Here is a 45,909-nt window from a genome sequence, read left to right on the forward strand (position 1 = left end):
TAGAAAGTGCAATGTAAGCCTGTTTTGAAGCCCATGCATTTAAGCCTTCTTCGGTTTGGTTTTGTATAAAACCATTAACCATATTTTCAAACGGTTTTAGGGACTCTTTTTCAACCTGTCTTACTTTGCTTATGTTTTCCATATAAGCGTCAACGTGTGTTTCATTCACGTTTTTCTCATAAGCAAAAACAAAAAGGTGAGAAGACTCGGTAATACCATCCTGATTGTAACCGGCTGCTTTAAGCTGCTCACGTACTTCCGGGTTTTCTATAATAAGCACTTTATAAGGCTGTAATCCCATAGAAGATACACTCAACTGTACAGCTTCTTTTAGGGTTTCAAGATCATTTTGTGATACCTTTTTTGCGGGATCATATTTTTTTGTGGCATAACGCCAGTTTAAACTTTCAATATAATTTTTCATGATTAGTTCTTTATATATTTAATTATACGTTTCTGTATTTTTCAAGCAACTCATTAAGCAACTCCTGTTCTTTTTCTGTAAGGTTATTGCAAAATTTTGCTTCGTGGTTATCTACTACAGGGTCCAGTATCTTTAATAGGTCTAATCCTTTTTGGGTTATGGCCACTTCCATTTTTCTTCGATTATCAGGACATACTTCACGTGTTACCAGTTCTTTTAGCAGTAACTTGTCTACCAGTCGGGTAGTGTTACTCGTTTTGGCAATCATACGCTCCTGTATAACACACATATTTGCGGGTTTCCCTTTTTGTCCTCTTAGAATCCTTAAAACATTATACTGTTCAGGCGATAAATCATGAGCTTTAGCAATTTCACTAAAGCTTTCACCTATTACGTTTTGGGTATACATAATATTCAGGATAATCTTCTTGGGAAGACTCATGGGTGTCGTTGCTTTAATAACTTCTTCTATTTTCATAATTGTATCTACAATATTTGTATGTACAAATGTAGTGTATTTTATATTTGTATATACAAATATGTTGTTAAAAATTTGTTAACGATAAATGAATGGCTTTTTTTGACTTAATTTTAGAGGCCTTAACGAAACTCAGGTAAAATGAAAAAAACGCTAATAGCAGGTTTATCGGCAATATTTTTGCTGTATTCCTGTAATGAAAAGAAAGAAAATAAGCCGCAACCCATACATGTTTATGAAAAGGATGGGGTTAAGGTAAATGCTTATGATTATAACGGACTTGAATATTTTTTGACCAAGAGTAATGATACTACCTATGTGGTGAATTTTTGGGCTACATGGTGCGTACCGTGTGTAGAAGAGTTGCCGTATTTTGAAAAACTTAATGCCGGGTATGCCGATAAAAAGGTAAAAGTACTTTTAGTGAGCCTCGATATGCATAAAAAAATAGAGAGTAATCTTATTCCGTTTATTGAAAACAAGAAACTGCAAAGCGATGTTGTTTTACTAAGAGATCCGGATGCCGATACCTGGATAAGAAAGATTGATACAACATGGAGTGGGGCAATACCGGCAACAATTATATATAATAAGGATAATCGCAAGTTTTTTGAACAACAATTTACGTATGAAGAGCTTGAAAAAGAGCTGAACAATTTTATAAAACCATAATAAATCATAAATCATGAAAACACTAAAATTTTTAGGTGCATTTGCAATAATAGGCCTGTTGTTTGCCTTTACAGCAGCAAAGACGGTTAGCGGCTATCAGGTGGGAGATGTTGCTACTGACTTCAGTTTAAAAAATATAGACGGCAAAAAAGTATCATTAAAAGATTTTAAAGATGCTAAAGGCTATATAGTAGTATTTACATGTAATCACTGTCCGTATGCTCAGGCTTATGAAGACAGGATAGTTGCTCTTGACAAGAAATACAAAAAACAGGGATATCCGGTTATTGCCATCAATCCAAATAACCCTGAAAAGCAGAAAGATGACAGCTTTGAGAAAATGCAGGCAAGAGCAAAAGAAAAAGGATTTACTTTCCCTTACCTTTTAGATGAAGGTCAAAAAATATATCCTCAGTACGGGGCTACAAAAACACCTCACGTATATGTGCTTCAAAAAACAGCAAAAGGCAATGTGGTTAAATACATAGGGGCTATTGATGATAATTATGAAGATGAGGCAGCAGTTACAAAAAAATATGTTGAAGATGCTGTAAATTCACTTTTAAAAGGTAAAGAAGTAAGCGTAAAAGAAACCAAGGCTATTGGCTGTTCGATAAAAGCATAATACCTTTGTAAAAAATTTCAGAATGAACTTATCACAACAGGAATGGTGGGACAAGGCACAGGAAGACGCAGATGCGGTAATCCTTGATGTTCGCACCGAAGATGAATGGAACCGTGGTATTATACCGGGAGCCATTAATATAGATATCTATAAAGGACAGGGCTTTATTTATGCAATAGAAGAACTGGACAAATCTAAAAATTATTATGTGTATTGTGCGGCCGGAGGAAGAAGCGCGCAAGCCTGCAGTATTATGAAGCAGCTTGGTATAGAAAACGCATACAACCTTATGGGGGGGATAACCCAGTGGGATGGTCCGGTAACACAACCTGAATAAAAATAAAAAAGAGCCTTTTTAGGCTCTTTTTTATTGTCTATCCTTTTGATGTAAATGAGTTGATGTTTTCCTTCCAGTAATCAATAAGATCTCTTATGCGCTCTTTGTAGCTGTTATAGTCGCTGCCTTTATGGATGTAATCCTGAATGGAAAGCTTATTGGCTTGTCTTATTGAGTGATCGTCCTGAGCATTAGAGATAAATATATAAGGAATATCCTTGTCCATAAAAATCTCCTCCTGAAGTATAAGCTCTCTTAATTCAAAGCCACCCAGTTTAGGCATGTTAATATCTGAGATTACAATAAAAGGCTCTATCTCAGGCCTTCTTAAATAGTCAAGTGCTTCTACACCGTCTTGAAAAAATATCAGATTGTTTTTATAACCTAAGTCTCTGAATATTTCCTTTAAAATCTCTCTGTCGTCTTCGTCGTCTTCAATAATAAGGATATCCCTGTGCTTTTTCATGGCTAGTCCTACTGTTTTCTTGGTTTGGTTTTACAATGCATAATTACCACTTATTCATAAAAATTGTGTTATAACATTCGGCAGATTTTTTATCATTCGACGTATAAAGATATAGGTATTTACTTATATTTACTAAATTGCGATTTCATAAAATTGTATAATCCAACTAAAAATGAAAATAAAAACAATTTTAATCTGCCTCTTCCTTTTAGGAAGCTTAACCGTTGCAAATGCTCAGGAAGATGCATCGGCGGTTTTGGAAAAAGCCTATGCACAGGCTAAAAAAGAGAAGAAAAAAGTATTTGTAATCTTCCACGCCTCATGGTGCGGATGGTGCAAAAAGATGGAAAAGAATATGCAGAGCCCAGCCTGCAAAAAGCTATTTGATGATAATTATGTAACTGCCTTTTTAACGGTGCAGGAATCGCCTAAAAATAAGAGTCTTGAAAATCCGGGAGGAGATGATATACTTAAGAAGTTTAAAGGCGAAGGCCAGGGAATTCCGTTCTGGCTGATTCTGGATACCGATGGCAGCCTTCTCGCCGATTCGTTTAACAGTAAAGGCGAAAACCTGGGATGCCCGTCTACGGCGGAAGAGGTAGCTGAGTTTACGGCAAAGCTTAAACGAACATCAAAATTAACCCCGGCACAGCTGGGAGTAATTTCTGAAACATTTATAATAAAAAAATAAGGTCCGGGCCTGCCGGACACAATTAATGTCCAATATGGCTATACAGTTTAAAACTTTAGAAAGCACTGAAATACCTGAACTTCTTGAGGTATTTAACAGTGCTTTTTCTGATTATGCTCTCCCTATGAGAATGGAGGAAGCTATTTTTGTCCGCAAGCTTTTTATAGAAGGTGTTTCGCTTGGTTTTTCTGCGGGAGCTTTTGACGGAGATAAACTTGTAGGGTTTATTCTCCACGGGCTTGATGAGTTTAATGGCGAAAAAAGGGTGTTTAATGCCGCTACAGGAGTAGTACCGTCACATAGGGGGCTACGCCTTGCAGAACAAATGTACAATTACATTCTGCCGGTTTTAAAAGCACAGGGTTACAGGCACCACCAGCTTGAGGTGCTTAATGGTAATATAAAAGCAGAAAGGGCTTATGAAAAAGTTGGTTTCCGTAAATCAAGAGACCTTTTTGGTTATGAAGGTACTGTTGCTCCACAAATTATTTCTGGTGTAGAGATAAAAGAGGTAAAATATTTAGACTGGATTAAGGTACAGTCTTTTTGGGATGTACAGCCTGCATGGCAAAACCATACTCCAACAGTACAAAGAACAATGAAAGATCAAAAGATTATTACGGCTTATGTTGATGGAAACTTAGCCGGATATCTTGTGTATGATACGCTTAACGGCAGATCAAAACAGTTTGCCGTTAAAAAGGAATACCGAAGACAGGGTATAGGTACAGCATTATTAGCTAATGTTACTCAGGCTTTGGGTAAAGTAAACTTTGTAAATTATGATGATAATGATAAAGGGGCAAAAGCATTTTTTGATGCCTTAGGTCTTAAGCCAAATTATCACTTGTATGAAATGACGCTTATTTACCCTTAACTTTGTGAATACAATTAAGAATACATATTATGAAAAAAGCACTTTATTTAGCGGTATTATTTATTTCACTTATATCCTGCCAGGCACAGCAGAAGGAAGGAACAGAATTGGTTAACCCAACCGAGTTTGCTCAAAAGATAGAGTCGGAGAAAGGGCAGCTTATAGATGTACGTACGCCTAAAGAATATCAATCAGGATATATAGACGGAGCTGTAAATATCCATTTATATGACAAGGATTTTGAAGAGCGAATAGATAAACTTGATAAAAATGAAACAGTATATGTTTACTGTAAAGCAGGAGGTAGAAGTGCCGAAGCTGTTGAAATTATGCAGGAAAAAGGCTTTAAGCACATAGTAGAGCTTGACGGTGGTATAGATGCCTGGAATGAGGCGGCAAAACCTGTAAAGAAATAATTAGTCTAACAGGAATATTAAAAAGCTAACTATAGCAATTACAACACATAAAGGCGAATAATAACGGGTATCATTCTTAGCAAAGAGGGTACCCGTTGCTTTTTTAAAGAAGCCCATGTATTTAAAATCGCCTATGGCTCTTAGTGTAAAGATAAATCCTATAAATAGTGTGGCATATTTAAAGATGTTTAGATTTACATACTCCCTGAAGATGTCCAGATTACCTATAGTGATAAAAGCAAAAATCCCCATTGCAGCAGCTACAATAAAAGTTACAAGTGGTCCCGGAGTAAAAACAGCGTGGCCTTCTTCAAGTGATGGAAGTACGGCACTCATCCCTTTTTTACCACCCATAGCCCAGTAAACATGTAAAAAAGACAGGAAAATAAATATGGAAGTGTTTATTAAAACAGGAAAAATCATTACGGATTAAATATTTGGTTTATACAAAGTTACCTTATTAAAAGCGTAATGATTTTTAAACTTATATTAAAACAGGGTATCATTTTGCTAAAACATCCCCAATTTCTTCGTGTTTGTCAAACATCTTTTTGGCAAAAGGACACAGTGGTATTATCTTTAGGTTTTGTTCACGGGCAAACTCAACAGCTTTATCAAGCAGTTTTTTGCCTACTCCTTTAAATTCCGGGTTACCTACTGTATGTTCAATTATAAATTTATCGTTGTTAGCCCAAACGTAGGTCATAATACCTGCCTGAACATCGTTTTCCATGGCTTTAAAATGACCTTTTTTGCCATCATCGTAATGAATTATTTCCATAGTGGTTATTGTTTTGGTTTAAAGTTTGTGTTTTGAGGTGGCAGAGGTACAAAGCCTGTTTCTCCAGGTACTTTAGGGAAGGTTTGATCCAGCCATCTCTGTTTGGCATCTTCAATAAGTTCGTAAGAAGTAGCTACAAAATTCCAGTAAATATGCCTTGGTTCAGGAAACGGTTCCCCGCCAAAAATATAAACCGTGCTGTTTTCGTTTATTGTGAATTCGCAAAGCGAGGCTTCTTTTGCTATAAGCAGTTGTTTGGGTTCAAAAACAGTACCGTCACTTTCTATGCTGCCTTCAAGAATATACAGGCCGCTTTCTCCATAAAGATCCTTGCCTATACTCAGTTTTTGTTTCGTTTTACTTTTTATTTCTATATAATACAGTTTGCTGTAAACCGGTACGGGTGACTTTTTACCGAAAGCTTCTCCTGCAATAAGTTTCATAGACACACCATCCTGTTCCCATGCAGGGAGCTCATCTTCTTCAATATGTACAAAAGAAGGTTCTGTTTGTTCAAACTCCTTAGGTAGAGCAACCCATATTTGCAGGCCGTGAAGCATTTTGTCTGAATGCCTTAAATAATCAGGCGTCCGTTCAGAATGTACAATGCCTTTACCTGCAGTCATCCAGTTTACCTGGCCGGGTTTTATTTCCACTTCGGTCCCTAAACTGTCCTTGTGCATAATATTGCCTTCAAAAAGGTAGGTTAGGGTAGACAGGCCTATATGCGGATGAGGACCTACATCCATATTTTCATTGTCTTTTAAAGCTACCGGACCCATATGGTCTATAAACGCGAACGGACCTACGGTTCTTTTATCTTTAAAAGGTAAGAGCCTTCCCACGAGAAAGTTACCTATGTCGCTGGGGCGCTCTTCTATAATTAAGTTGATGTTTGACATGGTGTAAAAAAATAAAGGTTTAAATTACAAATAATTAGGATACAAAAATCAACCCTCTTATAATAAAGTGATAAAAATAGATGAACGTATTTCTTTTGTAATGTTTCGGGTTTTATGTCCCTTGCCTTCAGTGTCTTCTACAAGGAGTATATCGCCGCCTTTAAAGTATCTTTTTTCTCCTAGCGAGGTTTCTATTTCAATAACACCATCCATAAGTATAATGTATTGCCTGGCAGGTGCATTATGAAAATCATAATCGTAAGAAGAAACAACTTTCCTGAAACTGATAGTTCCTGCTTTTTGAGCTTCAGAAAGAAAACCTATTTCACCACTATCCTTAAGAGGTACAGAGACAGTCTCAAAACGACTGTCTCCGTTGCTATCACTATATATACGTGTTATAGTGTAAGCTTCCATTATTTAAAGGATGTTACCAGCCATTGGGCTGTTAGTTTTATATCATCAGCCGTAAGGTTATGCCCGGTTGGTATATCATGATAGTCAACTGCAAAGCCAAGTCCTTTAAGGTTATTAAGATAGGTTTGCGTATCATTCGGATTTACCGTAGGATCAAGCCTTCCTGAGCTGAAAAATACAGGAACATTGTTGTCTGTTCCTACAGATTTAATTTCTCTAAACGGTTGCATAGGCCTGTATAAAATGACTCCGGCTAGAAAGTCAGGATATTTTATAAGTGTTGCCCCTGCAATATTAGCTCCGTTAGAGTAACCTAAAGCTATAAGCTTAGTGATGTCGAAACCTTCCTTATCGGCTATAGACTTTATAAAAGCAACCATTTCGTCGGTACGGAAATCAAGATCCTGTTCGTCAAATACTCCCATGCCTAAGCGTTTAAAAAAACGTGGCATGCCATGTTCGCTAACATTTCCCCTAAGGCTTAATATGTTGTATTCTTTACCAAAGTTTTCAGCTAATGGAATAAGGTCTCTTTCGTTACCACCGGTACCATGCAGTAGTAGTAAAGTATAAGCTGCTGCATTTTCTGATGGTAGGTATATATATTTTAAAGGTTCAAAGTTCATTTTAAAAAGTATTAGTTAATAGGTGCTAAATAAGCCTCAAGTTCGCTTCTTCTTGATTCATACTGTTCTGGTAGTTTAAGTCCTTTACCTAAATCTTCAAGACTTTCGTCTACCATAAATCCAGGGTTGTCTGTAGCTATTTCAAACAATACTCCTCCCGGTTCCCTGAAGTATAAAGAGTGGAAGTAATTACGGTCTATTTGCGGAGTAATATTTAATCCTGCTGCCACCACTTTTTCTCTCATTTTCATTAAGGTTTCATCATCTTTAACCCTAAAGGCTACGTGGTGTACAGTTCCGTTTGCCACATGACCACGCTTTTCATCTTTAAGCTCTACAATATCTACTATTGCCGCATTTTCTACTGCATCGGTAGCAAAACGGTAACGGTTAACATCCTGAGATATTAATTTGTAACCAAATACTTCGGTCAATACAGTAGCAGTACCGGCAATATTGTTTAAAGTAAGAGTAACATTATGAAAACCTCTGGTAGCAATATCGGCCTTTACTTCATCGGTTTCCCAGGGTTTTCTGTTATCCGGAGTTTCAGACTCTATCAGTTCCAGTTTCAACCCATCAGGATCAAGGAATGTTAAGTATCTTTCTCCAAACCTTTCGGCCGGTTTATTATAAATAACATTGTATTTGTCAAATCGCTCCACCCATTTTTCAAGACTTCCTTTTGGTACTGAATAACCTATTTCAGTAGCCATTCCGGAGCCTCTTCTTCCTTGAGGTATACCTTCGCCCCACGGGAAGAAAGTAAGTATGGTTCCTGCACTGCCTATTTCGTCACCAAAATAAAAGTGATAGGTGCCGGGGTCGTCAAAGTTTACGGTTTTTTTAATGAAACGTAAGCCTAATATTTTAGAGTAGAAGTCAAAATTACGTTTGGCGTCACCTGCTATTGCAGTAATATGGTGTAAGCCTAAAATTCTATTTTCCATGATATATGTTTTTAAAATTGTTTATGTAAAATTACTGTTGGTTTAAAAGTTATGCATTGAACTGGGACAAGAAGTTGATTATTTCGGACTTATTATATAAAGCGGCATATATCTCATTATAAAGCAATCCACTGCCACCTCCATAATGCTGTATAATCTTAACTCTAGGGTTGTGCGCTGCAAAGGCTGTTCTTAAAGAAATCTCATCTTCCTCGCTAATACCGCACCCTAATAGTACAAGACTTATTCTTAATCCCTTAAAGAGTGCTTTGGCTTCCTCGTCATTGGTAGTGCCTAATCCGTTCCAGCTTTCATTTTTGTTTATAAGCCTTACAACGGTCTCCATAATTTCAGGATGCCTGCCTATGTATAAAATGTTTATCGCTTCCATTGTATTGCATCTTAAAGTTTACAGTACAAAGTTCCGCTAATCAAATGTTCTGTGCATTGAACTGGGACAAGAAAAGAGAAAGGGTTAATAGATATGCTTTTTTAGCGCTTTTCGTGATTTTAAAAACCCTTATGTAACAGTATTGTATACACAAAGTGTTGACAAAGGCGTAACAACTGGTTTTACAAAAACTATAAGATACATAAGCTTTTAATCTGCTGTGTTAATTTTTTATGTGAAATAAATGTTTGATTTTAACTATGAAACAAATAACAGTACTTTTCATGTCAACACACATGTCAACGCTTTGTTTAATATAATATATCACTCAGAGCGTAAATTTACCATAACACAGCCCCCAAAAATTAATGTGTTTAGGTTTTCCTTACTACAACCTGTTTTTCTTGAAAACTACTTACTACTAACTATTATACTTTTAAAAACGCTATGAGAAAAATTACTTTAATAATTTTTACGATCCTTTATTCCTTTTTGGGTTACAGCCAATTGACCGAAGAAGGTTTTGAAGGAGCCTGGCCACCCACAGGGTGGACAATTGAAGATAATGGAAACGGACTTTTAAAAACCTGGCAACAGTCAATGCCGGGAAGTTTTTTTGACTTTCCTTATGAGGGAAGCTATGCCGCTTTTATGGATAGGGAAGATGCACCCGCGGGAGTAACTCCCCAGGACTGGCTAATAACTCCTCAGTTTAATGTGCCCGATAACCCATTGTTGAAGTTTTACTCACGCCTTACTATAGGTGGAGACCAGGGAGGGGTATACCGTATTATGGTATCTTCAGATCCTGATCCGTCAAACCTTGCCGCTTATGAAGAGGTGATGGTATGGACAGAAGAAGAAATTAACCCTGACCAAATAGAGTATACTCTTATAAATGTAAACCTACCGGCTACACTTACAGGTACAAATGTTTATCTGGCTTTTGTTATGGAAGCTGATAATGCAGACAGATGGCTTATAGATAATGTGAGTGTTTTAGAAGAATGTATAATTCCGCAAAACCTTAACGCCCTTAATATATCTCTTGACTCGGCAGATTTAACATGGGATGATTTTAATACTAATGCTGAATGGGAAATAGAATTACTGGAAGGAGCAGGAACAACAACCGGTTCAGGAGAGGTTTATAATGGTTCATTGCCTTATTCGGTAAGCGATTTAAATCCGGGAACAGAATATAAGTTTTATGTTAGGGCATTGTGTGATACAGGAGAGGAGAGCGATTGGACAGACCCGTTTTATTTTAATACGATTGCTCAGGGTGATAGCTGTGATGCACCTATTGTAGCAGCATCATTACCTTATTCTGATTCAGGCAATACGGCAGATCATGCTAATATGTACAGTGGTGCACCGGGAACGGGGTGTGGTACCCTGTTTTGGGAAGAATACCTTATGGGTAACGATGTGGTGTACCAATATACAGCCGACTTTACCGGAGAGATAACAGTAAATTTAACAGAGGCATCAAATTTTTCGGGTGTGTTTGTTTATCAGGACTGTGCCTCAATAGGGGCTGAATGTTTAGCAGGTGCTACAACAGGTTTTGAATCAATATCTGCAAGTATTCCCTCAATAGCAGTTACAAACGGAGAAGATTACTATATAGTAATATCCAGTAGTTCATCTTTTGTTACACCTTACACCATAGCAATCCAGCAGGTAAATTGCGACCCGCCTGTTGGTTTGCCAACGGTTTCGGATATGACATCTGTAGAACTATCGTGGAGTACTCCTACCGCAGCTACTTCCTGGGAGGTGGTGATTCAGTCACCTGGTAGTGGCCTCCCAACAGGAAGTGGTGAAACAGCTACTGTTAACACCAATTATTTGGTAGAAGATTTAAGTGCAGGTACTCTTTATGAATATTATGTTAGGGCCGATTGTGGAGATGATACATTTAGTGCCTGGGCTGGTCCTTATGTTTTTAATACATTAATTTGTGAAGCTTCTGAACAATGTAACTATACTTTTACCCTTACTGATATTGCAGGTAACGGATGGGACGGTAATACAATGAATGTTTCGCAAAACGGAGTAACTATAGCTGTACTTGGTGAAACATTTGACTGGGGTTCTACAGCAGAAGTCACTGTTCCTATGTGTCATGGTATACCTGTACAGTTATACTGGGATGGCGGAGGTTTTAATGAAAATGAGGTGGGAGTAACAGTTCATAATTCGTTTGGGCAAATTGTATATCAAAAAGCTCCGGGAGAGGAAGGGCAAAACACATTGCTATATGAAGGAGATGTAGATTGTAATACCATTTCATGCCTGGCACCATTTACGGTTACTTTAGATAGTGCTACACTCAATTCGGTTACATTATCATGGGATGGTGATGCTACTGGAGACTGGGAGTATTACATTGTTGAAGAAGGAGGTGCTGCTCCGGATGGGGCTACAGCGGGGCTTCCTGCTACTACTAATCCGTTTACTGTGGAGGGACTTGATCCTGCTACCAACTACGATTTTTACATACGCATGGTGTGTGACGGAACTGCTACGCCAACCAGTACTTGGGGAGGGCCCCATTTGGTTAGTACGGTAGTATGTCCGCCGGAAAACCAGTGTGAGTATACTTTTATAATGACAAGCGGTTTTGGTAATGGTTATTTGGGTAATACCATGACCATAACCCAGGGAGGTATATTTGTTACAACTATCGGGTCAACCTTTACAGAAGGAGATTCGCAAACAATTACAGTTCCTTTATGTAGCGGTCAGCCGTTTGAAGTATATTGGAACAGTGGTGCTACATTTGAAATAGGGCTCGAAATCATCAATCCTTTCGAACAGACATTATTTAGCCTTACAAATGGAGAGGATGTACCAAGTACTATTGTGTATACAGGAGACGTGGATTGTGATAATCCTGCCTGTATACCGCCGGCTGACCTTACCGCTACTAATGCAACCTTAAATACTATAGATTTAGGTTGGGAGGGAGCGCCAACAGGTAATTGGGAATATTATATTACAGAGGCAGGGAATGCTGCACCGCAACCAGAAACCGAAGGAGAAGGCACTACTACAAATCCGGTTACGGCATCTGGGCTTACAGCCGCAACAAATTATGATTATTATGTAAGGATTATTTGTGAAGGCGGAGTGCCTGGCGAATGGGCAGGTCCGTTTGCCTTTAACACAACTGTTTGTGAGCTATCAGAGCAGTGTGTTTATAAATTTGAGCTTACCAGTGCTTTAGGCTGGGGTTGGGAAAATACGACAATGACCGTTTATCAGGCGGGTGTACCTATTGCAACATTGGGTCCGGGGTTTGAGTTTGGCAGTTCTTATAACGTAGAAATACCTTTATGCTCTGATGCAGAGATAGAAGTATTTTGGAATACCGATGGCTGGGGTAACCCTGCCGATAAAGGGTTGGTAATTTATACTCCTTATATGGAGACATTTTTTGAAATGGAGCCGGGAGAAGGTGAACAGGGTACTACAATTTTTACAGGTATTCCTAACTGTGATGCTCCACCTTGTCCTAAACCGCAGGAGCTAACGGTCACCGATATAACTTTTACGGATGCTACAGTAAGCTGGGCAGAAATGGGTACTGCTGAAAACTGGGAAGTTGCCATACTGCCTTCAGGTTCGCCAGAGCCTGCTTCAGGTACTCCGGTAACAGAAACATCTTATACAACAAGCGATCTTTCTTCAGGGACTGCCTATGTTTTCTATGTAAGGGCAGTATGTGGAGGTGAAAATGGCAACAGTACATGGTCAGGGCCATTTATCTTTATCACACCAATAGAAAATGATAATTGTGGTACGGCTACGGTAGCTCCGGTAAATCCGGGAATTGAATGTGTTGAATCAGTTTCAGGAGTTATGAACGGTGCTACGGCTTCGGGCATTACTTCAAACTGTACATGGACAACACCATTGGCAGATATATGGTTCCAGTTCACGGCTATTAACGAAGTACAAAGCATAAGCCTTAGCAATCATACAGGAGAGGTAATGCCTTTTCATGCAGTATTTAAAGGTGATTGTGATGGCTTAACTGAAATAGCTTGTAACTATGAGTCTTACGGAAGTACGCTTACCGGACTGACAATAGGTGAAACGTATTGGGTTCAGGTATATGTAGACGGAGGTTCTCCGGAACTTAACTCTATTGTTAGTTTTGATTTTTGTGTTTACACACCAATTGGAAACTCAATTATAATAGATCAGGAAGAATATATGGTGGATGAAATAGTAAATGATATTTTAATACGATCAGAATGTGGGCAGGTAAGTAACATTACCTGGAGTACCGGAATTGATAACGGAGCCGTATCTAATGGTATTGCTTACTTTAATCAGGGCGCAACAGATTTTCCTTTAAAAGAAGGTGTTCTTCTTACAACAGGTAGGGCCGATCAGGCAACAGGGCCTAATAATACTTCTATGGGTAATGGCCCACTTGGAGAAGGCGACTGGTGGCCGGGTGATGATCAGCTTTTTGATTACGTTCAGGAATCAGGAATCAACCCATTCCTTATGAGTCTTAATCAGGCTTCTATATTGGAATTTGACTTTGTACCTGTAACCAATCATATTAAGTTCCCTTTTGTGTTCGCTTCAGAAGAATATAACGGAACAGGGCAGTGTTTTTTCTCGGATGCGTTTGGTTTCTTCCTTACAGATCCTGATGGGAACGTTACAAACCTTGGTGTAATACCGGGAACAACAATACCTGTAACTTCTAAAACCATAAGGGATGAGGCTTATGTAGATCCGTTTTACGAATTCCCTTGTGAGTCGCAGTATCCGGAATTATTTGATAAGTATTATGGTCCTTATAATGGTTTGGATCCTATGACTGCGCCAACAAACTTTAACGGACATACCGTTGTTATGTATGCCGAAGCCGATGTGGTACCAGGGCAAACCTATCATATAAAAATGGTAGTTGCAGACGATCTTGATACGGGTAATGATACCGGAATATTTATTGGTGAGTTTGATTTAGGCAATGTTGATATAGGTGAAGATTTAACTATTGAGGGAGGTAGCGCGCTTTGTGCCGGAACCGAATATACTATTGATAGTGGACTTGATGAAACTTTATATACCATAATCTGGTATCAGGATGGAGAGGTAATTGAGGGTGAAACAGGAGCAAGCCTTACGGTAACCGAATCAGGGGAATATACTATTGAGGTTATTTATATGGATACCACCTGTGGAGGGTCTGATTCCGTAATCATAGAGTATTTTGATCCGATAGAAGATGTTACAAGTACCCCTGTAGATTTGATTGTTTGTACAGAAGGGGATACTGCCCAGTTTGACTTCACTCAAAATACTGAGCTTATTCTGGCAGGCCAGAATTCTGAAGATTTTACAATAACCTATCACGAATCTCAGGAAAATGCTGATAATAATGAAGCAGCTTTAGAATCTCCTTATACAAATACATCTAACCCTCAGGCTATATATGCAAGGGTGCAGGTAACAGGAGGTGAGTGTTATGTGGTTTATAGTTTTAACTTAATCGTAAGTCCACAGTATACTGCCGATGTACTTGAAGATGTAACTGAATGTAATTCTTATATTTTACAACAGTTAAGTGAAAACAATAATTATTATACAGGTAGCGAAGGTACAGGAGAGATGCTTACTGCCGGTACTGAAATAACCGTTACACAGCTTATTTATATCTACGCACAATCAACAACCCAGCCGGGATGTGGAGATGAAAGCAGCTTTACAGTTAACATAAATCCTACACCATCTTTTAGTATAGGTGATATCTATGAGGTTTGTGATCCTTCTTTTGCATTAATTGAAGTGATGCCGGAGAATTTTGATTTGGCTGAAGCTATTTACGAATGGACTTATGAGGGAGATATTTTAGCAGAAACCAACCCAATACTGCAGGCAGATGATTTTGGAACCTATAGTGTTACGGTAAGTTTGGGAGACTGTTCTTTTACACAAACCACAACAGTTATTGAAGATACCGATGCGGTTGCTTTTGAAATAGATCATGGCTGCGAGGGCACGGTTTATATGATACATGTAGTACCTGTTGACGATTCTTTTGATCCTTCCACGGCAGATATAAGCTGGACTGGTCCGGACGGATTCAATACATCTCAGCCTTCCTCAGAAATTACAGAAGAAGGGGTTTATACAGTAACCATCGTTACTCCAGAGGGTTGTTCTGTACAGGGTTCAGTAGAAATTAGCGGCACGGGCTGTCTTATTCCAAGAGGTATATCACCTAATAACGACGGTATGAATGATAATTTTGACCTGGAAGGACTTAATGTAACCAATCTTATAATATTTAACCGCTACGGAAAAGAAGTTTACAGTTTTAGTGGTAATTATACCAACGAATGGTCCGGACAGGGTAATAATGGTAATGATTTACCTACTGGAACGTACTTCTATTCTATAGAGCGTAGAGGAGGCGAGAGCAAAACCGGATGGGTATATATAAACCGTCAGGATAATTAATAAGGATCTACACACTTCCACTTCATAGATTAATAGTTATTTTTGATTACGCTGCTGCCCCTGTTTACAGGGGCAGTAGTTTTTTATGAAATTTTATGATAATCTTATACTTATAGTATGTTGTAAAATGTAAATTTGTAGTAGCAGTTTGTTAAATTACAAAACGCTATGAAAAAGATTGTTTTTAAAAAAACATATTGCCTGTTGAAGTAGAAGTGTGATTCAGGCATAAAAGTAAAAAGGCAGCCACATGGCTGCCTTTACTTATTTGTTGTATTTTTTTATTTGTTATCGTCTATAAATTCACCTGATTTTGTGTTTTCCTGATTTATAAGATTAGGCATTGTCCCAAAAATATAATCCCATAGGGGTGATGATACACCAAAAGCCCTGTCAGGCTGTCTGTAATGATGTACAGCGTGGTGATGCCATAAGGTTTTCAGGAAATTATTCGGTACCGTAAAAATATGAACACTGTAGTGAATACAAAGGTAAATAGTATACCCCATTAGGAATCCTGCAAGGAAACCAAAAACAAAATCCCCCATAATAGCGCGGTACAGTATAAAGAAGAAAGTAGCAAGTATTAAAGCGATAATTGGCGGCATTGCCAGTCTTTGCTTGTCTTTTGGGTAATCGTGGTGTACCCCGTGTACTTTATAGCTAAACGTATCAGTTTCGTCCTGATGCTCATGGGGTTTGATATGGTACAGGTAACGGTGAACTATATACTCGATAAACGTAAATACAAACATTCCTGCAAAAAACAGAAGGATGAGTTGCGGAGTTGTAAACCCTTTTTCTATTATACCATAATAAATTAAAGCAACAGAAATAACCGTAAAAATAGATAAAGGCAGTGCAATATGTGTTTTAGTAAGTTTTTCTAACAAAGGGTTTTTAAATAGTATTGCGCTTCCTTTATGTTTCGGTCTGTGGCGTTTGGTGTGGGTTGTGTCAGGCATGGCTGTGTGATTTTTAGAATTGATTTGATTGAGATTGAGTAATTTTTTTGATAGTACAATTTACTAAAATTATTAATTGAAACTGAAGTGTAAACTTAAAAAATAGTACCGTTTTTTAAACAATCATCTGTGCAAAACTACAGCAAATGCTATGGTTGAAGTGTTATGCTTAGCTTAATCATTTCTTAATGCGGGGTTAATGTGTGCCATACAGTAGCTAAGTAAGTTTGCCTTTTGATACTATTACAATTATGTCAGCATATTATAAAAAAACTGTTTTAGCCCTGGTAATAGCTTTTTTTGCCTTGGTTTTTATTTCCTTTAAGGGCAAAACTTCCTCTACGCCGCCAAAGGTAATAACCAATTATTTTTCAGACTTCAGCAACGCACTGGAACTACTGGATAATACGGCAAACAGTTACAGGCAGGGTAAAGTTAGCCTTGATTCACTTCAGCATACTTTAAAAGATACCAGACTTTCTTATAAAAAAGTTGAATTCTTTTTGGCTTTTTATTATGCAGAGTATGTAAACAGCCATATAAACGGTGCGCCGCTTATGCAGATAGAAAAAGAAGGTACAAGGCCAAAGGTGGTAAGTCCGGAAGGGTTACAGGTTCTTGATGAGTTGGTTTTTTCTGATGAGGCAGATAAGGAAAAGTCAAGAATTGCTGCGGTAGCTAAAAACGTTAAGAGCAAATATGGGGTACTGTATAATAGCCTTAGCAGTCAGGAATTCAAAAATCAGTATAACTTAACTGCTATGAGGCTGCAGTTAGTTAGAATTTTTAGCATGGGAGTTACAGGTTTTGATACTCCGGGTTCTTTAAACGGAATAGAGGAGTCCAGAGCCTCGTTTGAAGGAATGCTGGCATTCTTTACGGAGAATAACAATCAGGGCAATACAGCCGATAAAAACAAGGTAATAGAGTTGTTTAAAGGAGGGTTGGCTTATTTAAACAGTTCTATATCATTTGAAGATTTTGATAGGCTTACTTTTTTAAAAATCTATATAGACCCGTTATATAAAAAACTTGGAGAGATACAGGGGAACGGTATTCCTGAGTATTTGAAACAAACTTCAGGATGGAATCCTGAAAGCACATCCATATTTGCAGCCGATTTTTTGAATCCGTATTATTTTACAGAGCTTAATAAGGAAGATGATAGCGAAGCCCTGAGAAATTTAGGGAAGTCGTTGTTTTATGACCCTGTTTTGAGTAGCGATGGTTCGCTAAGCTGTGCATCATGTCATAACCCTGAAAAAGGTTTTACGGATGGTGTTCCTAAATCGTTAAGCAGTGTACAGGGTAAAACCGTGCTTAGAAATGCGCCTACACTTTTAAATGCTGTTTATGCCGACAGGTATTTTTATGACCTGAGAGCTTTTAGTCTTGAGCAGCAGGCAGAACACGTAATATTTAATCATGACGAATTTAATACGGCTTACAGTGATATACTTAAAAAGCTGGAAAATGATAATAAGTATGCCGATCTGTTTAAAAAAGTATTCGGTAAAAATGCTGTTAACAGGGAGAATTTCTCTAAGGCACTTGTGTCTTATGTACTTTCATTAAAATCGTTTGACAGTCCTTTTGATAAATACGTAAGAGGAGAGCTGGCAGATATTTCTGCTGAGGTAAAAAGAGGGTTTAATTTATTTACAGGTAAGGCTAATTGTGCTACCTGCCACTTTGCGCCAACCTTTAGTGGACTTGTACCGCCTTTTTATAACGAGAATGAAAGTGAGATACTAGGAGTTTTGGTTACTCCGGATAATAAATCACCGCAACTTGACAGTGATTTAGGCAGGATAAACAATCAGGTACTTACAGAGTATGCCTGGATTTATGAAAGATCGTTTAAAACCACTACTATAAGAAACGTGCAGCTCACACCGCCATATTTTCATAATGGAGCTTACAGTACCCTCGAAGAAGTTATCGATTTTTATGATAACGGTGGGGGTGAAGGTTTGGGGCTTTCGGTAACTAACCAAACACTTGGGTCTGATGCTCTGGGTCTTACAGAGCAGGAAAAGAAAGACCTTATCGCTTTTTTAAAATCTCTTACTGATATATCTGCTATAGAAAAATAATCTGAAGATTTACATTGAGTAAACATAGGGAGAAATTTTGCTTTTATATTTAATTGTTTTTTAAAACGGGTAACATTAGTTTAAATAAACCTTAAAGGTGACTTCAGGCTAAGGAAACATGCAGAAGGTAGTTTTGCCATGTAAAAACCAAAACTATAATTAAAGCATGAAAAAAAGTTTACTTTCTTTAAGTTTACTGTTCTCTCTTTGGAGCTTTGCAGTAATCAACTTTAATACAGGGAACTTCTCTGTAACGACCCCGGCTAAAGCTGATGAAGCCAAGCAAGCCACAGCTGAAAAAAACACAACTGCTGATAAGAAAGTAGCTGTAAAAAATACAGTTGCTACAATGATGCCTCCTTTAACTCCGGCTACTTATCCTCTTTCTAAAGACTCTGAGTGGTCTTATTTTGATTTAGGTACAGGTCTTGATGCTACAGACTGGAGACTTTCATCTTATGATGTTTCTGCATGGTCTACAGGAGAGGCTCCTCTAGGTTATGGTGACCCAACTAAAACAGTTATCTCTTACGGTCCTGATGCAGGAAACAAATACATTACAAGTTACTTTGTTAGAGATATGAATGTTACTCTTTCTGAAGTTGCTGATATGGTTGAATTCGGTATCAGAAGAGATGATGGTGTTATTGTTTATATTAACGGAGAAGAAGTTATCAGAGACAATATGCCAACAGGTGCAATTAACTATTTAACGAATTCAGCAAGTATCATTGATGGTGCTGATGAGAAAAGATTCCAGGTATTCCATCTTCCAAAATCAATTTTCCAGGAAGGTGTAAACAGAATCGCTGTTGAGATGCACAATCGTGACGGACAGAGTTCTGACCTTGGATTTGATATGTATATTAAAGATGCTCCGGAAGATTTCGTATGCGAAGAAGGACACATCGGGTGTTTTACTTCTATCATGCCTACTTCTCAAATGCCTTACCTTATAATCCCGGAAGAGCATAAATTCCAGTTACTGTTCAAACAGGGAGATGCTTATATGGATGGTTCTGGTACTGTACCGGGTAATCATGACTTTACAGGTTATGTGCCTATGGAAGGAAGCTCCGAGCTTGGATATCTTGCTGTAAACCACGAGAATAATCCTGGTGGTGTATCTATCTTAGATATGCACTTAGATGAGGAAACTAACCTTTGGGTGCTTGATAATACTCAACCGGTAGAATTCCAAAACAACGACCTTGTAACTACTATAAGAAACTGTTCAGGTGGTGTTACTCCATGGGGTACAATAATTACTGCAGAAGAAAATACTTCAGGTGGTGATGCAAACAGTGACGATTACCAAGATGTGGGTTGGTTAGTGGAAATAGATCCGGTAACTGCTCAGGTAATGGAATATGGTAATGGTAAGCAGGAAAAATTATGGGCTATGGGTAGAATGAACCATGAAAACGTAGTGGTTTCTGCAGATGGTACTACAGCTTACTATGGTGAAGACGGTGGTACACACTGTGTTTACAAATTTGTTGCCGATAATGCTAACGATTTATCTTCAGGTACTGTTTATGTACTTCATTTAGATACTGCACTTTCAAGCAATGAGCCAACTTCAAGTACTGCTACTTGGATTGAGGTTCCTAATGCTACTGCTGCAGACAGAAATACTATGACAGCTAATGCAGCTGCATTAGGTGGTACAGCTTTTAACGGTGTTGAAGACTGTGAAATTAGCCCAATAGACGGTAAAGTATACTTTACTGCTAAAGGTTTAGACCGTGTTTACCGTTTTACTGATAACGGTACTACAGTTTCTGATTTTGAAACTTTTGTAGGAGGTATGGATTATGAACTTGACGTTAACGGTACAAGTTATACTGAGCCTTGGGGTGACGGTAACGATAACCTTACTTTTGATGATAAAGGTAACCTTTGGGTACTTCAGGATGGTGGATTAAACTACATTTGGGTAATACGCCCTAACCACTCTCAGGGAGCTCCTCAGGTTTTACTACACTCGTCTATGCCTGCAGGTTCTGAGCCAACAGGTTTAACATTCACTCCAGACTTTAAATATGGTTTCTTCTCTGTACAGCACCCTGATGGCAGTAACAATGCTCAGGTAGATGCATCATTTGAAGATGTTAATCTAAATGCTTCTGCTACTGTTGTTATCGCTAACAGATCTCAGCTTGGAGTTCAGGCTCCTGTTGCAGATTTCGTTGCTGACGATGTTGAGGTAGGACAAGGACAGGTAGTAACATTTACTGACTTAAGTACAAACAACCCAACTTCATGGTTATGGACATTTGAAGGTGGTGAGCCTGCTACTTCTACTGATGCTAACCCAACAGTTACTTATGCAGAAGAAGGAACATACAACGTAACACTTGTATCTACTAACGTAGCAGGTGATAGTGAAGCTAACCTTAAAAACGATTATATTGTAGTTGATTCTGCTTTAGGTTTAGAAGATACTCTTAAAGGTATGGTAAGCATTTATCCTAACCCAACAAGAGGTCAGGTAACTGTAGAGCTTAACGGTGAAGCAGGACAGGATGTAGCTATAGAAATATATGACCTTGTAGGTAGAAAAGTTGCTGTAGAACAAACCCAGTCAGTTGGAGGTTCACAAAAAATTGACCTTAACTTAACTCAGTTCAACGAGCAGGTGTTTATCATCAATATTAAAGTTGGTGAGAAATCAGGTTCATACAAAATGATTAAAGTAAACTAATACTTTATTCAAAATAATATACAAGGACCGGTAGTAGTACCGGTCCTTTTTTCAATTTAAATGTATGATGAAAAAACGAATTTTAGCTTTAACGGTTTTTATTTTAGGGAGTGTTTATGCAAAGGCTCAGTATGCCGATCCTATTAATATACCTGTGTACTACAGTGTGCAGGAAGCAATGGCAGATAAAAATGCAAAGCAGCTTAATTTAAGGGATCAGAAACTTTTTTATGTACCAGCTGACTTAAGCAAACTGGAGCATCTGGAATTTTTAAACCTTATGCGTAATAACCTGGAGTATTGGGATGAGGAAATTTTTACACTTAAAAACCTTGAAATCCTTAACTTTAAGCTTAACTCTATAAAATACCTTCCTCAAGAAATAGGCAAGCTAAGCAACCTTATTAGGATAGACCTCTCGGATAATGATATTTCCTACCTTCCACAGGAAATAAAAGAACTTACAAAGCTAAGATACCTGCATCTCTCTGTAAATTCACTCGTTTCTGTACCGGAGGGTATCGGTAATTGTAAAAATCTTGAAATATTAGAGATGGACAATAATCAGTTAAGTTATCTTCCTCAAAACATAGCCAAGCTAAAAAAACTAAAAAATCTTCAGTTGAGCTATAATCAGTTTAATGAGTTTGATGGTAGTTGGTTTAATTTTCCTAATCTTGAGATCCTTAATATGGAATACAACAGCCTTAAATATTTACCTCAGGAAATAGGGAAGTTAACATCGCTTAAAACATTAATGCTTAATAATAATAAGCTTATAAAATTACCGGATAGCATTCAAAACTTAACACAACTTGAGCTTTTAACCCTTGCCAATAATAACCTTACCGAATTACCAAAAGATATTGATAAGCTTACAGGTTTAAAAACACTGATACTTGCAGGTAATAATATAAATACTGCTGAGAAAGAGAGGATTAAAAAAGCTTTACCTGGGTGTAAGGTGTATTTTTAAAAATTTATGAATAAATATATTATTGTAAAGACAGTGTTATGCTGTCTTTTTTGTTTTAACAAAAAATTAAGGGTTTAATGGTTAACTTTAAAAGAGATTAACTTTATTAAATATTCCGGAATGAAAAAGCTATTACCACTATACTTTTTTATGGCTTTCTTTTTCTCTGTAAAAGGTTTTGCGCAAGAGGAGAAAAGTTCGGGGCACCATCAAACATTCGGTATTTCCATTAGCCACGTTAATATTTTTAATGGTGTGGATAATTCAGAAAATAAGCTGATATCATTACCTGCATGGGGTATTGATTATAATTATTGGTTCAATGAAAAATGGGGATTAGGGCTTCATACGGATATTACGGTTGATAAATTTACGGTCGATGAAAATTTAGGTGATGATGCTTCATTAGAGAGAAGCTTTCCAATTGCTCCAGCCATAATGGGAATGAGAAAGTTTGGTAATCATACAATAATGTTTGGTATAGGTGGTGAGTTTGAAAAAGAGGAAAATCTTTTTCTTAACAGGCTGGGCTACGAATATGGAATTGAGGTATCTGAAAAATGGGAGGTAGGTGCAGCCCTTAATTATGATTTCCGGTGGAATGCTTATGACAGTTATACTGTAAGTATAGGTGTTAGCAGGGTGCTTAACTAGTAAAAAACTTGATTTATGTTGCTTATAGTCAGATGTTTTTCTAACTTTAATACATCAACCAATATTTTCACGCCATGAAGAAATTATTGTTCGCACCTTTATTTTATTTTTTGAGTCTGTCAGTTACAGCACAAACAGAATTACAACTGGATACCATTGTTGTTCAGACAGAAGATGAAATTCCTCAGATTTTACCGGATGATCTTCCTTTTTGGTATGCCAGGAGATTTAAATTTAATGCGGGTGCCTTTTTTCCCGTAAACAATACTCAGGTAAGGGTAGGGAACAATAATGGTAATTTTGGGACTACAATAGACCTGGAAGATGATTTAGGGTTCAGCAAAAGTACTACTTCTTTTATAGCCGATTTTCAATGGCGTATCTCAAGAAGATCAAGATTAGTATTAGAATATTTCTATCTTAGGAGGGAGTCAACTAAAACATTAGACAGAGAAATAGAATTCGGGGATCATGTTTATCCTGTAAATGCATCGGTATCTGCTTTTTTTGATAATAACATTGCGAGGCTGGCATATAGCTATGCTATTTTAAGCAAACCAAAATATGAGGCCGGATTACTTATAGGTGCTCACGTGATTTTTGGTGATATGGGATTGCAGTTAGATACAAATATAGGCTCGGTGGGAGTAGAGGATAATTTTGACTTTACTGCACCTTTACCTGATATTGGTGCTTGGGGCGAATTTGTACTGGGGCCTAAATTCGGACTTTATACAAACATCAATTATTTATCCCTTACTATAGATAATATTAGGGGAAGGATAATAAGCTATAACTTGTCTGTATTATATAATATCTATAAAAACTTTAGTATTACGGCAGGATATACAGGTTTAAATATAAGGGTAGATGTAGAGAAAGAAAGGCTTAACGGCTTTTTTAAATGGGGATATAACGGACCTTCTTTAACTGCGACTTATACTTTTGGCAATAAAATCAAATTTTCTAAATAATCACTACCAATGAAACTAAACTACCTTATACTGGCAATTGCATTTGTTTTTTGCTCCTGCCAGGACAAAAAAAATACTGATACCCTTGCAGATAATACTGATGCCGTTCCTGCCAATAAACCTAAAGGGATGGTTTGGATTAAAGGCGGGGAATTTATGCTGGGGAACAGCAGTGCAGATGCAGCCAATACCGAGGGGCCTGCCGTACTAACCAAAATGGATGGTTATTGGATAGATGAAACCGAAGTTACAAACGACCAGTTTGAAGCCTTTGTAAAAGCAACGGGGTATAAAACTGTTGCAGAAAGGGAAATTGACTGGGAAGAGATGAAAAAACAATTACCTCCCGGGACACCTAAACCGCACGACTCTATACTTGTTCCCGGTTCACTGGTATTTGCACCACCTTCAGGACCTGTGCCTTTAAATGATTATTCACTATGGTGGGCCTGGATGCCAGGTGCTAACTGGAGACATCCGCAGGGGCCTGATAGCGATATTAAAGGAAAAGGTAATTACCCGGTAGTGCAGGTGGCTTATGAAGATGCTCAGGCCTATGCAAAATGGGCAGGTAAAAGATTACCTACAGAGGCAGAATGGGAATATGCAGCACAGGGAGGAAAGGACAATCAAAACTTTGCATGGGGTAACGAACTGACCCCAGCGGGTGTTTATCAGGCGAATTTCTTTCAGGGAGATTTTCCTTATCATAATACCGATGCCGATGGTTTTGACAGGCTGGCTCCTGTAAAGAATTTTCAACCAAACGGATATGGTTTGTATGATATGATAGGTAACGTATGGGAACTTACGGACGACCGTTACAGACCGGATACTTATAAGATGTATAAAACATCAGGGATGAGAGAGTGCCATAGTCCTAAAGGCCCGGAGGTAAGTTATGATCCTAATGATCCTTACAGCCCTAAGAGAGTGATAAAAGGAGGTTCTTTTTTATGTAGTGAACAGTATTGCTCAAGCTACAGGCCTGATGCCCGAATGGCAAACTCAGAGGACAGCGGACAGGAGCATGTAGGTTTTCGTTGTGTAAAGGATAAGAATTAATAATAGATATTTAGTATATAAAAAAGCAGCCTCATGGCTGCTTTTTTTGTTACATAACAAAAAAAGCAGCCTCATGGCTGCTTTTTTTGTTATGTAACAAAAGCTACTGACCAGTCTTTGTATATACTGTTACTTTGCCGAAAAATAAAATAACATGAACTGGATTTTTCAACCTTGGACATGGTATGTGGCCGGACCTTTAATTACGCTTACAATGGCGTTGCTTTTATTTCTAGGAAAGAACTTTGGTATGTCGTCTAACCTTCGTACTATTTGTACCATGTGTGGAGCCGGAAGTACCTGCGATTTTTTTTGCTTTGACTGGCGTTCTCAAAAATGGAACCTTCTAATTATGATTGGAGCTATAGTAGGCGGATTTATAGCTTTCAATTTTTTATCTGGAAATCCGGTACCTGATATTAATCCTGATACAATAGCCGATTTAAAAGGAATGGGGTTTGAAAGCGCCGGAAAAGCCTATGTACCTACAGAATTTTTTGGGAACGAAGCTTTTTCTTCGGTAAAAACAATCATAATTCTTTTGATAGGTGGATTTTTGGTAGGATTTGGTGCCCGCTATGCCGGGGGCTGTACTTCGGGGCATGCCATTTCAGGACTAAGCAACCTTCAGTTACCTTCACTTATAGCTGTAGTAGGATTTTTTGTGGGAGGACTAATTATGGTACACCTTGTGTTTCCTTTAATTTTTTAATAGCAAGACAATGAGAAATATAATTTTTTTAATAGTTGGTACTTTCTTCGGGATAGTAATGTTTAAATCGGAGGCAGCTTCGTGGTTTCGCATTTATGAAATGTTTCAGTTCAGGTCTTTTCATATGTATGGAATAATAGGATCGGCACTGGGGTTAGGAGTGCTTTTGGTTCAGCTTATAAAGAGAAAAAGGATGAAAGATCTGTCGGGTAATCCGATAATGATTGTACCTAAAGACAAGAGTTTTTCCAGGTATATGTTTGGAGGTATCCTTTTCGGATTAGGCTGGGCTTTGGCAGGTGCATGCCCGGGACCTATGTTTGTACTGGCAGGTGCAGGATTTTATCCTATACTTATTGTAATTGCAGGAGCAGTGGGCGGTACCTGGGTTTACGGACTTATAAAAGACAAGCTGCCACATTAATTTGTATATTTAAACAATCAACCAAAACACAATGGAAGAACTGATTAAACAGGCCTACGGCAATATTTTTGAAGAAGCCCTTATAAAGGAAATAGCAGAAGTTTCTACTCTTGTTGAATTTGAAGAAGGCGACAGGCTTATTGAAATTGGTGAGTATATAAGAAGAATGCCTTTGCTGTTAACCGGAGCAATAAAAATACTAAGGGAAGACAGGGATGAGGGCGACTTATTGCTTTATTTTCTTGAAAGGGGAGATACCTGTGCCATGACACTTGCATGCTGTATGGGTGATACCAAAAGCGAGATAAGAGCAATAGCCGAAAATAAGGGTAGTCTTGCCATGATTCCTGTAAATAAAATGGAGGAATGGCTGGGTAAGTACAAAAGTTGGCGCAACTTTGTTTTTACCAGTTATAATAAGCGCTTAAGCGAAATGCTTAGCGCAGTAGATAACCTTGCCTTTATGAAAATGGATGAACGCCTGCTTAATTATCTTAAAGAGAAAGCAAAGGTTAATAATTCAAATATTATTAATAATACCCATCAGGAAATAGCTTACGAGCTTAATACCTCGAGAGTAGTGGTGTCCAGATTATTAAAAGCCTTTGAAAACGAAGGTAAAATAAAACTGAACCGAAATAATATTGTTCTTTTAAAATAAAAAAAGCCCAGTGTAACTTTTGTTACTGCCCAGCTTTTTACCACATACTAATTTAGCCTGAAATTATTAAAGCATACACTTATGGATGTAACAATGGTTTCAGGCTATTTTCTTGCCCTTTTGGTAGGTGTTTCCCTTGGCCTTATAGGTAGTGGTGGATCTATACTTACCGTACCCATTTTAGTATATTTATTAACGGTTAACCCTGTGCTCGCAACTGCTTATTCCCTTTTTGTGGTAGGTAGTACAGCTTTGGTAGGAGGGTTGCGTAATGCCTTTAACAAGAATGTGGACTTTAGCATAGTATGGATATTTGGTATACCATCTTTAATAGCTGCCTATTTGGTTAGGGCATTTGTTATACCTGCAATACCCGATGTGGTATTCTCCGCAGGAACAGTTTTGGTTACAAAATCTTTATTATTAATGGTGTTGTTTGCAGTAGTAATGCTAACAGCATCCGTACGAATGATAAGATTCGGAAACTCCGGTACTATCACAGCAAATATTGATGTCTCCTATTTCAGGTTGGTCGTTTTGGGGGTGCTTATAGGGGTTTTAGCAGGAGCTGTAGGTGCCGGGGGCGGATTCTTAATAATACCTGCATTGGTTTTTTTGGCACATATGCCTATGAAAAAGGCCGTAGGAACTTCACTTTTTATTATTGCCATCCAGTCATTGGCCGGTTTTATGGGAGATGTGGGGCAAAGTAATATAGACTGGCCTTTTTTACTGATCTTTACTTTAATGTCGGTAATCGGAATCTTTATTGGTATAGCGTTGTCAAATAAAATTCCGGGCGAAAAACTTAAAATAGGCTTTGGGTGGTTTGTATTAGTAATGGGTATCTATATTTTGATAAAAGAAATTTTTATGTAATTGAAAATAAGTTGTTTGTGTAACTTTTGTTACTGAACAAGCAAACGGAATAATCTAATTTTGGAGTATAAACAATAAATATTTAAGTTATGTATTTTCAACATGTATACGATAAAACTTTAGCTCAGGCAAGTTACTTTATAGGTTGTCAGGCTAAAGGAGAAGCAATTGTAATAGACGCTAAAAGAGATATAGATACTTATCTGGAAATAGCAAAACAAAACAATATGACAATCACTCATATTGCAGAGACCCATATTCATGCCGATTTCCTTACAGGATCGAGAGAGCTGGCAAAGGTAACAGGGGCTAAAATGTACCTTTCTGATGAAGGAGGTCCAGACTGGCAATATGAATTTGATCATGTAGGTCTTAAAAACGGTGATATTATTAAAGTAGGTAACCTGACATTAGAGGTTATACATACACCTGGACATACACCTGAGAGCATAAGCTTCCTGCTTACCGACCATCCTGCTACCGATGAACCTGTAATGCTGTTTACAGGAGACTTTGTGTTTGTAGGTGATATAGGCAGGCCTGATCTTCTTGAAAAAGCGGCAGGCCTAAAAGGTACTCAGGATATAGGCGCAAAACAGATGTATAAATCAATAGACAAGTTTGCCTCGCTTCCTGCCCATATACAGGTGTGGCCCGGGCATGGAGCAGGTTCTGCATGTGGTAAAGCTTTAGGCGCAGTGCCAAGTTCTACAGTGGGGTACGAAAAAATAAGAAACTGGGCTTTTCAATATGAAAATAATGAAAAGGGCTTTACAGACTATCTGCTTGCCGATCAGCCGGAACCTCCTAAGTATTTTGCAATGATGAAAAAGCTTAATAAGGTAGACAGGCCATTACTGGTAGAAGTGCCTAAGCATGCCAAACTTTCTAAAGCAGAATTTCTTGACGCTTACGAAAAAGGGATGACCATTATTGACACCCGTAACAAAGCCGATTTTGCAAACGGTTTTATACCCGATACTATAAACATACAGGGTAACAACTCTTTTGCTACCTGGTGTGGCTGGATGCTTGATTATGAGGAACAGTTTATTCTTATAGCTGACGAAAGCCAGATGGAAGACCTTACCAGAAAACTTATGAGAATAGGCCTGGATAATATCTACGGATATATTGACAATGTGGAGGAAATGGGGTTTGAATTACAAAAATCGGATGTGATTTCAATTGACGAATTCAAAAACCATATTGGTAAAACAAACGTACAGATAATTGATGTAAGGGGAGAAGCAGAATATAACGCTGACCACATTGAGGGAGCCATAAACCTGTTTACCGGTACATTAAAGGATAACCTTAACAGGATAGATACAAAAAAAGAGGTGGTTATACACTGCCAGAGCGGAGATCGTGCAGCTATAGCGGCTTCACTACTTCGTAAAAAGGGAATTAAAGTAAAAAATTATTCTGCCGGTATGGCCGAATGGAAAAAATACAATAACCTAACAGTAAGTAATTAATTAATATGAAAAATGTAAGACAGGACGAATGGGAAACGCTTATAGAGGAGGATCCTAATGCGGTTATACTTGATGTAAGGACTGAAGATGAATGTGCCGAAGGTACACTGCCTAATGCTGTTTGTATTAATTTTTTTGAGAGAGAGCATTTTTTTGATAAAATTAAAAAGCTTGACCGTGATAAAAATTATTATGTGTACTGCAGGAGCGGAAATCGTAGCGGTATGGCTTGTCAGTTAATGGAGAGCTACGGATTTGAAAATACAGTTAATCTTAATGGAGGATTGCTGTTATGGAAAGGTGATTTAAAATAACTTGTTGATGGAGTTATAATTTTTGATTAAAGTGATTAAATTGTGATTGATTTGTAAAGGCGGCTTTTATGGCCGCCTTTTATGTTTATATTGTTATATTCTAAATAATCAGGGTTTGCTTAACTATTAAAAGTATATTTGCACTATAATAATTTCTTACAGAAATTTTGTTAGATTTATACAAAGCTATCAGGAAGCAAGCTAATGATTTTAAGTAATAATAGGCTGTTTGGGCAGTATGTGTTATTTGTACTACTGTTTTTAGTTTCACCATTATTTTCTCAGGAAAATGATGAGGATATGCGTATGATAAATAAAGCACATGAAATGGCTTTTTTTAGTCCGAATGAGGCCTTAAAGCTAACAGATCATATGCTCAAGAAAGCCAGCACAGCGGATGATCATGTTACAGTATACCTGATAGAAGCCGATATTAATATAGCTAAGGGTGATTATGATAAAACCGCTGAAAGTCTTTTTAAGGCAAACAGACTTATTAATAAGGTTAATGACTCCTTAAAGGCAGAAATTGTTTTCCATAAGGCTTTTTTGGCAAGAACCCTTAAACTATACAATCAGTTTGACAACTATGTTAGTGTTGTAAAAATACTGAAGGAGAAGGAGGATAATGCTTCACTTAAATCTTATCTGGACATAAAACTTACTTTTGAAGAAGCTAATATGTTCATTGATCAGGAAAACTATACTCAGGCTATTACTGTAATTAATACTTTAGATAAGTATAGAAAGGAAATAGAAGAGGGTCAGCTTTCGGATGTTTATTATCTTATAAAAGCCAAAGCTTATAAGGGCTTGGAAAAGTATGAAGAGAGTTATAAGTATTACAATTTAGCTTCAGCCTCATATGTAAAAGATCATAAAAATACTAACCTGCTTACTGAAACAGCTTTGGTTCTTGGTACTGCCGATCTTGATTATTTTAAAAAAGACTATACTGCTGCTCTTGATAAGCTTACGCAGCACTTAAAAAGACTGGGTGACTCAGAAAATAATTACCTGCTTGAAAAACTTAACAACAGGGTTGCCATAAACTATCTTGGCCTTAATGACAAGGAAAATCATTTAAAGTATAATGATGCTTTTCTATCATATAACAAAAAGGTTTACGATCTGGAAACATCTGCGGTAAATTCTGCCTATAATTATATTAATGAAGAGCAGGCTCTAAATTTAGAAACAAAAGAGAACAGTCTTAAGGCTATTGTTTTTTCTGCTTTGGGAGCTCTTTTCTTAATAGCATTGTTTGGTAATCTGTTATACTTCTCAAACAAGGCTAAAAAGAAAAGACTAAAAGAAATTATAGGCTACCTTGAGATAACCAATAAACTTCTGGTAGACTCGGTTGATAAAGTGAAAAGCATATCGCCTAAAAAACTGTCTATACCTACCGAGACGGAGCAGAATATTTTAGTGGGTCTTAAAAAGTTTGAATCTACGGTTAAGTATACCAGTAAAGATATGTCACTGGCAACACTGGCTGCACAGCTTGATACGAATACTAAATATCTTTCGGAAATTATTAATAAGCATTACAACGATAATTTTAATGCTTACATAAATAAATTAAGGGTAAACTATATAATTGAGAAACTTAAAAATGAACCTGAGTACCTTAATTATAAAATAAGTTATCTGGCAGAGGAAAGCGGATTTTCTTCACACAGTAGTTTTGCAACCGTGTTTAAATCTATAACCGGTATAGCACCTACGGTATTTATAGATATGTTGGGAAAGGAAATTCATAACAAAAAAGCATAACCATGGATAGTTTTAAAAAAATATCGTTGTTAGTTGTGCTTTTGTTCTTGAGTGCTTATAACTGCTTTGCCCAAACCGAGCATAAAATAGACAGTATTATAAAAGCTATAAGGCTCAATATTTATAAAGATCCTGAAGAAGCAACCAGAATAGGGGATTCTATCTATTCTTCTCCTCAAAGCTCTAATTATGATAAGGCAAGGGGATTGTTACTTTTATCAAGTGCATACTCATCTAAAAGGGATTATCAAAAAGCTTTGAAGTACTGTTTAAAAAGTGACAGCATAGCAAAAAAAGAGAACAATCAGGATATCAATGCCAATATAGCAAACAGTATTGCTATTGTTTACCAACAGCTAAAGGTTTATGACAAGGCTTTGGAATATATTGACAAGTGCGAGAGTATACTGGGTAAATATAAAATTAAAGACTCTGTTTATTTAAGGGCTACCAACTTTGCTGTTAGGGGGCTTATTTACAAAGAGGGCTTTAGCTGCGAACTGGCAATTCCTTTCTTGGATAAATCTATTAGCTATTATAAAAGGCTTAATACCAAAAATGAACAGCCTAATCTTAGTATAATGTATTATAACAAAGGTTATTGTTATTATACATTGACGAAATACAAAGAAGCCAAAGAAAGTTTTGAGGAAGCAATTTTATATGCCGAAATTATAAATGCCAAAAGCCTGAAGGCATTTGCTTTAAAAGGGCTTGCAGAAGTTTATACCCATGAGCAGAATTATAATGAGGCTATAAAGGTTTTGGAAGAAGCACTTTTATTGTCTAAAGATGTGGGCGACCTAATCTTAAACAGGGGAGTTTATATGGCACTGGCCGATAATTATCTTTCGGTGAATAACTGGGAGAAGTATCAGGAATATCGAAAATTGTTTTTGCACAATCAGGATATAATCAAAGAATCGGAGAGGAGATCAATAAGTGATTCCATTGATGGACTTATGGTTGAATATGATACAAAAACCTCTCAGCTTACAAACCGTTACTACATATATCTTTCTGTAATAATAATCCTTATTTTAATAGCGCTTTTTGTGATTTACCAATATCATAATAAGGCTAAGAAATCTTTAAATAAGCTTAGATTAGAGCTACAGAAGGTTAAAAAAAGCAGAAAGCTGACAAATTTGTCTTAAATTTATTTTTGCTTTTAATTAACTGATAGTCAAGTGTTTTTATCTCTTTTTTTACTTTAAAAATTACTGAATTCTTAAAGCATACTATTATAGATGTGTTTTCTTTTTGTTAATATTTGTTTACGTGATTAACAACTGCTATTAACTATTCTAAACACTATTAACTATGAGAGAAAAATTACTAATAACGTCAAAGTTATTGGTGAAATTCCTGAAAATATTTTCAGGGCTTTTCCATCCGGTAGTGCCTAAAAGCGTATTAGGTAAAGCATCTTTTTTGATGTTTTTTCTGTTGTTTGCTTTTACAGCAAATGCGCAATTAGCAACCGAAACTTTTGAAAGTGGAATACCAGCCACATGGGCTCAGGCCAACAATGGGCTAGGTACAACACCTTTTGGTATTTCTACAGACGGTTACAATTTAAGCACAGGGGCTGCTTTTATTAACCCGACTGCAGAGAACATTGGGGCAGGCAACACTGCTCAGTATTATTTGGTAACACCTTTAGTAAATGTTTCTAATGGTGACCAGATTAAATTTTATACAAAACAGGGTGATGCGACAAATCATGGTAACATATACCAGATAAAGGTTTCTACAGCATCACAAACAGATATTTCAAGTTTTACAACTACTCTTGCTACTTTTACAGAAAGTGATCTTAGTACATCTTACGGACAAAAAGTTGTTACTTTTTCTGGATTGGGTACTACTGTAGATGTTTATGTCGCTTTTGTATTAATAAACGATCAACCTGGTGCAACACCAGATGCTAACAGTTGGTTTATTGATAATGTATCTATCCAGGCACCACAGGTGTGTGATCCTGTTTTAGCTGCAAACTTTACGGTATCATCAATAGGAACGCAATCAGCAGAGTTAAACTGGACACATCCTACAACAAGTGATTTCCAAATTCAGATTGTTGCGGATGGTGCACCTCCGGGAACCACAGGGTTTGATACTGATAACTCCTACTCGGCTTCAGGTTTAGCTGTTGATACTGATTATGATGTATATATTAAGGCTATCTGTTCTGAATCTGAAAGTATTTGGGCAGGACCTTTCAATTTAAGCACAAATATTTTAGGTGTAACCTGTGCAGAGCCTATTGTAATACCGGACGATGGTAATACTTATGTATATGCAGGAAACCTGAATGTTTTTCAAAACCCGGCAGTTACTTATACTACACAGGGTTCAAACTGTTTACCTTCTACGGTAACTCAAAACTACTTAAATGGTGCTAAGGCGTTCTTCTCTTATACGCCTACTACAAGCGGACTTATTACATTAACCCACCTTATAACAACTCCAAGTACCAACGACTATGGTTCGTTACTTGTATATGATGGTTGTTCTAATGTTGGAGTAGAGTGTATAGCCGGTACTTATAATACAACAGAAGGTGTAACTAAAGTTATACCTAACCTTTATGTAGAAGCCGGTACTACTTATATTATAGTTGCTTCCTCTCAATTAACAGCAACAGCAAGTATTAGTTTTAAAATTACGGTTAGTACTGCAGACTGCCCACCACCAGCAGTATTTACGTATTCTCATTTATTGCAAAATACTGTTTCATTTTCTTGGGACAATACAAACAACTTAATGAGTAACTGGCAGTATGCAGCTGTACCTACGGGTTCTCCAGCGCCTGCAACAGGTACAGATACTACTACAAATATTGACAATCCGGTTACAGGTTTGGCAGCAGGTACGACTTATGACTTCTATGTAAGATCGGTTTGCGGTGGTGTACCGGGACCATGGAGTTTACCATATAAGTTTAAAACACAGTGTGATGTTTTTCCTTTACCATATTCTACTCAATTTACGGGAGCTTCGGCAACAGCACCTGAGGCTTGTTGGATTCCTGTAGATATTAATGGTGACAACTTTACGTGGACATATTTAGGTGGTTATGCTACTTTACAAACAAATACGTTTGCAGACTTAAATAACGATATGTTGGTTTCTCCTCAGGTAAACTTTACAGGAGGAATGAAAAGAATACGTTTTAAAGACAGGTCTACAGGAGGTGTTTCAAGTTATTCAATAAAAATTTCAACAACGGGTATAGGTGCATCAGACTTTACTACAACTGTAATGCCTGAAACGCAAATTACTAATACCGGTTTTGTTGAAAGATTTGTTTACTTACCGGTTATGACTGGTAATGTAAACATTGCTTTTGTTGTAACGCCGGGTACAGGTAGTGTGGCTACCAGGATTTCAATAGACGACGTGTATATTGAAGATGCTCCTGCATGTCCAGATCCGTTAAACCTTTCAGTAGGTACATTAACTACCTCTACGGCAGAGCTTTCATGGGATCCGGGTCTTAATGAAACAGAATGGAGAGTTGTTGTTCAGCCGGTAGGTTCTGGTGTTCCTACGGTTGAAGGAGAGGTTGCTACTACAAACGTTAACTTCCTTGCAGATGAGCTTGATCATTCAACTCAATATGAATATTATGTAAGAGCATATTGTAACAGTACCGACCAGAGTAACTGGGTAGGTCCGTTTAATTTTATTACAGAGTGTGGTACTTTTGATGTGCCTTTTTCTGAAGATTTTGATAATGATTTGGATACACATAGATTCTGCTGGACACCGGTTAATGGCAATGGAGATAACGTGGTATTTCAAAACTTCTCAGCTTCTGTAACAGATGCAAGAATACAAAGATCCGGATTTGGTGCTCCGCCTGCTTCTTTTGATGACTGGATTATTTCTCCGGCTATTAATGTTGTAGGTACTAAAGAACTTAAGTTTGATTACAAAGCGGTAGTGGGCATTTTCTTCCCTACACCAAGATTAGGGGTGGAGGTATTAATGTCTACTACAGATACTGACCCTGCGAGCTTCTCGGTAATTATGCCATTAATGGAGTTTACCAATACAGATTATATAGAAAAAGCATTATATATTAATGCCAACGGACCGGTTTATATAGCCTTCAGAGTTCCGCCAACATTTGATACTTCTACAGCGTTTTCCGGTATGCAGATAGACAATGTACGAATTGGTGAAGCTCCGGCTTGTCCTAACCCGTCTGCAATTACAGTTACAAATATTACAACTACATCTGCAGATGTGTCCTGGACAGCAGGATTTATAGAAGATCAGTGGCAGGTTGTAGTACAGCCGGCTGGTACAGGTGTACCTTCTACAGGAACAACTGTAGATGATCCGGAATACTCAGTAACAACAGGTACACTTACTTCAGATACACATTATGAGGTTTATGTAAGAGCGTACTGTAACGATACAGACCAAAGCGAATGGATTGGGCCATACACATTTAAAACATTATGTGATGCTTTCCCTGCACCATTCCTTGAAACATTTGAAGCTGACTCAACTACAGAACAGTGTTGGGTAATAAGAAATGATAACGGTGACGTAAACCACTTTATATTAAACGGTGGAACAAACCCTTATGCAGGTATAGAAACTGCAGGTATGTTTACAGGTAGTAACGGTGAGAATGACGACTGGTTAATTTCGCCAACAATTACTGTAACTGCCGGTCAGCGTTTAAGATTTTACTACAGAGTTGAAGATTCATTCTTTGAAGAAGACCTTGATATATTACTTTCTACAACAGGTATAGAGCCTGCTGACTTTACAGAGGTATTATATTCTACAGATACAGATCCTAACCCGCTTAATAACATGGAGTGGAAGGAAAAAGTGATTAACCTTACAGGTTATACAGGTAATATTAATATTGCATGGCATATACCTCAGGAAACACCAAATCCATGGGGTTACAGAGGACAGCTTTATGTTATTGATAATGTAATGATTGAAGACATACCGGCTTGTTCTCAACCTATAAATCTTACGGTTAACAATATTGCAGATACAACAGTTCAGTTAGCTTGGGAAAGCACAGGTACAGAAACAGCTTGGGATGTATATGTACAGCCGGCAGGTCTTGGTGCTCCTGTAGGAGACGGAGATCCTGCATACTTAACTTCAAACGTAACAAACAATCCGTATACAAAAACAGGATTAATTGAGGCGTCTCAGTATGAATACTATGTAAGAGCTGCTTGTGAAACGGGAGATAGCGAATGGGTAGGACCATTTGAGTTTACAACACTATGTCCGTTAGCTACGGCTTGTGAGTATACATTTACTATCACTAATCCATCATCAGGAGGTCTTTCAGGTGAAGTTCAGGTTATTCAAAACGGATTAGTTGTAGGTACGCTAGATTTAACAAGTTCCAGTGCCGGAGCAACTAATACGTACACAGTGTTCTTATGTGATGGTGTAGAGTTCTCATTACTTTGGGATGGTATAGGTTATGTGCCGGGTAACAGTGCTAATACTGTTGTTACTATACAGCAGGGTACAACCACTATTTGGACAAGCCCTGCGCCTTTTGGACCAATGAATGATGTTATTTATGAAGGTTTTGCTTCATGTAGTACTGTTACATGTCCTTATCCTACAAACTTATCTGTAAACCAAAACGGTACGCTATCATGGACTGCCGGTGGAACAGAAACACAGTGGGAAGTATATATTCAGCCTGTTGGAAACGGTACATTACCTCAGTCAGGTACTATTGTGAATACTACGCCTACTTATAGCCCTGTTGCTGCAGATTTTGATTCTTTAACAGCAGGAACTTATGAGTTCTTTGTAAGAGCAATATGTGGTGAAGGAAACGAGAGTTTCTGGTCAGGTCCTTACGAGTTTGTTAGAAACGATTCTTCTGCAAATGCCATTGCTTTAGAAGTAAACCCAACAGAAACATGTGAGGTTTCATCCGCAAATGCATCGTTCTATGGTGCTACGGTTTCTTCTGAGCCTATGTCTTGTGCAGGTAACAATAATGGAGACGTATGGTATGAGTTTGAAGCTACCTCTACAGCACATATTGTTGAACTGATAGACTTCTCCGGAGATTATTATGCAAGTACAGGTAACCCTCCTCATCCTAATGTAACATTAACACTTTATCATGTTGATGGTACTACACTGGAAGAAATGTCTTGTTCTTATAACAATGCAATTGTTGCTGCTTACTCAACTGCAACTGTAGTGGGAGATACATATAAGATAAGATTATCACTTAACACGGGTGCGTCTAACAAATATACATTTAGTGTATGTGTTAAAACACCAAACGACCTTTGTGCTATAGATGCTGTAAACGGAAGTTTTGAAAACCCTACAACAGTATTTGGACTTTTAGATAACATGACAAGGTATGAAGTAACTTCAGGATGGAGATACAACATGCCGGACTGGGATTCTATATTCTATTTTGATGCATATAATGCCGAAGGTGTTGTTGCTTATGACGGAACACAGGTAATCCAGTTATTAACGCCAAATAATCCTTATGATCCTTCAGATATGGTTAATATTCAGGGTATCTATCAGGATTTTGACAGCTCAGAGGTTACACAATACAACTATTCTTATGCTGTGTCTACAAGATTCCAGGGTAATATAATCCAGGCATTTGCAGGTCCGCCTTCAGGTCCGTTTGTATTACTGGAAGAAGTACCAACTACAACCGGATGGCAGTTTATTGAAGGTACTTATGATGTTCCTGCAGGGCAGAATACAACAAGAATTATTTTTAGAGCAAAAGATAATGGTATAGGTATTTTATTAGACGCAGTAAGTGTTACTGCAAATAATGAAATTATTACTCAGCCACAGGAACTTGATTGTACTGAAGAGTCGATTGAGCTTGAAGCAAGAGGTACAGGTATGTGGAGTGCTGATGAAAACAACCCTACAGAAGTTGTCTTTACAGATGCTGCAAGTAGCACTACAACTGTAAGCGGACTTATTGCCAGCGGTGACTATACATTCTACTGGAATACACGTTACTGTGAAAACACTATTGTAATTGCTAATGTTGCTGTGGATGATGTTCCAGAAGTAGTTACTCCGGTTGAGTACTGTGAAGGTGCAACAGCCGATCCGTTAACCGCTCCGGCTTTAGCAGATCACACTTTAGTATGGTATACAGATCCGGTAGGAGGTACTGCATTAGCGGGAGCTCCAACACCGTCTACTACAACAGTAGGTACTACATCTTATTATGTTGCTTATGCAAATACAGAGGGATGTGAAGGATTAAGGGCACAAATTGATGTTACTATTAATGAAGTGTTTGTTCCTGTAGTAGGATTTACATATGATGCTGATACTTACTGTATGGCAGAAGCTAATCCGGTAATTACTCTTGATACAGATTTTACAACAGGTGGTACATTTACAGCTACTCCTGCAGGATTAACTATAGATGCTGCAACAGGTGAAATTGATATGACAACAAGTACTGCCGGTACTTATGATATTACTTATACTATTGAAGCTGTTGACTGTAACCCTGAAGGTACAAATACAGTAACAATAACACTTAACACATTAGTAACTCCTGTAACAGGCTTTACTTATGCTGAGTCATACTGTATTGCTGAAACAACTAACCCGGTGCCAACTACTGATGCAGGATTCTATGCAGGAGGTGAGTTTACTGCCGAAGCAGGTCTTGCTATAGATGCTGCAACAGGTGAAATAGATCTTACTAACACAACAGCAGGAGTTTACAATGTTACTTATGCGGTAGCGACAGGAGATTGTCTTGAAGGCGGAACTACAACATTTACTGTAACAATTACTGATTTAGCAGTAGCAGTTGTTGAGTTTAGTTATGATAGTCCTTCTTGTCTTAACTCAGGAGCAGAGCTTGTTCCTTCTATAGCCGAAGGCTTTACTTTTGGAGGTACATTCAGTTCGACAACACTTACTGTAGATGCAGAAACAGGTATAATAGACCTTTCTAGTGCAACACAGGGTATCCACGATATAGTTTATACTATAGACATAGATCCGTTAACATGTACAGGTGGTGGTACTTATACAACCACTGTAGAGCTTACGGAAGGTATTACACCGGTAGTTGAGTTTAGCTATGACAGTGTATACTGTTATGATAGCGAAAACCCAATGCCAACTACTCTGGGAGATTTCTTTACAGGAGGTACGTTTACTTCGGATGCCGGACTTGCATTAGATGCGACAACGGGTGAAATAGATATTATGGCAAGTACTGCCGGTTCATATGATGTTACTTATACAGTTGCTATGGATGAGGAAACATGTAATGTAGGAGGTACTTATACTACAACGGTTACAATTGCGGGAGACCTTTCTGTTGCAATTACACAAGATTGTAGAGGAGAGAATGTTTGGTTAACAGCTGGTGCTGTAAACGGAACTTTTGATAGCAATGTAAGCTATGTATGGAGAAATGAAAGCGGTGTAGCAGTAGGTAACAGCTCAGAGTTTAATGTGGCTGAATACTATGCGGCAAACGGCAGTCTTGAACTTCCTTTAGTGTTTACCGTAACGGTAACTTCAGGTTCTTGTACTGGTGAGGCAAGCTACACAGTTGAAACTATAATGTGCCAGATACCACGTGGTATATCTCCTAACGGTGATGGAGATAACGACACCTTCGATCTTACAGATCTTGGGGTTCAGGAGATCGTTATCTTCAACCGTTATGGGAAAAAAGTGTTCCATCAGTCTAACGGATACAATAACGAATGGCACGGTCAGGATGAGAAAGGCAATGAGCTTCCTGACGGTACTTACTTCTATAGCATTAATAAATCTAACGGAGAGTCAATTACCGGATGGGTTTATATAAGCAGAGAGTATTAAGTTAATTAATAATAGACAGCCTGTCTGTCTGCCATGGCAGGCAGGTTTTCTTTTTAATCATTTCACTTCACACATAGCAATGAAAAAAATATATATAACAATGGCTCTTGCCTTTGCATCAGTATTTAATGCAAAAGCGCAGCAAGACCCTCAGTATACCCAGTATATGTATACTATGAATGTGGTTAACCCTGCTTATGCCGGTTCTAAAGAAAGCCTTTCGGGAGGACTGCTTTACAGGGCACAGTGGGTAGACATAGAAGGGGCTCCAAAAACAGGAACACTGTCAATAAGCAGCCCGGTTGGTAAAAATGTAGGTTTAGGACTTTCTGCCATAAGTGACAAGATTGGTCCGGTTGAGGAAACTAATGTGTATGGCGATTTCTCTTATACATTAAATTTAGGAGGTGAGCACAGGTTAGCATTAGGTTTAAAAACAGGAGTTACTTTTCAAAATGTAGGTTTGTTTAGCGACATTGGTAACGGTTATGTGCCTTCTACAAGTGATGTGGCATTTAAGGAAAACTCAAGCAATACCTTCTTTAATTTTGGTACAGGTTTATTCTATTATACAGATAAGTATTATGTTTCTTTCTCTGTGCCAAACATGCTTAAAAACAGCTACCTGCAGGTAACTGATAGCGGACAGGAGCGTAAATTCAGTTCAAATGTTCAGCATTACTTCTTATCGGGAGGATATGTTTTCAACCTGTCTGATAATACAAAACTGAAGCCATCATTCATGATGAAATCTGCATTTGATGCGCCAACTTCACTCGATATGGCCTTAAACTTCCTGTTCTTTGAAAAGTTTGAGATAGGTGGTACTTACAGGCTGGATGACTCGGTAGGGGCTATGGTAAACTATGCAATAACTCCGGGTCTTAGAATTGGTTATGCATACGATTATGTAACATCCGATTTAAATGTTACTACTACGGCTTCACACGAGGTAATGCTTTTATTTGACCTGAATTTCAGGAAAAAAGTATCTGTTTCACCTCGATTCTTCTAATCTGTTAAAAGACATTTCTAAACATGAAAAAATTATATATAGCAGTAGGGTTGTTAATGGCATTACAGGGGTATTCCCAATCTAAAGAAACCCTGAAAGCCGATGCGCTTTTTGAAAACAGCCGTTATACTGTTGCCATAGAAGAGTACCTTCAGCTTGCTAACAGCAATAAAGCAGATGCTTATGTGTACAAACAGCTTGCAGATAGTTATTATGCTGTTTTTAATATGGATGAGGCTGCTAAATGGTATTCTAAGGCAGTTGAAACAAAACAGGATGCAGAAACATATTACAGATATGCTACGGCTCTTAAAACACAAGGAAAATATGCAGAGGCAAATAAGCAGATGGATATTTTTGCAGCGATGATGCCTAATGATCAGAGAGCGGTTTTACACAAAGCTAATCCTGATTATATCCCTTCACTAAACAGTCAGAACAAAATGTTTGATGCTACGGCGTTAGATGTAAACAGTAAAGACAAAAGTGATTTTGGGGCAGTACTGTCTAACGATAACATACTTTATTTTGTAAGTGCCAGAAATACATCGGCAACAGATGATTATGGTCAGCCTTATATCGATATTTTCAGTTCTGTAAAAAATGTTGACGGTTCTTTCTCTGAAGCTGTTGCGGTATCTGAGCTTAACACCCGTTTTCACGATGGCCCAGTAGCTATAAGCGCAGACGGTAATACGGTTTATTTTGCACGCGATGGCCATGCAGAAGGGCAGTATACAAAAGGTAAAAAAGTAAAACTTGCACAAATAGGTTTATATAAAGCAACTAAGGTAGATGGCAAATGGCAAAGCATCACGGCGCTTCCTTTTAACAGTACTTCATATTCTGTAGGGAGCCCAAGCCTTAGTGCAGATGGTAAAACATTGTACTTTGCTTCAAACATGCCGGGTGGTTTAGGTGATACAGATATCTGGAAGGTGAGTGTTAACAGTGATGGTACTTATAGTACACCGGTTAATCTTGGTAAGGATGTAAATACACCGGGTAAAGAGAATTTCCCTTTCATTACAGATAATAATGTGCTTTATTTCTCGTCTGTTTCACGTCCGGGTTATGGAGGTTTTGATATTTTCAAAGCTGATCTTACCAAAGGAGGTGAAGCTGTAAATTTGGGTAAACCGGTTAACAGTGAAAAAGACGATTTTTCTTTCAGTTTTAATACAAAGCAAAATGTAGGATATTTTTCGTCAAATCGTTCAGGCGTAGACAATATTTATGCTGCAAATCCAGTTTGTAGGGTAGAAGCTATTACAGCTGTTACAGATGTAAAGACAGGAAAGGTTCTTGCCGATGCAAAAGTGGCAATACTTGATAATGCTAAAAATAGTATCGAAACAAAACAAACAGGAACAGATGGTAGGGCTTCTTATGATGTGGAGTGTGATACTGATTATGTTCTTGAGGTTTCAAAAACAGGCTATGAGCCGGCAACAATAACTTTTGCTAAAACAGGTGAGAAAACGGTTATGATTGAGGCAGCTCTTAGACCGGTTAATGAACTGATAAAAGAAACGCATATTGAACTTGCCGATATCAACTTTGAATTTGGTAAGAGTAATATAACCAGAGAAGGGGCCAAAGAGCTTGATAAGTTAGTTGAAATAATGAATGATTACCCGGAAATGGTAATTCTTGTTAAGTCGCATACCGATACAAAAGGTAGTGCAGATTTTAATATGAAGCTTTCTGAAAAAAGAGCTCAGGCAACTGTTTCTTATGTTATTTCGAAAGGGATAAGTAATGACAGGATTTCCGGAAAAGGCTATGGTGAATCTGAACCAAAAGTTAATTGCGGGGAGAAATGTACAGACGAACAAAATGCTCAAAACAGGCGTTCGGAGTTTCTTATCGTGAAGAAGTAGTTTAAGCTACTGTTAAAATAAGATTACATAGTCAAAAATAGGTGGTTTTACAGTTTAAATCACCTATTTTTGCCGTTTTTAAAAAAGGTTAAAAAATAAATGAAAAAGATTATTACCTCGTGTTTGTTGCTTCTTGCAGGAATAACCGCAATGGCCCAAAACGAACCTAATGATTGTGTTAATGCAATTACAGTTTGTGGTAATGACACTTTTGTGTCGAATGCAAACGGAATAGGAAACGTTCAGGAAGTTACCGGTTGTGGTGGCTTTGAAAACAACTCAATCTGGATTAAAATAAACATTGCTCAGGCTGGTACTCTCGGGTTTGATTTGATACCTGATAATACAGATATCGGTGTTGATTATGATTTTTGGGTTTATCCTGCAAATGCTACCTGTGGTGCTTTAGGGGCACCTATACGTTGCTGTACCACAAACCCTGAGATGGCAGGGTTATCTAATAACCATACGGGTATGTATGGTAGTACTTTAATTACACAATCAGGTCCTGGTGCCGATGGTAATGGCTATGTTAGATGGTTAACCGTTTCTCCGGGACAGTCATATTACATTGTAATAGACAGACCTATGGGTGACGGTGGTTTTCAGCTAAACTGGACAGGTACTGCAACTGCCGGTACAGGAGCATTTCCTGCACCTCCAACAGCAAATCAGTTGGAGGAAGTAAGAACATGTAGCATAGGGGGTAATACAGGTATTTTTGATTTAGGAGCTTTAAAACCTCAAATCAATGCAGATACTACTAATAATACGATACAGTTTTTTGCCACTGCAGCTAATGCGGTAGATGGCACTTCTCCATTAGGTAATATTATATCTAATACTACAAACCCTCAGCAGATATTTGCAAAGGTTACAGATAATACAACAGGGTGTTATTCATTAACCGATTTTAATATTGCGGTATATCCGGTTCCAAACGTAACTGTATCTGCAAACCCTCAGGACGCTTGTCCGGGTGCAGATGTAACGGTTACTTTTTCCGGTCCGGCTAACGCGAACTTTCATTACAATGTAAACGGAGGTCCGTCACAGCTTCAAACACTAAACTCAACAGGTACTTTTACTATTACACAAAGTTATCTTGCCGATACGACTTATACACTTGAAGACGCTAATATCACTACTTCTGATAATACAGTGGTATGTAGCCAAACCTTAACAGGTAGTATAACAATTACAATTAATGAAATGGATGAGTTATTGTTTACAACTAACTCGCCATTATGTGCCGGAGAAGACGGTATAATAACTCTTACAGGCCCTGCTAACGGAAGTGTAGATTATACTATAGGTACAAACCCGACTGTTCAGGTAGTTGATCTTGATGCAACCGGTGCAGGTACTATTAATTTACCGGCTCTTACAGCAACAACTGATTTTGAAATTGTAAGCGTAACCGATGGAGCAGCTCCGTTTTGTGTACTTACACTAAACGAAATAGGAACTATAACAGTTACACCTACACCTGTACTTACAAATCCTGAACCGATGAACGAATGTGCAGACGGTATTACAGGATTAGGAACTTTTGATTTAGATAGTAACAATGCCGTTATTTCAGGAGGTAATAACTATGTAATTACTTATCACGCAACACAGGCAGACGCTGATAACGATACAGGTGCATTAGCATCGCCATACGAAAGTCCTACAGCAAATCAAACTGTATTTGTTCGTGCAGAGGATGCTAATAATACCAATTGTGTTGCCTTTACAACAGTTGATTTAATTACAACCAGTGCTCCTACAATTAATATGCCGTCCCCTATTGTGGTTTGTGATGACAACGCAGATGGATTCATGCAGTTTAATTTAACTTCGGTTACTGCTCAAGTTACAGGAGGCAACGCAAACTATTCGGTATCATTCTATACTTCATCTGCACAGGCACAGGCAGGAACTACACCAATTGCTAACCCAACGGCTTATACTAATAGTGCTGCGGGAGGACAAACAATATATGCAAGAGTTATAGATACGGCTAACTCAACGTGCTATTCAATAACTTCTTTTGAAATTACGGTTAATGATACACCACAGGCTCCACAGGTAATAAGCAATTATAGTCTTTGTGATTTTGATGGTGACCAACAGGAAACATTCGATCTTACAACCAGAGCAGCAGAAGTAGGGCCATATACACTTACTTATCACCTGTCTGTGACAGATGCTTCTAATCCTGCGGGAGGACAGAATGCAATTGCTGATCCAGTTAATTTTGTTTCAGCGGGAGAACCTGTTTATGTAAGGTCTCAAAATCCTAACGGATGTTTTGCTGTTACAACTTTTAATACGGTAGTAAATACATTGCCTGTAATAAATAATCCTGCACCTGTTTATACAGCTTGTGAGGAAGTGAATGGCCAGGCAGATTTTATTCTTCATAATCACGATGGAAATGTTACAGGATTCCAGGCAGGCTTTAGCGTTGCTTATTTTGATTCGCAATCGGCTGCAGAAATTGGGGATCCTGCTACTGCACTTCCAAATATTTATGTTTCTCCAACTACAGATATTTTTGCAAGGGTAACTTCTACCGCTACAGGTTGTTGGATTGTAGTAACTGTTCCGTTACAGGTTATTCAGGCTCCGGTAGCTCAAAATCCTGCTCCGCTAGAAGAGTGTGATTTTAATGCAGATGGTTCTGCAATATTTAACCTTCAGGCAGTACTTGATGCTATTGAAGGACAAATACCAAACAGTACTGCTACTGTTCATGAAACTATTGATGATGCTGACTTTGGTACAAACCCTGTTTTAAATCCTTCAGCATATAATTATATTACAATTAATAACCCTTCAGGGGTATTATATATAAGAATTCAATCGGGACAAACAGCATGTTACGACGTAGTAGAACTTCAGCTGATCGTTCACCAGG

At 37.9% G+C, this 45,909-nt stretch carries 35 protein-coding genes and 1 pseudogene (1 of these 36 cut by a window edge); 25 read left to right on the plus strand and 11 right to left on the minus strand.

What is annotated here, in order from left to right:
* Window positions 1-424, minus strand: partial view of an NAD(P)H-dependent oxidoreductase gene (locus NU09_RS01975; protein ID WP_129749565.1) — the 5' portion only. 209 nt of this gene lie to the left of the window's left edge; only the first 424 of its 633 coding nucleotides appear in the window; its start codon is at window positions 422-424; its stop codon lies beyond the left edge, outside the window.
* Window positions 425-446: 22 nt separating this feature from the next.
* Window positions 447-902: a MarR family winged helix-turn-helix transcriptional regulator gene (locus NU09_RS01980; protein ID WP_129749566.1), complete on the minus strand. Its 456-nt coding sequence runs from the start codon at window positions 900-902 to the stop codon at window positions 447-449.
* 141 nt (window positions 903-1,043) lie between these two features.
* On the opposite strand from NU09_RS01980, the gene NU09_RS01985 reads away from it, so the two are divergent.
* From NU09_RS01985 to NU09_RS01995, 3 genes are read left to right on the plus strand one after another with little or no spacing between them, the layout of a single operon-like run.
* Entirely contained in the window at window positions 1,044-1,574 is a 531-nt protein-coding gene (locus NU09_RS01985; RefSeq protein ID WP_129749567.1) for a TlpA family protein disulfide reductase, read from the plus strand.
* A 13-nt stretch (window positions 1,575-1,587) separates the two neighbouring features.
* Complete coding sequence (locus NU09_RS01990) at window positions 1,588-2,199, plus strand: thioredoxin family protein (protein ID WP_129749568.1); 612 nt, start codon at window positions 1,588-1,590, stop codon at window positions 2,197-2,199.
* Window positions 2,200-2,221: 22 nt separating this feature from the next.
* Window positions 2,222-2,536, plus strand: a complete 315-nt coding sequence (locus tag NU09_RS01995) for a rhodanese-like domain-containing protein (protein ID WP_129749569.1) — start codon at window positions 2,222-2,224, stop codon at window positions 2,534-2,536.
* A 37-nt stretch (window positions 2,537-2,573) separates the two neighbouring features.
* Here the strand turns inward: NU09_RS01995 and NU09_RS02000 are convergent, their stop codons facing one another.
* Entirely contained in the window at window positions 2,574-3,002 is a 429-nt protein-coding gene (locus tag NU09_RS02000) for a response regulator (RefSeq protein ID WP_129749570.1), read from the minus strand.
* 172 nt (window positions 3,003-3,174) lie between these two features.
* Here NU09_RS02000 and NU09_RS02005 point away from each other — a divergent pair, with 172 nt between their 5' ends.
* Genes NU09_RS02005 through NU09_RS02015 form a run of 3 tightly spaced genes read left to right on the plus strand, consistent with a single transcriptional unit; the run spans window position 3,175 to window position 4,986 of the window.
* Complete coding sequence (locus NU09_RS02005; RefSeq protein ID WP_129749571.1) at window positions 3,175-3,693, plus strand: thioredoxin family protein; 519 nt, start codon at window positions 3,175-3,177, stop codon at window positions 3,691-3,693.
* A 34-nt stretch (window positions 3,694-3,727) separates the two neighbouring features.
* Window positions 3,728-4,570 (plus strand): GNAT family N-acetyltransferase, encoded by an 843-nt coding sequence (locus NU09_RS02010; protein WP_165357638.1) that lies wholly within the window; start codon window positions 3,728-3,730, stop codon window positions 4,568-4,570.
* A gap of 29 nt (window positions 4,571-4,599) precedes the next feature.
* The gene (locus tag NU09_RS02015) at window positions 4,600-4,986 is read left to right on the plus strand and encodes a rhodanese-like domain-containing protein (protein ID WP_129749573.1); all 387 of its coding nucleotides are present in this window, start codon (window positions 4,600-4,602) and stop codon (window positions 4,984-4,986) included.
* Here NU09_RS02015 and NU09_RS02020 read toward each other — a convergent pair whose 3' ends face one another.
* From NU09_RS02020 to NU09_RS02050, 7 genes are all read right to left on the minus strand, one after another.
* A complete protein-coding gene (locus NU09_RS02020; RefSeq protein ID WP_129749574.1) occupies window positions 4,987-5,409 on the minus strand; it encodes a DUF3995 domain-containing protein in 423 nt (140 codons plus the stop codon).
* Window positions 5,410-5,488: 79 nt separating this feature from the next.
* Complete coding sequence (locus NU09_RS02025; protein ID WP_129749575.1) at window positions 5,489-5,767, minus strand: GNAT family N-acetyltransferase; 279 nt, start codon at window positions 5,765-5,767, stop codon at window positions 5,489-5,491.
* 5 nt (window positions 5,768-5,772) lie between these two features.
* Complete coding sequence (locus NU09_RS02030) at window positions 5,773-6,669, minus strand: pirin family protein (RefSeq protein ID WP_129749576.1); 897 nt, start codon at window positions 6,667-6,669, stop codon at window positions 5,773-5,775.
* 57 nt (window positions 6,670-6,726) lie between these two features.
* Complete coding sequence (locus tag NU09_RS02035) at window positions 6,727-7,086, minus strand: hypothetical protein (RefSeq protein WP_129749577.1); 360 nt, start codon at window positions 7,084-7,086, stop codon at window positions 6,727-6,729.
* Complete coding sequence (locus NU09_RS02040; RefSeq protein ID WP_129749578.1) at window positions 7,086-7,712, minus strand: alpha/beta hydrolase; 627 nt, start codon at window positions 7,710-7,712, stop codon at window positions 7,086-7,088. The genes NU09_RS02035 and NU09_RS02040 overlap by 1 nt, the downstream gene beginning before the upstream one ends.
* A gap of 11 nt (window positions 7,713-7,723) precedes the next feature.
* Window positions 7,724-8,662 carry a ring-cleaving dioxygenase gene (locus tag NU09_RS02045; protein WP_129749579.1) on the minus strand — a complete coding sequence of 313 codons (939 nt, stop codon included), beginning with the start codon at window positions 8,660-8,662 and terminating at the stop codon, window positions 7,724-7,726.
* 49 nt (window positions 8,663-8,711) lie between these two features.
* Window positions 8,712-9,053: a hypothetical protein gene (locus NU09_RS02050; RefSeq protein ID WP_129749580.1), complete on the minus strand. Its 342-nt coding sequence runs from the start codon at window positions 9,051-9,053 to the stop codon at window positions 8,712-8,714.
* 447 nt (window positions 9,054-9,500) lie between these two features.
* Here NU09_RS02050 and NU09_RS02055 point away from each other — a divergent pair, with 447 nt between their 5' ends.
* Window positions 9,501-15,548 (plus strand): choice-of-anchor L domain-containing protein, encoded by a 6,048-nt coding sequence (locus tag NU09_RS02055; protein ID WP_129749581.1) that lies wholly within the window; start codon window positions 9,501-9,503, stop codon window positions 15,546-15,548.
* A 281-nt stretch (window positions 15,549-15,829) separates the two neighbouring features.
* On the opposite strand, the gene NU09_RS02060 is transcribed toward NU09_RS02055, so the two are convergent.
* A complete protein-coding gene (locus tag NU09_RS02060) occupies window positions 15,830-16,513 on the minus strand; it encodes a sterol desaturase family protein (protein ID WP_129749582.1) in 684 nt (227 codons plus the stop codon).
* 251 nt (window positions 16,514-16,764) lie between these two features.
* Between NU09_RS02060 and NU09_RS02065 the strand changes: the two genes are divergently transcribed.
* From NU09_RS02065 to NU09_RS02150, 18 genes and pseudogenes are all read left to right on the plus strand, one after another.
* Window positions 16,765-18,609, plus strand: coding sequence for a cytochrome-c peroxidase (locus tag NU09_RS02065; protein WP_129749583.1), 1,845 nt, complete (start codon window positions 16,765-16,767; stop codon window positions 18,607-18,609).
* 166 nt (window positions 18,610-18,775) lie between these two features.
* Window positions 18,776-21,316: an alkaline phosphatase PhoX gene (locus NU09_RS02070; RefSeq protein ID WP_129749584.1), complete on the plus strand. Its 2,541-nt coding sequence runs from the start codon at window positions 18,776-18,778 to the stop codon at window positions 21,314-21,316.
* 67 nt (window positions 21,317-21,383) lie between these two features.
* Window positions 21,384-22,292 (plus strand): leucine-rich repeat domain-containing protein, encoded by a 909-nt coding sequence (locus tag NU09_RS02075; RefSeq protein WP_165357639.1) that lies wholly within the window; start codon window positions 21,384-21,386, stop codon window positions 22,290-22,292.
* A 120-nt stretch (window positions 22,293-22,412) separates the two neighbouring features.
* Window positions 22,413-22,946 carry a hypothetical protein gene (locus tag NU09_RS02080; RefSeq protein ID WP_129749586.1) on the plus strand — a complete coding sequence of 178 codons (534 nt, stop codon included), beginning with the start codon at window positions 22,413-22,415 and terminating at the stop codon, window positions 22,944-22,946.
* Between the two features lie 74 nt (window positions 22,947-23,020).
* Window positions 23,021-23,920, plus strand: coding sequence for a hypothetical protein (locus NU09_RS02085; protein ID WP_129749587.1), 900 nt, complete (start codon window positions 23,021-23,023; stop codon window positions 23,918-23,920).
* A 9-nt stretch (window positions 23,921-23,929) separates the two neighbouring features.
* On the plus strand, window positions 23,930-24,985 hold the full coding sequence (locus NU09_RS02090) for a formylglycine-generating enzyme family protein (RefSeq protein WP_129749588.1): 1,056 nt from the start codon (window positions 23,930-23,932) through the stop codon (window positions 24,983-24,985).
* Between the two features lie 154 nt (window positions 24,986-25,139).
* Window positions 25,140-25,697, plus strand: a complete 558-nt coding sequence (locus NU09_RS02095; protein ID WP_129749589.1) for a YeeE/YedE family protein — start codon at window positions 25,140-25,142, stop codon at window positions 25,695-25,697.
* A 10-nt stretch (window positions 25,698-25,707) separates the two neighbouring features.
* Window positions 25,708-26,121 carry a DUF6691 family protein gene (locus NU09_RS02100; RefSeq protein ID WP_129749590.1) on the plus strand — a complete coding sequence of 138 codons (414 nt, stop codon included), beginning with the start codon at window positions 25,708-25,710 and terminating at the stop codon, window positions 26,119-26,121.
* Between the two features lie 31 nt (window positions 26,122-26,152).
* Window positions 26,153-26,782 (plus strand): Crp/Fnr family transcriptional regulator, encoded by a 630-nt coding sequence (locus NU09_RS02105; RefSeq protein ID WP_129749591.1) that lies wholly within the window; start codon window positions 26,153-26,155, stop codon window positions 26,780-26,782.
* 81 nt (window positions 26,783-26,863) lie between these two features.
* Window positions 26,864-27,661, plus strand: coding sequence for a sulfite exporter TauE/SafE family protein (locus tag NU09_RS02110; RefSeq protein WP_129749592.1), 798 nt, complete (start codon window positions 26,864-26,866; stop codon window positions 27,659-27,661).
* Between the two features lie 89 nt (window positions 27,662-27,750).
* Window positions 27,751-29,142, plus strand: coding sequence for an MBL fold metallo-hydrolase (locus NU09_RS02115; RefSeq protein WP_129749593.1), 1,392 nt, complete (start codon window positions 27,751-27,753; stop codon window positions 29,140-29,142).
* A 5-nt stretch (window positions 29,143-29,147) separates the two neighbouring features.
* Window positions 29,148-29,456, plus strand: a complete 309-nt coding sequence (locus tag NU09_RS02120; protein ID WP_129749594.1) for a rhodanese-like domain-containing protein — start codon at window positions 29,148-29,150, stop codon at window positions 29,454-29,456.
* A gap of 204 nt (window positions 29,457-29,660) precedes the next feature.
* Window positions 29,661-31,235, plus strand: a complete 1,575-nt coding sequence (locus NU09_RS02125) for a helix-turn-helix domain-containing protein (RefSeq protein WP_129749595.1) — start codon at window positions 29,661-29,663, stop codon at window positions 31,233-31,235.
* Between the two features lie 2 nt (window positions 31,236-31,237).
* Window positions 31,238-32,392, plus strand: a complete 1,155-nt coding sequence (locus NU09_RS02130) for a tetratricopeptide repeat protein (protein WP_129749596.1) — start codon at window positions 31,238-31,240, stop codon at window positions 32,390-32,392.
* Window positions 32,393-32,558: 166 nt separating this feature from the next.
* Window positions 32,559-40,106, plus strand: a complete 7,548-nt coding sequence (locus NU09_RS02135) for a choice-of-anchor J domain-containing protein (protein WP_129749597.1) — start codon at window positions 32,559-32,561, stop codon at window positions 40,104-40,106.
* Between the two features lie 79 nt (window positions 40,107-40,185).
* Window positions 40,186-41,121 carry a type IX secretion system membrane protein PorP/SprF gene (locus NU09_RS02140; RefSeq protein ID WP_129749598.1) on the plus strand — a complete coding sequence of 312 codons (936 nt, stop codon included), beginning with the start codon at window positions 40,186-40,188 and terminating at the stop codon, window positions 41,119-41,121.
* A 23-nt stretch (window positions 41,122-41,144) separates the two neighbouring features.
* Entirely contained in the window at window positions 41,145-43,004 is a 1,860-nt protein-coding gene (locus NU09_RS02145; protein ID WP_129749599.1) for an OmpA family protein, read from the plus strand.
* Between the two features lie 99 nt (window positions 43,005-43,103).
* Window positions 43,104-45,909 (plus strand): annotated as a pseudogene (locus NU09_RS02150) (hypothetical protein); the annotation flags it as partial.

The organism is Flavobacterium beibuense (genome assembly GCF_004151245.1).
In the GTDB taxonomy this organism is placed as follows: domain Bacteria; phylum Bacteroidota; class Bacteroidia; order Flavobacteriales; family Flavobacteriaceae; genus Flavobacterium; species Flavobacterium beibuense_A.

Coding starts and splice junctions, on each gene's coding strand:
- NU09_RS02110 (WP_129749592.1), top strand. CDS start 26,864: ATGGATGTAACAATGGTTTCAGGCTATTTTCTTGCCCTTTTGGTAGGT.
- NU09_RS02105 (WP_129749591.1), top strand. CDS start 26,153: ATGGAAGAACTGATTAAACAGGCCTACGGCAATATTTTTGAAGAAGCC.
- NU09_RS02140 (WP_129749598.1), top strand. CDS start 40,186: ATGAAAAAAATATATATAACAATGGCTCTTGCCTTTGCATCAGTATTT.
- NU09_RS01985 (WP_129749567.1), top strand. CDS start 1,044: ATGAAAAAAACGCTAATAGCAGGTTTATCGGCAATATTTTTGCTGTAT.
- NU09_RS02130 (WP_129749596.1), top strand. CDS start 31,238: ATGGATAGTTTTAAAAAAATATCGTTGTTAGTTGTGCTTTTGTTCTTG.
- NU09_RS02095 (WP_129749589.1), top strand. CDS start 25,140: ATGAACTGGATTTTTCAACCTTGGACATGGTATGTGGCCGGACCTTTA.
- NU09_RS02100 (WP_129749590.1), top strand. CDS start 25,708: ATGAGAAATATAATTTTTTTAATAGTTGGTACTTTCTTCGGGATAGTA.
- NU09_RS02025 (WP_129749575.1), bottom strand. CDS start 5,767: ATGGAAATAATTCATTACGATGATGGCAAAAAAGGTCATTTTAAAGCC.
- NU09_RS02135 (WP_129749597.1), top strand. CDS start 32,559: ATGAGAGAAAAATTACTAATAACGTCAAAGTTATTGGTGAAATTCCTG.
- NU09_RS02040 (WP_129749578.1), bottom strand. CDS start 7,712: ATGAACTTTGAACCTTTAAAATATATATACCTACCATCAGAAAATGCA.
- NU09_RS02055 (WP_129749581.1), top strand. CDS start 9,501: ATGAGAAAAATTACTTTAATAATTTTTACGATCCTTTATTCCTTTTTG.
- NU09_RS02120 (WP_129749594.1), top strand. CDS start 29,148: ATGAAAAATGTAAGACAGGACGAATGGGAAACGCTTATAGAGGAGGAT.
- NU09_RS02060 (WP_129749582.1), bottom strand. CDS start 16,513: ATGCCTGACACAACCCACACCAAACGCCACAGACCGAAACATAAAGGA.
- NU09_RS02020 (WP_129749574.1), bottom strand. CDS start 5,409: ATGATTTTTCCTGTTTTAATAAACACTTCCATATTTATTTTCCTGTCT.
- NU09_RS01990 (WP_129749568.1), top strand. CDS start 1,588: ATGAAAACACTAAAATTTTTAGGTGCATTTGCAATAATAGGCCTGTTG.
- NU09_RS02050 (WP_129749580.1), bottom strand. CDS start 9,053: ATGGAAGCGATAAACATTTTATACATAGGCAGGCATCCTGAAATTATG.
- NU09_RS02075 (WP_165357639.1), top strand. CDS start 21,384: ATGAAAAAACGAATTTTAGCTTTAACGGTTTTTATTTTAGGGAGTGTT.
- NU09_RS02005 (WP_129749571.1), top strand. CDS start 3,175: ATGAAAATAAAAACAATTTTAATCTGCCTCTTCCTTTTAGGAAGCTTA.
- NU09_RS02035 (WP_129749577.1), bottom strand. CDS start 7,086: ATGGAAGCTTACACTATAACACGTATATATAGTGATAGCAACGGAGAC.
- NU09_RS02145 (WP_129749599.1), top strand. CDS start 41,145: ATGAAAAAATTATATATAGCAGTAGGGTTGTTAATGGCATTACAGGGG.
- NU09_RS01995 (WP_129749569.1), top strand. CDS start 2,222: ATGAACTTATCACAACAGGAATGGTGGGACAAGGCACAGGAAGACGCA.
- NU09_RS02085 (WP_129749587.1), top strand. CDS start 23,021: ATGAAGAAATTATTGTTCGCACCTTTATTTTATTTTTTGAGTCTGTCA.
- NU09_RS02125 (WP_129749595.1), top strand. CDS start 29,661: ATGATTTTAAGTAATAATAGGCTGTTTGGGCAGTATGTGTTATTTGTA.
- NU09_RS02030 (WP_129749576.1), bottom strand. CDS start 6,669: ATGTCAAACATCAACTTAATTATAGAAGAGCGCCCCAGCGACATAGGT.
- NU09_RS02070 (WP_129749584.1), top strand. CDS start 18,776: ATGAAAAAAAGTTTACTTTCTTTAAGTTTACTGTTCTCTCTTTGGAGC.
- NU09_RS02000 (WP_129749570.1), bottom strand. CDS start 3,002: ATGAAAAAGCACAGGGATATCCTTATTATTGAAGACGACGAAGACGAC.
- NU09_RS02080 (WP_129749586.1), top strand. CDS start 22,413: ATGAAAAAGCTATTACCACTATACTTTTTTATGGCTTTCTTTTTCTCT.
- NU09_RS02015 (WP_129749573.1), top strand. CDS start 4,600: ATGAAAAAAGCACTTTATTTAGCGGTATTATTTATTTCACTTATATCC.
- NU09_RS02115 (WP_129749593.1), top strand. CDS start 27,751: ATGTATTTTCAACATGTATACGATAAAACTTTAGCTCAGGCAAGTTAC.
- NU09_RS01980 (WP_129749566.1), bottom strand. CDS start 902: ATGAAAATAGAAGAAGTTATTAAAGCAACGACACCCATGAGTCTTCCC.
- NU09_RS02010 (WP_165357638.1), top strand. CDS start 3,728: ATGGCTATACAGTTTAAAACTTTAGAAAGCACTGAAATACCTGAACTT.
- NU09_RS02045 (WP_129749579.1), bottom strand. CDS start 8,662: ATGGAAAATAGAATTTTAGGCTTACACCATATTACTGCAATAGCAGGT.
- NU09_RS02090 (WP_129749588.1), top strand. CDS start 23,930: ATGAAACTAAACTACCTTATACTGGCAATTGCATTTGTTTTTTGCTCC.
- NU09_RS02065 (WP_129749583.1), top strand. CDS start 16,765: ATGTCAGCATATTATAAAAAAACTGTTTTAGCCCTGGTAATAGCTTTT.